The sequence below is a fragment of the Mycobacterium sp. E2733 genome, from assembly GCF_001667585.1.
Classification (GTDB): domain Bacteria; phylum Actinomycetota; class Actinomycetes; order Mycobacteriales; family Mycobacteriaceae; genus Mycobacterium.
Genome location: NZ_LZJZ01000107.1, coordinates 56,000 through 97,545 on the forward strand (window position 1 = coordinate 56,000; position 41,546 = coordinate 97,545).

42 protein-coding genes and 2 pseudogenes (1 of these 44 cut by a window edge) are annotated in these 41,546 nt (G+C 67.9%); 26 read left to right on the forward strand and 18 right to left on the reverse strand.

Annotated features, from left to right (window positions below; translation table 11 throughout):
• Both pssA and A5678_RS20295 read right to left on the reverse strand, forming a co-directional pair.
• On the reverse strand, positions 1-488 hold the 5' portion of the coding sequence (gene pssA, locus A5678_RS20290; RefSeq protein WP_068045827.1) for a CDP-diacylglycerol--serine O-phosphatidyltransferase. The gene continues 376 nt to the left of window position 1, outside the view; only the first 488 of its 864 coding nucleotides appear in the window; the start codon lies at positions 486-488; the stop codon falls past the left edge of the window.
• On the reverse strand, positions 485-1,207 hold the full coding sequence (locus A5678_RS20295; protein ID WP_068045829.1) for a phosphatidylserine decarboxylase: 723 nt from the start codon (positions 1,205-1,207) through the stop codon (positions 485-487). Before A5678_RS20295 ends, pssA begins: the two co-directional genes overlap by 4 nt.
• Before the next feature lie 65 nt (positions 1,208-1,272).
• Between A5678_RS20295 and A5678_RS20300 the strand changes: the two genes are divergently transcribed.
• Positions 1,273-2,472 (forward strand): MFS transporter, encoded by a 1,200-nt coding sequence (locus A5678_RS20300; protein WP_068045831.1) that lies wholly within the window; start codon positions 1,273-1,275, stop codon positions 2,470-2,472.
• A gap of 53 nt (positions 2,473-2,525) precedes the next feature.
• Here A5678_RS20300 and glp read toward each other — a convergent pair whose 3' ends face one another.
• Entirely contained in the window at positions 2,526-3,731 is a 1,206-nt protein-coding gene (glp, locus tag A5678_RS20305) for a gephyrin-like molybdotransferase Glp (RefSeq protein WP_068045835.1), read from the reverse strand.
• Between the two features lie 121 nt (positions 3,732-3,852).
• Between glp and A5678_RS20310 the strand changes: the two genes are divergently transcribed.
• Together A5678_RS20310 and A5678_RS20315 are read left to right on the forward strand one after the other, a co-directional pair.
• Positions 3,853-4,332: a VOC family protein gene (locus tag A5678_RS20310; protein WP_068045837.1), complete on the forward strand. Its 480-nt coding sequence runs from the start codon at positions 3,853-3,855 to the stop codon at positions 4,330-4,332.
• Positions 4,323-5,765 (forward strand): NAD(P)/FAD-dependent oxidoreductase, encoded by a 1,443-nt coding sequence (locus A5678_RS20315; protein ID WP_068045840.1) that lies wholly within the window; start codon positions 4,323-4,325, stop codon positions 5,763-5,765. The genes A5678_RS20310 and A5678_RS20315 overlap by 10 nt, the downstream gene beginning before the upstream one ends.
• 244 nt (positions 5,766-6,009) lie before the next feature.
• On the opposite strand, the gene A5678_RS20325 is transcribed toward A5678_RS20315, so the two are convergent.
• Positions 6,010-6,507 carry a cupin domain-containing protein gene (locus A5678_RS20325; RefSeq protein ID WP_068045846.1) on the reverse strand — a complete coding sequence of 166 codons (498 nt, stop codon included), beginning with the start codon at positions 6,505-6,507 and terminating at the stop codon, positions 6,010-6,012.
• On the opposite strand from A5678_RS20325, the gene A5678_RS20330 reads away from it, so the two are divergent.
• The 3 genes and pseudogenes from A5678_RS20330 to groL all read left to right on the forward strand — a co-directional run bounded on the left by A5678_RS20330 (position 6,506) and on the right by groL (position 9,466).
• A complete protein-coding gene (locus A5678_RS20330) occupies positions 6,506-7,228 on the forward strand; it encodes a M24 family metallopeptidase (RefSeq protein WP_068045848.1) in 723 nt (240 codons plus the stop codon). The two genes, A5678_RS20325 and A5678_RS20330, sit on opposite strands and share 2 nt — an antisense overlap.
• Positions 7,229-7,352: 124 nt before the next feature.
• A pseudogene (locus A5678_RS20335) lies at positions 7,353-7,637 on the forward strand (TetR/AcrR family transcriptional regulator); the annotation flags it as partial.
• A gap of 203 nt (positions 7,638-7,840) precedes the next feature.
• Positions 7,841-9,466: a chaperonin GroEL gene (gene groL / locus A5678_RS20340; protein WP_067949166.1), complete on the forward strand. Its 1,626-nt coding sequence runs from the start codon at positions 7,841-7,843 to the stop codon at positions 9,464-9,466.
• A 112-nt stretch (positions 9,467-9,578) separates the two neighbouring features.
• Here groL and A5678_RS20345 read toward each other — a convergent pair whose 3' ends face one another.
• The 3 genes and pseudogenes from A5678_RS20345 to A5678_RS20355 all read right to left on the reverse strand — a co-directional run bounded on the left by A5678_RS20345 (position 9,579) and on the right by A5678_RS20355 (position 12,387).
• Entirely contained in the window at positions 9,579-9,983 is a 405-nt protein-coding gene (locus A5678_RS20345; RefSeq protein ID WP_068045851.1) for a hypothetical protein, read from the reverse strand.
• 98 nt (positions 9,984-10,081) lie between these two features.
• Positions 10,082-10,618 (reverse strand): annotated as a pseudogene (locus A5678_RS20350) (PPE family protein); the annotation flags it as partial.
• A gap of 38 nt (positions 10,619-10,656) precedes the next feature.
• Complete coding sequence (locus A5678_RS20355; protein WP_068045855.1) at positions 10,657-12,387, reverse strand: amidohydrolase family protein; 1,731 nt, start codon at positions 12,385-12,387, stop codon at positions 10,657-10,659.
• Between the two features lie 53 nt (positions 12,388-12,440).
• Here A5678_RS20355 and A5678_RS20360 point away from each other — a divergent pair, with 53 nt between their 5' ends.
• On the forward strand, positions 12,441-12,965 hold the full coding sequence (locus A5678_RS20360) for a mycothiol transferase (RefSeq protein ID WP_068045859.1): 525 nt from the start codon (positions 12,441-12,443) through the stop codon (positions 12,963-12,965).
• Between the two features lie 17 nt (positions 12,966-12,982).
• On the forward strand, positions 12,983-13,840 hold the full coding sequence (locus tag A5678_RS20365; protein ID WP_068045863.1) for a hypothetical protein: 858 nt from the start codon (positions 12,983-12,985) through the stop codon (positions 13,838-13,840).
• Here A5678_RS20365 and A5678_RS20370 read toward each other — a convergent pair.
• Positions 13,837-15,504, reverse strand: a complete 1,668-nt coding sequence (locus tag A5678_RS20370) for a cytochrome c biogenesis protein CcdA (protein ID WP_068045867.1) — start codon at positions 15,502-15,504, stop codon at positions 13,837-13,839. The two genes, A5678_RS20365 and A5678_RS20370, sit on opposite strands and share 4 nt — an antisense overlap.
• An 83-nt stretch (positions 15,505-15,587) precedes the next feature.
• On the opposite strand from A5678_RS20370, the gene A5678_RS20375 reads away from it, so the two are divergent.
• The 3 genes from A5678_RS20375 to A5678_RS20385 all read left to right on the forward strand — a co-directional run bounded on the left by A5678_RS20375 (position 15,588) and on the right by A5678_RS20385 (position 19,824).
• Entirely contained in the window at positions 15,588-16,274 is a 687-nt protein-coding gene (locus A5678_RS20375) for a TetR family transcriptional regulator (protein WP_156747005.1), read from the forward strand.
• Between the two features lie 74 nt (positions 16,275-16,348).
• Positions 16,349-16,897 (forward strand): MmpS family transport accessory protein, encoded by a 549-nt coding sequence (locus tag A5678_RS20380; protein ID WP_068045873.1) that lies wholly within the window; start codon positions 16,349-16,351, stop codon positions 16,895-16,897.
• Positions 16,894-19,824, forward strand: a complete 2,931-nt coding sequence (locus A5678_RS20385; protein WP_068045878.1) for an RND family transporter — start codon at positions 16,894-16,896, stop codon at positions 19,822-19,824. Before A5678_RS20380 ends, A5678_RS20385 begins: the two co-directional genes overlap by 4 nt.
• 103 nt (positions 19,825-19,927) lie before the next feature.
• On the opposite strand, the gene A5678_RS20390 is transcribed toward A5678_RS20385, so the two are convergent.
• The 5 genes from A5678_RS20390 to A5678_RS20410 are packed head-to-tail and all read right to left on the reverse strand — an operon-like array spanning position 19,928 to position 24,567.
• On the reverse strand, positions 19,928-20,374 hold the full coding sequence (locus A5678_RS20390) for a DUF5078 domain-containing protein (protein ID WP_067202009.1): 447 nt from the start codon (positions 20,372-20,374) through the stop codon (positions 19,928-19,930).
• Positions 20,375-20,427: 53 nt separating this feature from the next.
• Complete coding sequence (locus A5678_RS20395) at positions 20,428-21,345, reverse strand: crotonase/enoyl-CoA hydratase family protein (RefSeq protein WP_068045881.1); 918 nt, start codon at positions 21,343-21,345, stop codon at positions 20,428-20,430.
• A 10-nt stretch (positions 21,346-21,355) separates the two neighbouring features.
• The gene (locus tag A5678_RS20400; protein ID WP_068045884.1) at positions 21,356-21,667 is read right to left on the reverse strand and encodes a hypothetical protein; all 312 of its coding nucleotides are present in this window, start codon (positions 21,665-21,667) and stop codon (positions 21,356-21,358) included.
• 21 nt (positions 21,668-21,688) lie between these two features.
• Entirely contained in the window at positions 21,689-23,692 is a 2,004-nt protein-coding gene (locus A5678_RS20405) for a prolyl oligopeptidase family protein (RefSeq protein WP_231983725.1), read from the reverse strand.
• A 32-nt stretch (positions 23,693-23,724) separates the two neighbouring features.
• Positions 23,725-24,567, reverse strand: coding sequence for a class I SAM-dependent methyltransferase (locus A5678_RS20410; protein ID WP_068045889.1), 843 nt, complete (start codon positions 24,565-24,567; stop codon positions 23,725-23,727).
• A gap of 85 nt (positions 24,568-24,652) precedes the next feature.
• On the opposite strand from A5678_RS20410, the gene A5678_RS20415 reads away from it, so the two are divergent.
• From A5678_RS20415 to A5678_RS20440, 6 genes are read left to right on the forward strand one after another with little or no spacing between them, the layout of a single operon-like run.
• A complete protein-coding gene (locus tag A5678_RS20415) occupies positions 24,653-26,176 on the forward strand; it encodes an aldehyde dehydrogenase family protein (protein WP_068045893.1) in 1,524 nt (507 codons plus the stop codon).
• Positions 26,176-26,658 (forward strand): DUF779 domain-containing protein, encoded by a 483-nt coding sequence (locus A5678_RS20420; protein ID WP_068045895.1) that lies wholly within the window; start codon positions 26,176-26,178, stop codon positions 26,656-26,658. The genes A5678_RS20415 and A5678_RS20420 overlap by 1 nt, the downstream gene beginning before the upstream one ends.
• A 19-nt stretch (positions 26,659-26,677) precedes the next feature.
• Positions 26,678-26,956, forward strand: coding sequence for a putative holin (locus A5678_RS20425; RefSeq protein ID WP_082945642.1), 279 nt, complete (start codon positions 26,678-26,680; stop codon positions 26,954-26,956).
• Positions 26,949-27,506: a hypothetical protein gene (locus A5678_RS20430; RefSeq protein ID WP_068045898.1), complete on the forward strand. Its 558-nt coding sequence runs from the start codon at positions 26,949-26,951 to the stop codon at positions 27,504-27,506. Before A5678_RS20425 ends, A5678_RS20430 begins: the two co-directional genes overlap by 8 nt.
• Positions 27,507-27,539: 33 nt before the next feature.
• Positions 27,540-28,934 (forward strand): dihydrolipoyl dehydrogenase, encoded by a 1,395-nt coding sequence (gene lpdA / locus A5678_RS20435; RefSeq protein ID WP_068045901.1) that lies wholly within the window; start codon positions 27,540-27,542, stop codon positions 28,932-28,934.
• 6 nt (positions 28,935-28,940) lie between these two features.
• A complete protein-coding gene (locus A5678_RS20440; protein ID WP_068045904.1) occupies positions 28,941-29,213 on the forward strand; it encodes a hypothetical protein in 273 nt (90 codons plus the stop codon).
• Between the two features lie 7 nt (positions 29,214-29,220).
• Here the strand turns inward: A5678_RS20440 and A5678_RS20445 are convergent, their stop codons facing one another.
• Together A5678_RS20445 and ramB are read right to left on the reverse strand one after the other, a co-directional pair.
• Complete coding sequence (locus A5678_RS20445) at positions 29,221-29,781, reverse strand: carboxymuconolactone decarboxylase family protein (RefSeq protein ID WP_068045906.1); 561 nt, start codon at positions 29,779-29,781, stop codon at positions 29,221-29,223.
• Positions 29,778-31,202, reverse strand: a complete 1,425-nt coding sequence (ramB, locus tag A5678_RS20450; RefSeq protein WP_068045945.1) for an acetate metabolism transcriptional regulator RamB — start codon at positions 31,200-31,202, stop codon at positions 29,778-29,780. Before ramB ends, A5678_RS20445 begins: the two co-directional genes overlap by 4 nt.
• A 160-nt stretch (positions 31,203-31,362) precedes the next feature.
• Between ramB and A5678_RS20455 the strand changes: the two genes are divergently transcribed.
• The 3 genes from A5678_RS20455 to A5678_RS20465 all read left to right on the forward strand — a co-directional run bounded on the left by A5678_RS20455 (position 31,363) and on the right by A5678_RS20465 (position 34,656).
• Positions 31,363-32,157 (forward strand): acyl-[acyl-carrier-protein] thioesterase, encoded by a 795-nt coding sequence (locus A5678_RS20455; protein ID WP_068045943.1) that lies wholly within the window; start codon positions 31,363-31,365, stop codon positions 32,155-32,157.
• A gap of 268 nt (positions 32,158-32,425) precedes the next feature.
• Entirely contained in the window at positions 32,426-33,712 is a 1,287-nt protein-coding gene (aceA, locus tag A5678_RS20460) for an isocitrate lyase (protein WP_068045909.1), read from the forward strand.
• 86 nt (positions 33,713-33,798) lie between these two features.
• On the forward strand, positions 33,799-34,656 hold the full coding sequence (locus A5678_RS20465) for a 3-hydroxybutyryl-CoA dehydrogenase (protein WP_068045911.1): 858 nt from the start codon (positions 33,799-33,801) through the stop codon (positions 34,654-34,656).
• Between the two features lie 26 nt (positions 34,657-34,682).
• Here the strand turns inward: A5678_RS20465 and pcaA are convergent, their stop codons facing one another.
• Both pcaA and A5678_RS20475 read right to left on the reverse strand, forming a co-directional pair.
• Complete coding sequence (gene pcaA / locus A5678_RS20470; RefSeq protein ID WP_068045914.1) at positions 34,683-35,552, reverse strand: cyclopropane mycolic acid synthase PcaA; 870 nt, start codon at positions 35,550-35,552, stop codon at positions 34,683-34,685.
• Between the two features lie 181 nt (positions 35,553-35,733).
• A complete protein-coding gene (locus A5678_RS20475; protein WP_068045917.1) occupies positions 35,734-36,453 on the reverse strand; it encodes a TetR/AcrR family transcriptional regulator in 720 nt (239 codons plus the stop codon).
• Between the two features lie 134 nt (positions 36,454-36,587).
• Between A5678_RS20475 and A5678_RS20480 the strand changes: the two genes are divergently transcribed.
• The 6 genes from A5678_RS20480 (at position 36,588) to deoC (ending at position 40,682) form a co-directional block, all read left to right on the forward strand.
• Positions 36,588-37,970 carry a DUF445 domain-containing protein gene (locus tag A5678_RS20480; protein ID WP_156747006.1) on the forward strand — a complete coding sequence of 461 codons (1,383 nt, stop codon included), beginning with the start codon at positions 36,588-36,590 and terminating at the stop codon, positions 37,968-37,970.
• A gap of 83 nt (positions 37,971-38,053) precedes the next feature.
• Positions 38,054-38,545, forward strand: coding sequence for a helix-turn-helix domain-containing protein (locus tag A5678_RS20485; protein WP_068045923.1), 492 nt, complete (start codon positions 38,054-38,056; stop codon positions 38,543-38,545).
• Between the two features lie 57 nt (positions 38,546-38,602).
• On the forward strand, positions 38,603-39,208 hold the full coding sequence (locus A5678_RS20490; protein WP_068045926.1) for a heparin-binding hemagglutinin: 606 nt from the start codon (positions 38,603-38,605) through the stop codon (positions 39,206-39,208).
• Positions 39,209-39,287: 79 nt separating this feature from the next.
• Entirely contained in the window at positions 39,288-39,575 is a 288-nt protein-coding gene (locus A5678_RS20495; RefSeq protein WP_067282206.1) for a DUF2516 family protein, read from the forward strand.
• A 4-nt stretch (positions 39,576-39,579) separates the two neighbouring features.
• Positions 39,580-39,993, forward strand: a complete 414-nt coding sequence (locus tag A5678_RS20500) for a DUF2599 domain-containing protein (RefSeq protein WP_068045929.1) — start codon at positions 39,580-39,582, stop codon at positions 39,991-39,993.
• The gene (deoC, locus tag A5678_RS20505) at positions 39,993-40,682 is read left to right on the forward strand and encodes a deoxyribose-phosphate aldolase (RefSeq protein WP_156747007.1); all 690 of its coding nucleotides are present in this window, start codon (positions 39,993-39,995) and stop codon (positions 40,680-40,682) included. The genes A5678_RS20500 and deoC overlap by 1 nt, the downstream gene beginning before the upstream one ends.
• Before the next feature lie 8 nt (positions 40,683-40,690).
• Here the strand turns inward: deoC and A5678_RS20510 are convergent.
• Positions 40,691-41,546, reverse strand: an 856-nt coding sequence (locus A5678_RS20510; protein ID WP_231983726.1) for a DUF2993 domain-containing protein, incomplete at its 5' end; no start/stop codon positions are given.

A 41,546-nucleotide genomic window follows, 5' to 3' on the forward strand; every position in this document is an offset into this window, starting at 1 on the left:
CAGCCCTCGCCGAACTGCAGCTTGAGCCCGATCAGCCCGATCATCGACACCGCGCCCGCCGGCGCCGGCATGCCGACGAAGAACTCGTGCGTGTAGGCGGGCTGACTGCCGTCCGCCTGCAGCGCGTTGTACCGGGCCAGCCGCAACACGACGCACACCGCGTAGAGCAGGATCACCACCCAACCGGCCGGCGACTTGCCCAGCAGCGTCACGTAGAGCACGATCGCAGGCGTCACGCCGAAGTTCACCGCGTCGGCCAGCGAGTCGATTTCCTCGCCCATGCGTGACTGGGCGTCCAGGATGCGGGCCACCCGGCCGTCCAGCCCGTCCAGAATGGCCGCGGCGGCGATCAACGCCATCGCGGCCTTGGGCTGGTGCTCGAGCGCGAACCGGATCGAGGTCAGCCCCGCGCAGATCGACAACACGGTCATCGCGCTCGGCAGGATCTGCAGGTTGACCGACGGCCTGCCGCGCGGCTTGCTGATCATGACAGCTCGGCCAGCACGGTTTCGCCGGCGATGGCGCGCTGGCCCACTTGGACCAGCGGCTCGGCGCCCGGCGGAAGGTAGGTGTCGAGCCGGGAGCCGAACCGGATCAGCCCGTAGGTGTCGCCGATCGTCAGCTTGTCCCCGACGCGCGCATCACAGATGATGCGCCGCGCCAACAGTCCGGCGACCTGCACCGCCACCACCTCCGCGCCGGTGGCCGTCCGGATCCGCAGGCTGGTGCGCTCGTTCTCGGTGCTGGCCGCGGCCAGGTCCGCCGACCCGAAACGGCCGGGCCGGTGCTGCACGGCGATCACCTCGCCGCTCACCGGGGCGCGCTGCACGTGGGCGTCCAGCAGCGACAGGAAGATGCTGACCCGCGGTAACGGCCCGTCGCCCATGCCGAGTTCGGCGGGCGGGGCGGCGGAGTCGATCACGCACACCTCGCCGTCGGCGGGCGCGACGATCGCGCCCGGCCGGGTCGGCGGCACCCGCGGTGGGTGGCGGAAGAACCCCGCGCAGGCGCCCGCCGCCAGCAGGCCGGCCCGGCGGATCCACCGGTGCTTGCGGCCGACCAGAGCCACCGCCAGCCCGCCGGCGATGAACGGGCGGCCGGCCGGGTGCACCGGCGGAATGGCCGAGCGCACCAACTCCAACGCGTGCTGCGGGCTGAACGTCGGATCCTCGGCGGTGGGGCCGATAGGGCGGGGGCGTCGTGCCACGCGGCCATCTTACGAAAGGCGCGGGCGGTTGGTTCCCGCCCGCAGGGGGAACGCACAGCTTCGACATGCATCCGAATGACGATGGGGCGCCGCGGCTGCGCCGGGCGAAGATCGCCGTCACCGCCGTGTTCGTCGCCCACGCCGTGGGGTTCTCCTCGTGGGCCGCCCACATCCCGGCCGTCAAGGCCGGGCTCGGCCTGTCCGACGCGGCGCTGGGGACGGCGCTGTTCGGGGCGCCGCTGGGTTCGGTCGTGGCCACGCTGGGCAGCCACTGGTTGCTGCCGCGCTGGGGCAGCCACCGGCTGATTCCGGTGACGGCAACGGGCTACGCCATCGCGGGGACGACGGTGGGGCTGGCCCGGTCCGGCGCGTGGCTGTTTGCGGCCCTGGCGTTGTGGGGGATGTTCCAGGGCGCGCTGGACGTCGCGATGAACACCCAAGCCGGCACGGTCGAGCGCCTGGCGCGGGCGCCGATCATGGCCCGCTTCCACGGCATGTGGAGCCTCGGCGCGTTGCTGGGCGCGCTTATCGGCGCGGCGTGCGTGAGCGCGCGCGTCGGGCTGACGCCGCAGCTGGCGGCGGTGGGGCTCGTCGTCCTGGCCGTCGTCGCGGCGCTGACACGTGGGCTGATTCGGGACCCGGCGGCCGCGGAGCCGCCGCACGAGCGGTCCAAGCGGGCCTGGCTGACGCCGACGGTGGCGATCCTTGCGGCGGTGGCCTTCGTGTCGTTCCTGTGCGAGGGCGCCGCCACCGACTGGTCGGCCAATTACCTGCGCAACGTCGTCGGCGCCGGTCCGGGGATCGCCGCGTTGAGCTATGCGGCCTACACGCTGACGATGGTCGTCACCCGGCTGGGCGCGATACGCCTGCACGCGCGGGTCTCGGCCCGCCGGTTGCTACCGGCGCTCGCGGTGTTCGCCGCGGCGGGCATGGGCGTGACGCTGGCGACCGCCAATCCCGTTGCCAGCGTTGCCGGTTTCGCCTGCTTGGGGGTCGGCGTGGCGCTGCTGGTGCCCACCGCGTTCAGCGCCGCCTACGGCGCGGGCGGCGCGGGCTCGGCGATCGCCCTCGTCGCCGCGACGGGCTGGCTGGGCTACCTGTTGGGGCCGCCCCTGATCGGCCACCTGTCCGACCGGGGCGGACTGTCCGCGGCGCTGGTGACGATCCCGGTTCTGATGACGGTGATCGCCGTCGCGATTCGCTGCGCCACGGCCTTCGACCGGGCCGACGAATTCCATCGGCAGGTGCCCACCCCCGCGGCTTAACCCAGATTGCCCGCCTCCTCAGCACCCCCTTGCGCGGGCTGCATCGTCGTCGGCTAGGCCAAGTCCCAGACCTGCAGCTCGGTCCCCTCGGACACCTCCACGACGTCCTCGGGGATGTCCAGCAGCGCGTTCGCCGACGCCAGCCACCGCAGATGGTGCGAGGCGGGCGGGCCGTAACTGGTGACGGTGCCGGCGTCGCGGTCCAGCACCGCGCGGCGGAACTGCCGCTTGCCCCGCGGCGAGGTCAACGACTCCGTCAGCACGGCGGCCCGGTGCGGGCGCTGCGGGTCGGGCAGGCCCATGGCGTTGCGCAGCGCGGGCCGGATGAACACCTCGAAGGACACCAGGGCGCTGACCGGGTTGCCGGGCAGGGTGACGATCGTCGCTCCGGCCACCCGGCCGATGCCCTGCGGCATGCCCGGCTGCATCGCCACCTTGACGAACTCGACGCCCTGGTCGCCTGCGCGGCCGAAGGCGTCCTTGACCACCTCGTAGGCGCCGGCGCTGACCCCGCCGCTGGTGATGATCAGGTCGGCGTCCGCGGCGTACCGGTCGAGGAGCGAACTGAACTGCGCGACATCGTCTTCCGCGGTCACCACGGCGACCACCTCGGCGCCCGCGTCGCGAACGGCGCCGGCCAGCATGATCGAGTTGGACTCGTAGATCTGCCCCGGCCGCAGCGGGCTGCCCGGCGCCACCAGCTCCGACCCGGTCGATATCACCAGCACCCGTTGGCGCGGGAGCACCGGCAGCTCGGCCATTCCCAGCGCCGCCGCCAGGCCGAGCACGGCCGGCGTCACCACCTGGCCGCGCCGCAGGACGGTGGTGCCGGGGGCGACGTCCTCACCCGCGCGCCGGATGTGCCTGCCGGGCTCGCGCGGCGCGCGGATCGACACGACATCCGCGCCGCCGTCGGTGTCTTCGACCGGCACGACGGCCGTCGCCCCGGCCGGCAGCGGCGCGCCGGTCATGATGCGGTGCGCGGTGTTCGGTTGCAGCGTCAGCTCGTCGGTGCGCCCGGCGGGAATGTCCTCGGCGACTTCGAGCACCACCGGGTTCTCGGGCGCCGCCCCGGAGATGTCCTCCGCGCGCACCGCGTATCCGTCCATCGCGGAGTTGTCGAAGACCGGCAGCGCCAGCCGCGCGACCACGTCGTCGGCCAGGACCAGCCCTTGCGCCTCGGCCAGCGTGGCGGTGACCGCCGGGCGGGGACGGATCAATTCGGCTACGACGCGCTGATGTTCTTCGACCGACCGCACCCGGCCATTATCGGCCCGTCAGATTCCGAAGCTGACCCCGGTGAGTTGTTCGGACACGGACCAGAGCCGACGCCAAAGATACTTATCCGGTTCCCGGGGCCGTCGACGTAAAGTCGAGAACGTGATTACCGGAATGGCCCACACTGGGGTGTGTGTTCCGGATTGCGAGGCCGCCGTGGCGTTCTACCGAGACGTGTTGGGCCTGCGTGTGCTCTCGCCGCCATACGTGATGACCGGTAACGCCATTCGCGACGACATGGGCGAGCTGGTCGAAGACCCCAACATGAAGGCCGCCATCGTGGGGTTCCCGGGCGACGGCGATCGCGTGCTCGAGGTCATCGAATACCTCGGCGCGCAACCGGAAGGGCGGGCCGACGCCCGGGCCCTCACCGATCACGGGCTGTCCCACGTCGGGCTGATCTGTGAGGACATCGACGCCACCCGGGCCGAGCTGGAGAGCAAGGGCGTGCGCTTCCTGGTCAGCGGAATCGCGGAGGTGGCGCGGGTCCGCACCACCTGGTTCGTCGACCCCTGGGGCGTGGTGTTCATCCTGGTGCAGAAGAGCCGCCCGCAGCGACCGTACTTCTCGCAATGGGCGTGAAGCCGCGGGTCGGGATCATCGGCGCCGGCGCCGGCGGCATCGCCATGGGCATCCAGCTGGCCGAGGGCGGCTACGAGTTCACCATCTTCGACCGGGCCGACGGGTTCGGCGGGACGTGGCGCCACAACACGTTCCCGGGCGCGGCGTGCGACGTCCCGTCGCACCTGTACTCGTATTCCTTTGCGCCCAACCCGCGGTGGAGCAAGACGTACGCGAACCAGCCCGAGATCCTGGCGTATCTGGAAAAGGTCGCCCTCGACCACGGGCTGGGCGCGCGCCTGCGGGCCAACACCGCGATCGTCGCCGTGCGCTGGTCGGACACCCGGCGCCGCTGGACGCTGACCGACGGCGACGGCCGCGAACACGAATTCGACGTGGTGGTCAGCGCCGTCGGGATGCTCGACGTGCCCCACATCCCGGACATCCCCGGGGCGCGGCGGTTCCGTGGCCGCCAATTCCATTCGGCCCGTTGGGATCACACCAAGTCGACGGCCGGCGAGCGGGTGGCGTCCATCGGCACCGGCGCCAGCGCGATTCAGTACGTGCCCGCGATAGCGCCAGAGACCGCGCACCTGACCGTGTTTCAGCGGACGCCGATCTGGATCGCGCCCCGATTCGACTTCCCGTTCACGCCCGAGCAGCACGAGCTGTTCGAACGCGACCCCGCCATGGCGCAGAAGCTGCGCGACGAGGCCTTCGACGCCTACGAGTCGGCCAGCTTCGACGTCGACCATGCCCAGACGCGCGAGGCGACCGAGCTGGCCCGCAGTTACCTCATGCGCAAGGTCGCCGACCCCGAGCTGCGGGCCAAGCTGATGCCGGACTATCCCGCCGGCTGCAAGCGGCCGCTGATGTCACGCGAGTGGTACCCCACGTTCGCGTTGCCCAACGTTTCCCTGGAGACCACCGCGATCGCCGAGCTGACCGAGCGGGGAGTGCGAACCGTGGACGGCGTCGAGCACCGCGTGGACACCATCATCTACGGCACCGGGTTCAAGGCCGCCGATTATCTGGCGAGCATCGACGTCTACGGCACCGGCGGCCGCCGCCTGGCCGAGGACTGGAGCGACGGCGCCGAGGCGTACCTGGGCACGCTGGTGGCCGGGTATCCGAACTTCTTCACGCTCTACGGCCCCAACACGAACGGCGTCAACTCGATCGTCTACATCCACGAGGCGCAGACGACCTTCGTCCGCCATATCGTCGACGCGATGAACGGCCGCGGCGCGCGCACCGTGGAGGTGACACCCGACGCGCAGCGCCGCTACAACGACGAGATACAGGCCGCCATGGCGGGCAAGGTCTGGCTCGCGTGCAGCAACTACTTCCGCCATCCCAGCGGGAAAGTGGTCACCCAATTGCCCTATAGCGGGCGGACCTTCTTCGAGCGCACCCGCGAGCTTGTCGACGCCGACTACCGCTTCGGTCGGTGACCGTTCGCGGGCCGGAGCCGCCGCCCGCGGACCTTGGCGGACGCGGTGGGCGCGCGCTTGAGGCCCGGGCGTCTCGGTCGTTTGACCCGCTCCGCGGTCCTGATCGGGGCGCTGAACGCCGTCTCGACCTTCATCCGCAACCACGCCGCCGCCCGCTTCGACCTCACCTGCACGGCCAAACCCTACGTTGCGCAGATGCCGCGTATCGCCGCCGATCGCCGAAGTTCGCTCCCCATTAACCCGTCTACTGCACCCAGTAGTTGTCGTGGCGAATGAACCACTCTCTGCACTCGTCGTCGGTCATGTCGGCGAGTGCCCCGAAGCCCTCGAAGTAGGCCTCCCGGGGCGCGCCCGGCGCGAACAGCATCAGGATCGACGCCGGCTCGTCGTCGGCCCCGTTGCGGAAGCCGTGGACGCCGCCGGGCGGGACGTAGAGGAAGTCGCCTTGCCGGCCGTCGGCCCACTGGGTGCCGTCGTAGAGCTTCATCGTCCCGGACAGCACGAAGAAGGCCTCGGACATCGCCCGGTGAAAGTGCGGACCGGGCCCGCCGCCGCCCGCGGGGATGTCGACCCGGTACAGCCCGTAGTCGCCATCGGTGGCCTGCTGGTTGGCCAGGTAGTGGTATTTGACGCCCCCGGTTTCGTAGTCGGGCGGTGAGTCGGCCCGCTTGAGCCAGGCGCTGATCTCCGGCTCGTCGTTGGTGTATCGGGGCGGGGGATAGGGCGGCACGACGAGGGACATGCTCCCAGTGTGCGGCTATAACATCGCGAGCGTGGCGGAGGAACTGATTCGGGCTGAACGGCTGCTCGACGCCCAGGAGAAGGCGGCGCGGCTGTTCGACGAGATCGAGCGGCGCGCCATGATCCGCCCCGGTGTCTCGGAAAAGCAGTTGTCCGACGAAATCAACCGGCTCGCCGCGGAAATGCTCGGGGTCACCCGGCACTGGCATCGGCGGATCGTGCGGGGGGGTGAGAACACGCTGCAGCCCTTCAGCGAGCGCCCGCCGGACCGGGTGGTCGCCGACGGCGACATCGTCTTCCTCGACCTGGGTCCGATCTTCGCGGAGTGGGAGGCCGACTTCGGCCGCACGTTCGTGCTCGGCGACGACCCGCACAAGACCGCCGTCCGCGATGCCTTGCCCCGGGTGTGGCGGGCCGGCCGCGAGTACTTCGAAAGGCGCCCGGACATCACCGGCGCCGAGCTGTACGACTTCGTCGTCGGGCTGGCGCACGCCGAGGGCTTCGAGTTCGCCAGTTCCATCGCCGGCCACCTGGTCGGGGAGTTCCCGCACAAGAAGATCGCCGGACCCGGCGTCCAGTGGTACATCATGCCCGGCTCGAACAAGCCGATGCGGCGCACGGACCCGACCGGCCGCGCCTGCCATTGGATCCTGGAGATCCATCTGGCCGATCGGGCCCGCGGCTTCGGCGGCTTCTACGAGCAGCTGCTCGACCTGCCCTAGTGCGATCGCAAGCGCGGCGCATACGCCGGGCGCGGCGGGTCGGCACCATTGACCTCAGCCGAGGGGATACGTGACGCCGGTGAGCTCCTCCGAGACCGCCCACAACCGCCGCTGCACGCCGACGTCGATGGTGCTGCAGTGGGGCGCCGCGGACCGCGGGCTGGTCGACGCCCTGGCCGGCTACGGGATCGACATCGCCTGCGCCGCGCCCGATGCCGAAGACGCCTTCAAGGCCATGCTCGGCGAGTTGCTCCGCGCCGCGCAGGACGCGGGCACCGCGCGGCGCGACATCGACATGCGCGACCTCAAGGCGATCCTGGTCGGCTGCCAGGCCGTGCAGGCCTACGACGCGGCGCTTGCGGAGCGGGCGACGGACGTCGTCATCGACGGTTTACGCGTGCAGCGATAAGGCCCGATCGTTCTTGCACTCGGCATGGGCGAGTGCTAAGAATGACGTTGGCACTCGCGACCGGTGAGTGCTAGGTCGGGACGGTGAGACCAGCAGACACCTGGGGTCGTCCGTCGCGGGCACTGCACCCGGCCAGCGTAAGTAATGGGGTGGCCACGCGTGGTCACCCGGTGTCATTCCCGATCCGGAGGAATCACTTCGCAATGGCCAAGACAATTGCGTACGACGAAGAGGCCCGTCGCGGCCTCGAGCGGGGGCTCAACGCCCTCGCCGACGCGGTAAAGGTGACGCTGGGACCCAAGGGTCGCAACGTCGTCCTGGAGAAGAAGTGGGGTGCCCCCACGATCACCAACGATGGTGTGTCCATCGCCAAGGAGATCGAGCTGGAGGACCCATACGAGAAGATCGGCGCCGAGCTGGTCAAGGAAGTCGCCAAGAAGACCGACGACGTGGCCGGTGACGGCACGACGACGGCCACGGTGCTGGCCCAGGCGCTGGTGAAAGAGGGCCTGCGGAACGTCGCGGCCGGCGCCAACCCGCTGGGTCTCAAGCGCGGCATCGAGAAGGCCGTGGAAAAAGTCACCGAGACACTGCTCAAGCAGGCCAAGGAGGTCGAGACCAAGGAGCAGATCGCCGCGACCGCCGCGATCTCCGCGGGCGACCAGTCGATCGGCGACCTGATCGCCGAGGCGATGGACAAGGTCGGCAACGAGGGCGTCATCACCGTCGAGGAGTCCAACACCTTCGGCCTGCAGCTCGAGCTCACCGAGGGTATGCGCTTCGACAAGGGCTACATCTCGGGCTACTTCGTCACCGACGCCGAGCGGCAGGAAGCGGTCCTCGAGGACCCCTACATCCTGCTGGTCAGCTCCAAGGTGTCGACGGTCAAGGACCTGCTCCCGCTGCTGGAGAAGGTCATCCAGGCCGGCAAGCCGCTGCTGATCATCGCCGAGGACGTCGAGGGTGAGGCTTTGAGCACCCTGGTCGTCAACAAGATCCGCGGCACCTTCAAGTCGGTGGCCGTCAAGGCCCCCGGCTTCGGTGACCGCCGCAAGGCGATGCTGCAGGACATGGCGATCCTCACCGGTGGTCAGGTGATCAGCGAGGAGGTCGGCCTGTCGTTGGAGAGCGCCGACGTGGCCCTGCTCGGTAAGGCCCGCAAGGTCGTCGTCACCAAGGACGAGACCACCATCGTCGAGGGCGCAGGTGACACCGACGCCATCGCCGGGCGCGTGGCCCAGATCCGCCAGGAGATCGAGAACAGCGATTCCGATTACGACCGCGAGAAGCTGCAGGAGCGCCTGGCCAAGCTGGCCGGCGGTGTTGCGGTGATCAAGGCCGGCGCCGCCACCGAGGTGGAGCTCAAGGAGCGCAAGCACCGCATCGAGGACGCGGTCCGCAACGCCAAGGCGGCCGTCGAGGAGGGCATCGTCGCCGGTGGTGGCGTGGCCCTGCTGCACGCGTCCCCGTCCCTGGACGAGCTGAAGCTCTCCGGTGACGAGGCGACCGGCGTCAACATCGTGCGCGTCGCGCTCGAGGCTCCGCTGAAGCAGATCGCCTTCAACTCCGGGCTGGAGCCCGGCGTTGTCGCCGAGAAGGTCCGCAACTCGCCCGCCGGGACCGGCCTGAACGCCGCCACCGGTGAGTACGAGGACCTGCTCAAGGCCGGCGTTGCCGACCCGGTCAAGGTCACCCGCTCGGCGCTGCAGAACGCGGCGTCCATTGCCGGGCTGTTCCTGACGACCGAGGCCGTCGTCGCCGACAAGCCGGAGAAGGCGGCCGCTCCCGCGGGCGACCCGACCGGCGGCATGGGCGGCATGGACTTCTAGAAAGTCCACGAAAAGCCCGGTCTGCGTTGCAGGCCGGGCCTTTTCGTGTCCGCCGAGCGTGAACTCACGGCTGGATTCCGGCGGTTTTTCCGCCCTGGTTTCACGCTCGGCGCTAGGCCGGCAGCGAGAACACCACGCAGTCGTGCAGGCAGCCCTTGGCCGTGCCGGGAGAGTCGGGGTCGGCCTCGCGGTGCAACAGCGCGCGGGTGGGCACGACGCCCAGGCGAACGGCGTCCCCCGCTCGGTCTTCGGTCACCTCGGCCGTGCCGTCGACGATCAGCGAATAGCCGCCGGGCTTGGTCGGGGGCCACAGCAGGGTGACGTCGCGGCGCCGGGCGAGATTCTGCCGGGTGCGGCCGCCGATCAGGCCGACGTCGACGATCGCCTCGCGCAGCCGCGGTTCGACGGTCACGGTGTGCACGCGATAGTCGTCGTCGACGGTGACCAGGTACGCGTACGGGTAGTCCTGGAGCGCGGCGGCGAGCCGCTCGATGTCCACCCTCTTCTTCGTGCGCATGATGCTCAGGATAGGCGCGGGCCGGGCGGTCAGAGCGTGCGCGGAACCCGCGCCGCGGGAAGGCCGAACGTGAGCTGTCCGCTGCTGCTGAAGTGGAAGCCGAGGTTCTGCAGCACCTGCTGCCAGGGCGCCAGTTTCTCCACGGCCGCCGACGCGTCGGCGTGGTAACCGTACATCGCCTCGACGTCCGACGCCCACATCTGGTCATAGGCGGCCTCTATGTCGGCGATCGCGGGGGTGTTCTGGCCCAGCCAGTTGGTGGCCGACAACGCTTGCGCCAGAGCGCGGTTGGCCGCGACCACCGCGGGCTGCACGGTGTTCGCCAGCGCACCCTCGAACGCGTGGGCGACGGCCGAGGCCTGGCTGGACACCGCCTCGGCCTGGGCCGCGGCCGCGCTGAGCCAGCTGACGTAGTGCGTGGCGAGGGCCATCATCGCCGCCGACGACGGGCCCTGCCAGGACCCGTTGGCCAAATTTGACGTGACCGAAGAAAATGACGATGCTGACGATGCCAGGTCCTCGGCGAGGCCGTCCCAGGCTTCCGCGGCAGCAAGCAGCGGCCCGGCTCCGGGACCCGCGAAGATTCGTGCCGAGTTGACTTCTGGCGGCAACCACGCAAAATGCGGGCTCGTCACCGGCTCAACTTACCCGGGATTTGGCGATTTTGGTGGCGTTATTGCGCGGGTACCGGGCGGGGTTGCCGGCCGCGGACCAACTTGCCTGGGCGAGCTTCGGTGGGCACACCGTTCTCCGCGATCACCTCGCCGGCCACGATCGTCGCGACGTACCCGTCGGCGGTCTGGTCCAGCCGCTTTCCCCCGGCCGGCAGGTCGTAACTGATCACCGGTTTGTGCAGTCGCAACGCGGCGTGATCGATGACGTTGAGGTCGGCCTTGTACCCGACCGCGACGCGCCCCCGGTCGCCCAGCCCGGCGATGCGGGCCGGCACCGAGGTGAGCTCACGGACGGCTTCCGGCACCGTGAACCGCCCCGACTTCCGGTCGCGGGCCCAGTGCGCCAGGAAGTACGTCGAGTAGCTTGCGTCGCAGATCATCCCGTAGTGCGCACCGCCGTCGCCGAGCCCGAGCACCACGTCTTCGCGGTGCAGCAGCTCCCCGACGGTGTCCAGCGAGTTGCCCTGCAGGTTGCTGGTGGCTACGAGCAGCATGGCCCGGCCGTCGTCGTCGAGCAGCCGGTCGTAGGCCTCCTCCATCGGGTCCACACCCTTGGCCCGCGCGCGGGCCCCGATGCTGGTCGACGGGTCGGGCTCGTAGTCCGGGTTGTCGCCCAGCGGAAAGATCCAGTCCCACATCTGCGCCACGTACAGGATCGGGTGACCGACGCCGGGCTTGTCGGCCAGGATGCGGGCCCGCACCTCCGGCTTGCGCATCTCGGCGACCCGCCCGGCCAGCGGCAGGTGCGCGATCTCCCGGTAGCTGGGGTAGAGCACGAACGGGTTGGCGGACAGCTGCAGCCCGATGATCAGCCCGATCGGGCGCGGCAGCAGCTGCGCGGTGATGTCCCCGCCGGCCGCGTTCGCCTTCTCGATCATCGTGATGGCGTCCGGCCACGTCGGGTCGCCGGCGTTGGCGACGACCAACGTGAACGTGAGCGGCAGGCCGACATCCTCGGCAACGTCGAACACCATCTGCAGCACGGGCTCGTAACCGCCGGCCGGGATGTCCGGCACGAACTGCAGCAGGCCGCCGCCGCCGTCGACGACACCGCGGGCGATCTCTTCGATCTCCTCCCGGGCTGCGTCGTAGCTCGGGATGGGCGAACCGCTTTCGGTCTTGTGGATGGTGAGCCGGGACGACGCGAAGCCGAGCGCTCCGACCTCGACCGCCTCCTTGGCGAGCGCCCGCATCTTGGCGAGGTCTTCGGCGGTGGCCGGCTCGCGGTTCGCGCCGCGCTGACCCATCACGTAGACGCGCAGCGGGGAGTGCGGCAGGTACGCGGCGACATCGATATCACGTTGTCGCGACTCCAGGGCGTCGAGGTATTCGGGGAACGTCTCCCACGTCCAGGGCAGGCCGTCGGTCATGACGACGCCGGGAATGTCCTCGACGCCGGCCATCACGTCGACGAGCACGTCGTGGTCTTCCTGACGGCACGGGGCGAAGCCGACCCCGCAGTTGCCCATGACCACCGTGGTCACCCCGTGTGCGGACGACGGCGTCAGGCGTTCCGACCAGATGGACTGGCCGTCGTAGTGGGTGTGCAGGTCGACGAAGCCGGGGGTGACCAGCAGCCCGGCGGCGTCGATCTCCCGCGCAGCCCGCTCGCCGTTCACGTGACCGACCGCTGCGATCACGCCGTTCGCCACCGCGACGTCGCCGACATACGGCTCCCCGCCCAGCCCGTCGACGATGGTGCCATTGCGGATGATCAGGTCGTACGTCATCCAAACAATCTACGACCGCGCCCGCGGGTCGTGCCAGGATCTAGGGTCGCTGTATGGCCAACACCTCCAGCCCCGACGCCGCCGTCCAAGAACTGCTCCGCGACGCCTTCACCCGGTTGATCGAACACGTCGACGACATCGCCGACGGATTGACCGACGAGGTCGCCAACTACCGGGCGACGCCGGACGCCAACAGCATCGCCTGGTTGCTCTGGCACAGCGCGCGGGTGCAGGACATCCAGCTGGCCGACGTCGCCGGCGTCGAGCAGGTGTGGCTGCGCGACGGCTGGGTGGACCGGTTCGGGCTGGACCTGCCCCGCAACGACACCGGCTACGGGCACAAGCCCGAGCAGGTGGCGAAGGTCAAGGCTCCCGCGGATCTGCTGTCCGGTTACTACCACGCCGTGCACGAGCTGACCCTCGAATACGTCGCCGGCGTGACCGCCGGCGACCTCGAGCGGGTCGTCGACACCAACTGGGACCCGCCGGTGACGGCCAGCGCGCGGTTGGTGAGCATCATCGACGACTGCGCCCAGCACCTCGGGCAGGCCGCCTACGTTCGCGGAATCGCGCCGTAGGCGTTGGGCTTTCCGGCGTGCGATTTCTGGCCGCGGTCTTTCGTGCGGTGCTGTGGCTGGCCACCACCGTCGCGCTGGCCGTGGCGGTCCCGGGAGCCTGGCTGCAGCTGAATGTCATCAGCGAGGGCGGCTACGCCGCGCTGGCCCAAAGGGCCGCGGCCGATCCCGAGCTGCAGTCGGCGGCGGCGGACGAACTGACCAACCGCGCGATGGCACTCGTCGCGGGCCATAACGGACGTCGGCCGGTCGACGGCGCGGAGTTGCACGAGGCCGCCGCCGCGTTCACGGCCGGGCCGGCGTTTCCGGCACTGTTCGCCCAGGCCAACCGGGGGGCGCACCGCTGGCTGTTCACCACCGGTGGCGCCCGGGAACCCTGGGAGATCGACGTGGCCCCGATGCTCAGGGACGCCTCGGTACAGCGGATACTGAGCGGCCACAGCGTGAAAGTGCCTGCGACGCTGACGGTTCCATTGACGGCATCGGTGCCGCGATCGCTGCGGCAGGGCCAGCTCGGCCCGCTTGCCACCTGGGGCCCCTGGGTGAGCGTCGGCGCGGTGGCCCTCAGCGCGGTGTGTGCCGTGCTGACGCTGGCCGCCGCCCGCCGCCGCGGCAAGGCGCTCACCAGTCTCGGTGTCTCCGCGCTGTTGGTCGGCGCCGGCGGCTGGGCGGGCATCGAGATCGCCGGCCGCTACGTCAACGACGCGCTCAACCGGACCACCGGCGACATCCGGCGCATCGCCGAGGCGATGGTCGGGCACGCCGAGGCAAGCCTGCACGAATGGCTCAACCTGACGTTGCTCGCCGGCGCCGCGCTGGCGGTCGCCGGTGTCGTCGTGGCCATGCTGGGCAGCCTGCGGAAGAAGCCGGCCGGCTAGCCGAAGGTGAACGAAAAGACTTGCAGGCCAGGGCTGACCCGCATGTCGAGCACATCGCTGCGCCCCGCTCCGTCGGCCACGATCGGATGCAGCGTCGGTGGCCCGCCGATCGCCGTCGTGGTCGTCTTGCCGTCGCGGGTCACGGCGAGGGTGCCCGTCCCGCCGACCACGACGTAGACGTCCTTGGCGGTGTAGCTCAGCCGGATGGCGGCGTCATCGCCGTCGGCGGTGGCGCCTTGATCGTCGAGCTTCCATCGGCCGCGCAGCGCGAACGTGTCGCCCGCCAGCTGCGGTGGATAGCTGAAAGCGCCCGACTTGTAATCGCCTCCGCCGCCGTAGTTTCGGGCCCGGTCCACCCCGAGGTAGGTCTCCGGCGTGAGCCTCGTGTGCGGCGTGGTGTCCGGGGAATGGGTCGGCCCGGGCAGCCGGGCGCCGGGCTGGGCGTCGACGAGCAGTTCGCGGATCAGCTTCTCGGTGCCGTCGTAGTCGCCCTCACCGAACTTGGTGTGGCGCACCGTTCCGGTCGCGTCGATCAGGTATTCCGCCGGCCAATAGAGGTTTTGGTAGTTGTTCCAGGTGGTGTAGCCGTTGTCCAGCGCGACGGGGTAGGTGATGTGCAGCGCGGCGGCGCCGGCGGCCACGTTGGCCGGGACCCGTTCGAAGGCGTACTCGGGGGTGTGCACCCCGACGACGATGAACCCGGCGTCGTGATACCGGTTGTACCAGTCGGTTACATGCGCGATGGCCCGTTGGCAGTTGATGCACGAGTAGGCCCAGAAGTCGATCAGCACCACCTTGCCCCGCAGCGACGCCAGGTCGACGGGCGCGCCGCCGGGGGTGTTGAGCCACCCCGTGATGCCGCTGACCGCGGGCGCCGGCCCACATTGCTCGAGCCGATCCGCGCCCTCGGTGCAGTCGCCCAGCGCGCCGCCGCCCGGGCCGCCGAGCTGCTGGCGAATCTCGTTGGCGCCAACCGCTTTCTGCATCGCGGTCGTGTAGTCGGGCACGGCGCGTTGCAACATCGCGGGCAGGTTGAAAACCAGCGCCACGGCCAGCACGATCATGGTGATGCCGCCGGCGATCCGGACGATGCGCTGCCGCCGTCGGAAAGCGCCGACGCGCTCGGCGACGCCTCGCCCGGCGAGCGCGAAGGCCAGGAGCGGCAAGGCGGTGCCGATCGCGAACGTGGCGGTGAGGATCAAGATGGGCAGGCCGATCGTGGCGGTGCCGCCCGCGACCACGATCGCGGCCAGCACCGGTCCGGCGCACGGCACGTACAGCGCACCCAGCGTCAAGCCCAACCCGAAACCCGTTCTGCCGCTTCCCATCCGACGCTGCGGTAAGCGGGCGAACGGCCGCTCGATCAAGTGCTGCAGCGGCGGGAAGATAAGGCCGACGCCGATGAGTGTCAGCACCACCAGGGCGGCCCAGCGGATCGCGTCCTGCGGCAGGTGCAGCGCGGACAGGATGGCCGAGCCGGCCAGTGTCACCACGCTGAAGCTGCAGACCAGGCCCGCGATCACCAGGTACGGCCGGGCGGCGGAGGTGCGCGCCCGGGTGCCGTCCACGCCCGAGAAGAAGACGACGGGCAGCACCGGCAGGATGCACGGCGAGATGCCGGTGATGAGGCCGCCGAGGAAGCCGATGAGCGCGATGGTGTGCATAGCTAGTAACACCTTTACCTGGCCGGGACGGTTCAAGTGGCCCAGCACAAATCACATGCCGTGCGTTATACAAATCACACAACGTGCGTTACGCTCTGCCGGTGGCGCAACTCACCTTCCAACGCGCCCGCACCGAGGAGAAAAAGCGCCAACGTGCGGAGGCACTCGTGGAAGCCGCGCGTTCACTGGCGCTCGAGACCGGCGTCGCGTCGGTCACGTTGACCGCGGTCGCCACCCGGGCCGGCATTCACTACTCCGCCGTCCGCCGCTACTTCAGCTCGCACAAGGAAGTCCTCCTGCACCTGTCCGCGGAAGGGTGGGTGCGCTGGTCGAACACCGTGTCGGAGAAGTTGGCCGAACCGGGCCCCAAGTCGCCGTCGCGGATCGCCGAGACGCTGGCCCAGGCCCTGGCCGACGACCCGCTGTTCTGCGACCTGCTGGCCAACCTGCACCTGCACCTCGAACACGAGGTGGACGCGGAGCGGGTGATCGAGGTCAAGCGGATCAGCACCGCCGCTACGGTGTCGCTCGCCGAGTCCATCGAGAGGGCGCTGCCGGAACTCGGCCGATCGGGGTCGCTGGACATCCTCTTGGCCGCGTACTCGCTGGCGGCGACGCTGTGGCAGGTGGCCAACCCGCCGGAGCGCCTCACCGACGTCTACGCCGAGGAGCCGGAAGTAGTGCCGCCCGAGTGGAATCTGGACTTCACTTCCGCCCTGACTCGGCTGCTGACTGCCACGTGCATCGGCCTCATCTCGGGATCGCAATGAACGCAGGAAGGGGGCTGGGGAGCTATGGCTTGGCGAACTCCAACCGGTGAAGATGGGAAGGATTTGGAGTGCCCATGACGATGACTGAGCCAAGGACCGAGCCGCTGAATAAGCTGGGTTCCGCCGGCAGGGAGGGCAAAATGGTCGCTCCGCAGCGCCCCAAGAAGAAGGGGCTTTTGGGGCGTTTCTGGCTGGTGCTCACGATCGCAGCCGTCGTCGCGGTGTCGGGTTTCGTCGTATACCGATTGCACGGCGTCTTCGGCGTCCACCGCGGTTCGTTCGGTGGCGGCACCTCGGGCGAGGTCCTCGACGAGTTCAACGCCAAGACGATCACGCTCCAGGTCTGGGGGCCACCGGGCAGCACGGCAACTATCAACTACCTCGACGAAAACTCCCATCCGCAGCAGGCGCTCAACGTGCCCTTGCCGTGGAGCAAAGTATTGAGTTCAACGAAACCCGGCATCCCGGCAAACCTGGTGGCCCAAGGAGACGGCAGTTGGATCGCCTGCCAGTTCATGGTGAACAAGCACGACGGGAGCGGTGACGTCATCAAGACTCCAAACCGCTCAGATCCCAACCAAACCGTGAACGCCTTCGTCTACTGCCTGGACAAGTCCGCATGAGCGAGCCGGGCGAGGCTCCGCCGCGCGTCGATCAGCCGCTGATCCCGCCGTTCCTGCCGCGGATGATCCATCGGCTTGCCCTGCCGATCGTCCTGGTGTGGTTGGGCATCGTGTTCGTCACCAACACGGTGGCCCCGCAGCTGGAGGTCGTCGCCAAAACCCACTCGGTGTCGATGAGTCCGACTGCCGCGGCATCCTTTCAGTCGATGATGAAGGTCGGATCGACGTTCAAAGAGTTCAACTCCGACAACTCGGCCATGATCTTGCTCGAGGGCGACAAGCCACTCGGGGCCGAAGCGCACCGCTACTACGACGAGATCGTCAGGCGCGTCGAGCAAGACAAGAAACACGTTCAGCACGTCCAGGATTTCTGGAGTGATCCGCTGACGGCAGCGGGTTCCCAGAGCCACGATCAGAAGGCCGCGTACGTCCAGGTTTACCTCGCCGGCAACATGGGCGGCGGGCTAGCGAACGAGTCTGCCCTGGCCGTTCGCAAGATCGTGGATTCGGTGCCCGCGCCGCCGGGAATCAAGGCATACGTCACCGGCGCCGGTCCGCTGTTCGCCGACCAGTCCCACTCGGGGGAGAAGGGTGTCGCCGTCGTCACCCTCATCACTTTTTTGGTGATCGTGGTGATGCTGCTGTTCGTGTACCGGAAGGTCAGCATCGTTCTGATCATGCTGGCCATGGTGTTCATCGAGCTGGCAGCGGCCCGCGGTGTCGTCGCGACACTCGGTAACTACGGCGTCATGGGGCTCTCGACCTTCGCCAACAACATGCTGGTGCTTATGGCGATCGCCGCCGGGACGGATTACGCGATCTTCGTGGTCGGCCGCTATCAGGAGGCCCGTGGTCTGGGCGAAACCCGCGAAGAAGCGTTCTACACCATGTTCCACAGCACCGCGCATGTCGTGCTGGGATCGGGCCTGACCATCGCGGGCGCGATGTACTGCCTGAGCTTCTGCCGGCTGCCGTACTTCCAGTCGCTGGGGGTGCCTTGTGCGGTCGGCATGCTGGTCGCGGTGTTGGCGGCTTTGACGCTTGCTCCGGCGATGCTGACGGTGGCTTCGTTCTTCAAGCTCATGGATCCGAAGCGCAAGCTGCAGACCCGGGGCTGGCGCCGGATCGGCACCGCGGTCGTCCGCTGGCCCGCACCGGTTCTCGCTATGACCATCGGGATCGCATTGGTTGGTCTGCTCGCCCTGCCCGGTTACAAGACGGACTACGACAACCGCCACTTCCTGCCGGCAGACACCCCGGCCAATGTCGGTTATGCCGCCGCGGACCGGCACTTCGACCAGGCCCGGCTCAATCCTGAGCTGTTGATGATCGAGACCGATCACGACCTGCGCAACCCGGCCGACTTCCTGGTCTTGGACAAGGTCGCCAAGGCGGTCTTCCACATTCCCGGTATCGGCCGGGTGCAGACCATCACCCGGCCGTTGGGCACGCCGCTCGACCACAGCACCCTCGGGTTTCAGATGAGTGCCCAAGCCGCAGGGCGGATCCAGACCCAGCACTATCAAGACGAACAGGCGAAGAACCTGCTCAAGCAGGCGGATGAGCTGCGCAAAACGATGGCGACGCTACATGAGCAGATGCAGGTGACCCAGGACCTCAGCAACACCACGCACGAAACCACCAGGCTCACCAAGGAGACCGTGCAGATCACCGAGGCATTGCGCGACGACATCGCCAACTTCGACGACTTCTTCCGGCCGATCCGCAGCTACTTCTACTGGGAGAGGCACTGCTACGACATCCCCGCCTGCTGGGCGCTCCGGTCGATCTTCAACGCGCTCGACGGCATCGACCAGGTGGCCCAGAACATCGTGAACCTCAGCGCGAACCTCGACAAGCTGGATCGGATCCAGCCGAAGCTGGTGGCGCTGATACCGCCGCAGATCGAGAGCCAGCAGCGCAACCTCGACACCATCATGTCGAACTACGCGACCACCATGGGTCTCAACGAACAGGCCAGAGCGCAGTCCGACAATGCCACCGCCCAGGGCGATGCCTTCGACAAAGCGAAGAACGACGACACGTTCTACCTTCCGCCGGAGGCGTTCAAGAGCCCGGATTTCGCCCGGGGCCTCAAACAGTTCATCTCGCCGGACGGGCACGCCGTCCGGCTGATCATCTCCCATGAAGGCGACCCGGCGACTCCTGAAGGCATCAGCCACATCGAACCGATCAAGCAGGCCGTGCACGAGGCGATCAAGGGCACGCCCTGGGAGGGCGCCAAGGTCTACCTCGGCGGTACCGCCGCGACGTACAAGGACATGCACGACGGCTCCAACATCGACCTGATGATCGCCGGAATTGCCGCAGCCACACTGATTTTCATCATCATGCTGGTGATCACCCGAAGCGTCGTGGCGGCCTTCGTGATCGTCGGTACGGTGTTGCTGTCACTGGGCGCCTCATTCGGACTCTCCGTGCTCGTATGGCAGTACATCCTGGGCATGAAGCTGCACTGGATGGTGCTGGCGATGGCGATCATCCTGCTGCTGGCGGTCGGCTCGGACTACAACCTGCTGTTGATATCGCGGTTCAAGGAGGAAATCCACGCCGGGCTCAAAACGGGGACGATCCGCGCGATGGCCGGTTCGGGCTCGGTGGTGACCTCCGCCGGTCTGGTGTTCGCCGCGACCATGGCCACGTTCATGTTCAGCCCGCTGGTGGTGATGGCCCAGGTGGGTACGACGATCGCGCTGGGTTTGTTGTTCGACACCTTGATCGTGCGGTCGTTCATGACGCCGTCGCTGGCCACCTTGCTCGGGCGCTGGTTCTGGTGGCCGCAGCACGTGCGCCCACGGCCGGCCAGCACCATGCTGCGGCCGTACGGACCGCGTCGCGCTGTGCGCGATTTGCTTCTCAAGAACGTCGAGGAGCGCCCGGCGGGCGGATTGGTACAGCCGCGCTGACCTTCGAGGCGCGCGAACGTCGAGATCCCTGCATTACTGACGGCGCGCGCAGACAAAAGATCCGCGCGTCCTTCCTCACGGACGCGCGGATCTTTTTAGGCGCTCAGGCCCAGTTCCACACCGACATGTCGCCGGGTGGGTACTGGGCGCACGCGTCAGTCGCCTTCGCGACGACGCCCTTGTTGTTGAAGAACAGCTTCATGTGGTTGGGCCACGCGTACCACAGCGGGTCGTTGTTGTAGAAGTTCTCGGAATACGTCCGGCGGTCCTCGGGCGACAACGAGTAGAACCAGTGCACCTTGTCGATCGTCGCCTGCTGAACGTTCGGGTGGTTGTTGAAGTCGATCATGTACCGCTGGTAGTACACCGGGCTGGTGTCGCGGGTGGCCGCCATGATCTGCTCGGCATCGCAGGTGGTGTTGATCATCCTGCGCGGGATCGGGAAGTCCTCCGTGGAATCGGCCACGGCGGTTTTAGGGAACGCCGTAGCGGCGATACCCAAAGCGAAGACAGCGACGCCTGCACGCAGGCCAGAACTCAGCCGGGACATAGTTGTTAACGGTAACACTTTTTGGGCGGCGGGGGACAGGTTCCTAGTCCGTCTCAGCATTGGCCCCGATCAGGCACGATGACGTGCGTGGGGTCGGGCCGCAGCTCCGGCGGAGCCTGGCTGTAGTCGCCGAAGGGACCGTCGCGCCGCTCGACTGCGGCCCTCATGCCTTGGGTTTGCGCAATCTGGATGAAGTCGAGCGCTTCGGGTGTGTTGCGCATCAGCCCGTCGAGGATGCCGCCCAGCAGCTGGGTCGAGGCCAGGCCCATGTTCTCGTAGGCCTGGTTGACGATAAGCTTCTGCGCCCGCAGCTGCGACAGCGGTATTCGGGCCAGCTCGGCGGCGATCTCGGCGACCCGGGCCTCGAGCCGCTCGAACGGCACGGCCTCGTTGATCAGCTCGACCTCGGCGGCCTGCACGCCGGTCAGCGGGCGCCCGGTCAGTGAATGCCACTTGGCCTTGGCGAAGCTGAGCCGGTAGAGCCACATGCCGGTCAGGTATGCGCCCCACATCCTGCTGTACGGGGTGCCGATCACCGCGTCCTCGCTGGCGATCACGAGGTCGGCGCATAGCGCGTAGTCGCTGCCGCCGCCGACGCACCAGCCGTGCACCTGCGCGACCACCGGTTTGGACGCCCGCCAGATGGCCATGAATTTCTGGTGCGGTCCGGTTTCGCGCGCGGTGACCATCGCGAAGTCCTTGCCGGGATCCCACTGCCCACCGGTCTTCATGAAGTCGTCCCACTGCCGGAAGCCGCCGCCGAAGTCGTAGCCGGCGCAGAAGGCGCGGCCGGCGCCGCGCAGCACGATGACCTTGACGGCCGGGTCGCGCTCGGCCAGGCCGACGGCCGCCTCGATCTCGTCGGGCATGGGCGGCACGATCGTGTTGAGCTGCTCCGGACGGTTGAGGGTGATGGTGGCCACCGGGCCGGCCGTCGTGTACAGGAGCGTCTCGAAGTCGCTGGTCGGCATGATGGCTTCCTTACGGGTCGGGCTGGCGGTTTTCCGGCGATGACGCGTAGATGCGGTCGCCGACCTTCAGATACGGCGTCGTCAGGTAAGCCGACAGGACGACGAGGCCGGAGAAGATCACCGCCACGCAGACGGCGTTGGGCCAGAGCCTGCCCGTGCCGGCCGCGAAGCAGACGGTGCCGATGATCGCGGTCGCCCAGTAGAACCGACGGCCGGCGCGGCGGTCGCCGATGAAGCGGTAGCGTGCCTGCGCCGCCGACACCAGGACGAAGATCAATCCGGTCGCCAGCAGGGTGAGTTCGATGCGTTGGGTCGCTGACACGCCGACGATCTTATGGCTCGGTCAGCGGCCTGCCAGCATCCGCCATAGGAACGAGTAGGTCAGCGCCGACTTGAACGCCACCTGTTGGTTGTCGGCCGCCCCGGCGTGGCCGCCCTCGATGTTCTCGTAGTAGTAGACCCGGTGACCCGCCGCCTCCAGCGCGGCGGTCATCTTGCGGGCGTGGCCCGGATGCACCCGATCGTCGCGGGTGGACGTGGTCATCAGCACCGGCGGGTAATGGCGCGTGGCCGAGATGTTCTGGTAGGGAGAGTATTCGGAGATGAACGCCCAGTCGTCCGGATTGTCGGGGTCGCCGTACTCGGCCATCCACGAGGCGCCCGCGAGCAGCAGGTGGTAGCGCTTCATGTCCAGCAGCGGCACGCTGCAGACCAGCGCGCCGAACCTCTCGGGGTACCGGGTCAGCATGATGCCCATGAGCAGGCCGCCGTTGCTGCCGCCCTGCGCACCGAGCTGATCGACCGTGGCAATGCCGCGGTTCACCAAATCCGTTGCCACCGCGGCGAAGTCCTCGGCCACCTTGTGCCGGTCCTCGCGCATGGCCTGGGTGTGCCAGGCGGGTCCGTATTCCCCGCCGCCGCGGATGTTGGCCAGCACGTAGGTGCCGCCGCGGGCCAGCCACAGCCGGCCGAGCACGCCGCTGTAGGCGGGGGTGTTGGCGGATTCGAAGCCGCCGTAGCCGTACAGCATGGTCGGCCCGGGGCCCCGCACATCGGCGGGCCGCACCACGAAGTACGGGATCGGCGTGCCGTCCTGCGACGCCACGAAATGCTGGGCAACCGCGATGTTGTCGGCGTCGAAGAAGGCCGGCGCGGACTTGATCTGGTCGAGCGGGCCGGCGCCCGTGCCGCGCATGAGGCGGGACGGGGTGACGAATCCGCTGGAGTCCAGGAAGAACTCGTCGCCGGTGTCGTCGGCGGTGACGACGACGGTGTTGGTCGCCTCGGGAATGCCGGGGACCGGCTCGCGCCGCCAGACGCCCGGCGTGACGATCTCCACCCGGCTGGCCACGTCGGCGAGGCTGACCATCAGCAGGCGGTCGCGCGTCCACGCGTAGTGGTTCAGCGCGGTGTGCTCGTCGGCCTCGAACACCACGTTCAATTCCGCTGTGCCCGATAGGAACTCGTCATAGTTGGCCGCCAACAGGGAACCGGCGGGATAGCTCTGCGCGCCGTAGAACCAATCGGTGCGCAGCTCGATCAGGAGCCACTCGCGGTGTATCGACAGGCTCGCGTCGGTGGGCGCGTCGATCCGGATAAGCTCCGGGCCGCGCAGTTCGTAGACCTCTTCGTTCCAGAAGTCGAGGGCCCGCCCCAGCAGGGTGCGCTCGAAGCCGGGGGTGCGGTCCACCGAGGCGGATACGCGGACGTCGGTGCGGGCGCCTTCGAACACGGTTTCCGCTTCGGTCAGCGGGGTGCCCCGGCGCCACCGCTTGATCACCCGCGGGTAGCCCGAGTCGGTGAGCGAGCCGGCGCCGAAGTCTGTGCCCACCAGGACGGTATCGGTATCCACCCAGGCCAGTTGCGACTTGGCCTCCGGCAGCGCGAACCCGTCGGTGATGAATTCGCGTGTCGCCATGTCGAATTCGCGCACGACGGAGGCGTCCGAGCCGCCCCTGGACAGCGCGACCAGGGCGCGCGTGTACTCGGGTTCGATGACGCCGGCGCCGGCCCACACCCAGTTCTCGTCGCCGGCTCTTGCCAATTCGTCGACGTCGATCAGCACGTCCCACTCGGGGGCGTCGGTGCGATAGCTCTCCAGCGTGGTGCGCCGCCACAGCCCGCGCGGGTTGGCGGCGTCGCGCCAGAAGTTGTAGAGGTACTCGCCGCGGCGGACCACGTACGGGATGCGGGCGTCGGTGTCGAGCACCTCGAGCGCCTCGGCGCGCATCCGCTCGAACTCCGCGTCGCGGAAGGTCGCCAGTGTCGGTTCGTTGCGCGCCCGCACCCAATCCAGCGCCTCGTCGCCGGTGACTTCCTCGAGCCACAGGTAGGGGTCGTCGGTCATGACCGCCATTCTGACGGCAGCCGATCGCGCCGCTACGCCGCCCTGGTGACGAGCGCCGTCCATGGCAGTTCGAGCGCGCCGTCGCGCGCGTAGGTCTCCAGCGCGGGGTCGAGCGTCGCGCGAACCGCGTCGAGTTGGCCGGGGTCCAGCGACGCGACCAGTTCAGCCACCGGGCCGGCGACCTCGGTGACGTGGGACCAGTAGTCCTCGGGGCCGTCGAAGCGCATGACGCCGGTGAGCTCTTCGACCGCGACATCGGAAAAGCCGCCACCGGTTGCGAGGTCCCGGTTGCGCTCGGGAGCGGAGAGCGAAAAGAGGCCGCCGGGGGAGAAGGCGTCGCCCGGCGGCGCGACACCGTTCTGCAGCAGCGCCGCCACGAGCTGAAAGATCCACGGGTTGCGATCCGGTGGCCCCCACGTCGCGTAGGCGCACCGGCCGCCCGGGCGCAGCACCCGACGGATCTCGCCCATCGCCCGGGTCTGTCCCGGCATGAGCATCAGACCGAACCGCGACAGCACCCCATCGACGCTGCCGTCGGGCAGGTCGATCCGCTCCGCGTCGATGACGCGGCACTCGACGTTGTCCAGGCCCCGCTCGCTCGCCCCGCGGCGCGCCGCCTGCACCATTTCGGGCACAAAATCGCTGGAGATCAGACGACCCGTCGGACCGAGCCGCGCGGCGACGAGGAAGCCGGTCTCGCCCGGGCCCGCCGCCAGCTCCAGAACTGTCTGGCCCGGCCGCGGATCGACCTCTGCGACGAGCCAGTCCGACACCGAGCGCACCTGGGAGAAGAGGCGGTCACGGTGCTTGACCCAGGCCGGCGCGACCGCGCTCCACTGCCGCAGGGCCTCCTCGGCAGCGTTGCTTCCGGACATGATTCCCCTCGTTCCGCAGCGTCCGACCGGGACGAGCAAAGCGTACTGTGAGCCTTGTCACGCAGGAAGATAAGGAGCCGAAGAGATGACTGTCTTCGCACGTCCAGGTTCCGCTGGGGCGTTGATGTCGTACGAAGCCCGCTACGACAACTTCATCGGGGGCGAATGGGTCCGGCCCGCGCAGGGCCGCTATTTCGAGAACCCGACACCGGTGACCGGCCAGCCGTTCTGCGAGGTGGCCCGGTCCGACGAGGCCGACATCGACAAGGCGCTCGACGCGGCACACGGGGCAGCGGGCGCGTGGGGCAAGACGCCGCCGGCCGAACGGGCGCTGATCCTGAACAAGATCGCCGACCGGATCGAGGAGAACAACGCCGCGCTGGCGGTGGCCGAAGTGTGGGACAACGGCAAGCCGATCCGCGAGGCGCTCGGCGCCGACATCACTTTGGCGGTCGACCATTTCCGCTACTTCGCCGGCGCGATCCGGGCGCAGGAGGGCTCGCTGTCGCAGATCGACGAGGACACCGTCGCCTACCACTTCCACGAGCCGCTCGGGGTGGTCGGGCAGATCATCCCGTGGAACTTCCCGATCCTGATGGCCACCTGGAAGATGGCGCCGGCACTGGCGGCCGGCAACGCGGTGGTGCTCAAACCCGCCGAGCAGACGCCGGTTTCGGTGCTCTACCTGATGTCGCTGATCGGTGACCTGCTGCCGGCGGGCGTGGTCAACGTCGTCAACGGGTTCGGTGCCGAAGCGGGCAAGCCGCTGGCGTCGAGCAACCGGATCGCCAAGGTGGCGTTCACCGGGGAGACCACCACCGGGCGGCTGATCATGCAGTACGCCTCGCAGAACCTGATCCCGGTCACCCTCGAACTCGGCGGCAAGAGCCCCAACGTCTTCTTCTCCGACGTGATGGCCAAGAACGACGACTTCCAGGACAAGGCCCTCGAGGGCTTCACCATGTTCGCCCTGAACCAGGGCGAGGTGTGCACCTGCCCGTCGCGCAGCCTGATCCAGTCCGACATCTATGACGAGTTCCTGGAGCTGGCCGCCATCCGGACCAAGGCGGTGCGGCAGGGCGACCCGCTGGACTCCGAGACGATGCTGGGTTCGCAGGCCTCCAACGACCAGCTGGAGAAGGTGTTGTCTTACATCGAGATTGGCAAGGACGAAGGCGCCAAGATCATCACTGGGGGTGAGCGCGCCGAGCTGGGCGGCGACCTGTCCGGCGGTTACTACATGCAGCCGACGATCTTCGCCGGCAACAACAAGATGCGCATCTTCCAGGAGGAGATCTTCGGCCCGGTGGTGGCGGTGACGTCGTTCTCCGACTACGACGACGCTATCTCGATCGCCAACGACACCCTCTACGGTCTGGGCGCGGGGGTGTGGAGCCGTGACGGGAACACCGCCTACCGGGCCGGCCGCGACATCCAGGCCGGCCGGGTGTGGGTCAACTGCTATCACGCCTATCCCGCGCACGCCGCGTTCGGCGGCTACAAGCAATCGGGCATCGGCCGGGAGAATCACAAGATGATGCTCGACCACTATCAGCAGACCAAGAACCTGATGGTGTCCTACTCCGATAAGGCGCAGGGCTTCTTCTGATGGTCCCGGGCCCTCCGGCGGGTGTGGTCATCACCGCGGACGCCGCCGAGATGTTGGAGCGGCTGCAGGATCGGCATGGCCCGGTGATGTTCCACCAGTCCGGCGGCTGCTGCGACGGGTCGTCGCCGATGTGCTACCCGCGGGGGGACTTCCTCGTCGGCGACCGCGACGTGTTGATCGGCGTGCTCAACGTGGGCACGGACGGGGTGCCGGTGTGGATCTCGGGCCCGCAGTATGAGACCTGGAAGCACACCCAACTCGTCATCGACGTGGTCCCGGGCCGTGGCGGCGGATTCAGCCTGGAGGCGCCCGAAGGGGTGCGGTTTCTGTCCCGCGGCCGCGTCTTCACCCACGACGAACAGGCCGCGCTGCGGGGCACCCCGGTCATCACCGGTGCCGATTACGAACGTGGCGAACGCCCTTGCGCGCGCGGTCAGGTGGTGACTGACGCGGCTCCGGGGACGTGCCCTCCGGCTCGGTGACCGCAGTAATGTCGAAATCGTGATCCCCCTCCCGCGTCCGCGGTTGTTGGCCGGCGCCATGCTGATCGGCGCTGCCGCCGGGTTGCTTACGGGCGTGGGATTCGCGGTGGCCGTCCACGGGGGCATCCGCCCGGTCTTCGCCATCGCCTCGGTGGTTGGGATTCCCAGCGCGGCCGGACTGCTGGCGATCCTGTTTTCCGGCCGTCGGTGGGTGACGATGCTCGGCGCGTTCATCCTGGCGGTGGCGCCCGGCTGGTTCGGTGTGCTCGTCGCGCTCCAGGTGACCTCCCATGGCTGACGACGACACCCCCTCGAGCCCGGGCACCCAGTCATGGGTGCCCGACTTCTCCGATTCCGAAGAGGACACGGGGACGCGGTCGTGGGTGCCGGACTTCTCCGACGACACCGGCGAACAGCCCGCCGCGAAGGACGAGCCGCAGACGCCCGAGCCGGCCGCCGACGAACAGGGGGCCGACTCCGAATCCACCGTCGCGCCGGTGCAACCCGTCACCGTTCCCGGGCGCTACCTCTACCTGAAGTGGTGGAAGCTGCTGCTGGTGATCCTCGGCGTGTGGTGCGTGGCGGCCGTCGTCGGGTTGGGCCTGTTCTATTGGTGGTACCACTCGGTCGACCCGACCGCGGCGCTCTTCGCGATCCTGGTGTACGTCGTGGCGTGCACCGTCGGTGGCGTGCTGCTCGCGATGGTCGAGGGCAGGCCGCTGGTCTCGGCGCTGTCGATGGCCGTGCTGTCGGGGCCGTTCGCCTCGCTGGCCGCCGCGGCACCCCTGGACGGCTACTACCACTGCGCGCGGGTGGGCCACTGCCTGCTCGGCCTCATTCCGTATTAACGCCGCGCCCGGGCGGCCACTAGGGTAGGGGCCGTGACCCATTTTGACGTCGTCGTCCTCGGGGCCGGTCCCGGTGGATATGTCGCAGCCATTCGCGCCGCACAGCTCGGCCTGAACACCGCAGTCGTCGAGCCGAAGTACTGGGGCGGAGTCTGCCTCAACGTCGGCTGCATTCCGTCCAAGGCGTTGCTGCGCAACGCCGAGCTGGTGCAGATCTTCACCAAAGAGGCCAAGACTTTCGGGATGAACGGCGAGGCGACGTTCGACTACGGCGCCGCCTTCGATCGCAGCCGCAAGGTGGCCGAGGGCCGGGTCGCGGGCGTGCACTTCCTGATGAAGAAGAACAAGATCACCGAGATCAACGGGTACGGCAGGTTCACCGACGCCAACACCTTGTCCGTCGACCTCAACGACGGCGGGACCGAGACCGTCACGTTCGACAACGCGATCATCGCCACCGGCAGCAGCACCCGGTTGGTGCCCGGCACGTCGCTCTCGGAGAACGTGGTGACCTACGAGGAACAGATCCTGTCCCGCGAGCTGCCCGAGTCGATCATCATCGCCGGTGCCGGCGCGATCGGCATGGAGTTCGGCTACGTCATGAAGAACTACGGCGTGGACGTGACCATCGTGGAGTTCCTGCCGCGCGCGCTGCCCAACGAGGACGCCGACGTCTCCAAGGAGATCGAGAAGCAGTTCAAGAAGCTGGGCATCAAGATCCTTACCGGGACCAAGGTCGAGTCCATCGACGACAATGGCGCCGAGGTAACGGTCGTGGTCAGCAAGGACGGTAATTCGGAGGAACTCAAGGCCGCAAAGGTGTTGCAGGCCATCGGCTTTGCGCCCAACGTCGAGGGCTTTGGCCTGGAGAAGACCGGCGTCGCGCTGACCGACCGCAAGGCCATCGGGATCAACGACTACATGATCACCAGCGTGCCGCACATCTACGCCATCGGTGACGTCACCGGGAAGCTGATGCTGGCCCACGTCGCCGAGGCCATGGGTGTGGTGGCGGCCGAAACCATTGCGGGCGCAGAGACTTTGGCCCTGGGCGACTACCGGATGTTGCCGCGGGCGACGTTCTGCCAGCCCCAGGTGGCCAGCTTCGGGCTGACCGAGCAGCAGGCCCGCGACGAAGGCCACGACGTCGTGGTGGCGAAGTTTCCGTTCAGCGCCAACGGCAAGGCGCACGGCCTGGGCGACCCCAGCGGCTTCGTCAAGCTGGTCGCCGACGCGAAGCATCTCGAGTTGCTGGGCGGGCACCTGATCGGCCATGACGTGTCCGAGCTGTTGCCCGAGCTGACGCTGGCGCAGAAATGGGACCTGACCGCCAACGAGCTGGCCCGCAACGTGCACACGCATCCGACCATGTCCGAGGCGCTGCAGGAGTGCTTCCACGGCCTGGTCGGCCACATGATCAACTTCTGAAGTCACATGCGCAGCGACATCGTTCTCGGCGCCGTCGGCGGCCTCGCCGCGGGCTACGTCCTGTGGTTGGCGGCCTTTTCGATCGCCGACGACAACGCGGCGGTGGGGCAGTGGGCCCCGACGGTGTTGCTGCTGTCGCTCGCGCTGGCGGTCTGCGCCACGATGTGGGCGTCGTTGCTGCGCCGGAAGCGGCAATACGCGTGGTCGGGGTTCGGCTTCGGGCTGTCCGTGCCGCCGCTGCTGCTGACGCTGGCCGTGCTCGCCAACGTCTACCTCTGAGGCGGGTCTAGCGCGGGTTGTCCAGCGGGATGTCCAGGGCCGCCATCGTCGCGGCCAGGCCGTCGTATTGGCTTGCCAGCAAGCAGAATTCGATCAGCTGACGCCGGTCCAGGTGCTCCGCGAGCTGCTGCCAGGTGGCGTCGGTGATGGTGCGGTCCTTGATGAACTCGTCGGTGGCCGTCAGCAGCGCCTGCTGCCGCACGGTCAGGCGCGCCTCGACCCGGTCCAGCCGCTCGGGCCACGCGAAGATGGCGGCCTGCAAGTCGGCGTCGAGCCCCTGCTTGGCGGCCATCCGGCGATGGTGCTGCAGCTCGTATTCGCAACCGCGCACATGCGCGACCCGCAGGATCACCAGCTCGGTGTCGATCGCCGGCAGCCGGCCCCGCAGCACGCGGCCGCTGTAAACGCTCCACGCCAAGAACAGCAACCGGTGCTGACCCAGCGTGGTGAACAGGTGCATCTCGGGCGCCCGGACCGTGCGCGCGGCCATCTTCGCGAGAACCCAGTTGACCGGGCCCAATTCGCGGAACCGCCCCGACGGGATGCGGCCATCCTGAGTCGCGGTCACGGTTGCTTCACCAGGTACGGGGAGACGGTGCTGCGGTGCTCGTCGAGATCCAGCGCGCGCCCCAGGGCCGGGAACGCCCGCTGTGGGCAGTTGTCGCGTTCGCAGACCCGGCAACCCGCGCCGATCGGTGTGGCCACTGTTCCTGAATCCCCTGAGACGTCGAGTCCTTCCGAGTACACCAGCCGGTGCGCGTGGCGAAGCTCGCAGCCCAGCCCGATCGCGAAGGTTTTACCCGGCTGACCATACCGGGCGGCCCGGCGCTCCACGGTCCGGGCCACCCACATGTAGTTGCGGCCGTCGGGCATCTGGGCGATCTGGACCAGGATCTTGCCCGGGTTGGCGAACGTTTCGTACACGTTCCACAGCGGGCAGGTCCCGCCGCTGGACGAGAAGTGAAACCCGGTGGCGGACTGGCGTTTTGACATGTTGCCTGCGCGGTCGACGCGGACGAAAGAGAACGGCACGCCACGCATCGACGGCCGTTGCAGCGTCGAAAGCCGGTGCGCGATGGTCTCGTAGCTCACCGAGTAGAAGGAGGACAATCGCTCGACGTCGTAGCGGAAATTCTCCGCGACGTCGTGAAATTGGCGGTAGGGCAGCACCGCCGCCGCGGCGAAGTAGTTGGCCAAACCCAGCCGGGCCAGCGTGTGCGACTCGTCGCTGGTGAACTTGCCCTCCTCCACCAGGCTGTCGATCAGGTCACCGTACTCGAGGTAGGCCAGTTCGGCGGCCATCTTGAACACCTGCTGACCGAGCGAGAGGTGGTTGCTGATCTCCAGCGTCTTGGTCAAGGGGTCGTACCGGTGCAACACGGTGTCGCCGAGATCGATTCGCCTGTTGATGTGCACGCCGTGCACCTCGGTCAACCGGCGGTTGAGCTCGCGGGCCAGGTCGCCGTGGTGCATCCGCATCTGGATCGTGAGGTCTTCGGCGGCGGTGTCCAGCTCGTGCAGATAGTTCTGGCGTTGGTAGAAGTAGTCGCGCACCTCCTCGTGCGGCATGGTGATCGAGCCGCTGCCGCTGCCGTCGGAGAACCGCTCTTCGGTCGCGGCGGCCAGCTGCGCCGTGGTGATCCGGTAGCGCCGGTGCAGGTTGACCACCGCGCGGGCCAGAGCCGGGTGGGCGCTGACCATGTCGGCCACCTCGGTGGGGTCGACGTCGATGTCCAGATCGCGGTCCATGGTCACCTCGCGCAGCTCGGCGACCAGCCGGGTGTCGTCCTGGGAGGCGAAGAACGTCGCGTCGACGCCGAACACCTCGGTGATCCGCAGCAGCACCGCCACCGTCAGGGGGCGAACGTCGTGCTCGATCTGGTTCAGGTAGCTCGGGGAGATCTCCAGCATCTGCGCCAGGGCGGCTTGGGAGAAGCCGCGCTCGTGGCGCAGCTGGCGGACCCGGGAGCCGACGAAGGTCTTGGACACTTCGCCCAGCGTACCGGCGTTGCTAAGCGGAAGTTGGCAGAGTTCGCAGCGGCCCGGGTCGCGTCGCAATTGGTTTTTGGCCACCGGCGTTGGCATGATTCGCAGCGGACCCCCAGGGCTGGCCTGGGGTGCCCACGAGGAGGAAACGGGGAACGCAGCCGTGAGCCTGGACAAAGAACTGATGCCGGTTCCCGACGGCCACCCCGATGTGTTCGATCGCGAATGGCCGCTGCGGGTGGCCGACATCGACCGCACGGGCCGGCTGCGGCTGGACGCCGCGTGCCGGCACATCCAGGACATCGGCCAGGACCAGCTCCGCGAGATGGGCTTCGAGGAGACGCACCCGCTGTGGATCGTTCGCCGCACGATGCTCGACCTGATCCGCCCGATCGAATTCCAGGACATGCTGCGGTGTCGCAGGTGGTGTTCGGGCACTTCGAACCGGTGGTGTGAGATGCGGGTTCGTGTCGACGGGCGCAAGGGCGGCCTGATCGAGTCCGAGGCCTTCTGGATCAACATCAACCGGGAGACCCAGATGCCGTCGCGCATCTCCGACGACTTCCTGGCGGGTTTGCACAAGACCACGTCCGTCGACCGCCTCAGGTGGAAGAGCTATTTGAAGCCGGGCAGCCGCGACGACGCGCAGGAGATCCACGAGTTTCCCGTCCGCGTCACCGACATCGACCTGTTCGACCACATGAACAACTCCGTGTACTGGAGCGTGATCGAGGACTACCTGGCTTCGCACCTGGAGCTCATGGCGGCGCCGCTGCGCATCACGATCGAGCACGAGGCGCCGGTGGCGCTGGGCGACAAGCTGGAGATCATCTCGCACGTCCATCCGGCCGGATCGACCGACCAGTTCGGCCCCGGACTGGTCGATCGCCCTGTTACAACGCTCACATATGCGGTCGGCGACGAGACCAAAGCGGTCGCCGCGCTCTTCTCCCGCTAAACCGGACAAGCGTCCCGCTAAATTACCGTTGACCTGCGGATATTGGGTTACTGATCGGTAGTTTCTGAAACGGTTAAGTTCGCGTTCATCTTCGCAAGATTTGCAAATCCCCGGCCTGTCGTTGCCGAAATTGGCAAATGAAACGGCTGGACCTGCGTCGATGGCTGTGCCATCTTCGAATTAGCACACCAGCGAAGTTGAGCCTCTAGCTACCGCCGGTGAAGCGTCTATCCACTCAGCAGTGAAGATTCGTTAAGGAGCATGCCCAATGTCTGTCGTTGGCACCCCCAAGAGCCCGGAACAGGTCCAGAAGGACTGGGACACGAACCCGCGTTGGAAGGGCGTCACCCGCACCTACAGCGCCGAGGACGTCGTCGCCCTGCAGGGCACCGTGGTCGAGGAGCACACGCTGGCCCGCCGCGGCGCCGAGGTGCTCTGGGAGCAGCTGCACGACCTGGAGTGGATCAACGCGCTCGGCGCCCTGACCGGCAACATGGCCGTCCAGCAGGTCCGCGCCGGCCTGAAGGCGATCTACCTGTCGGGTTGGCAGGTCGCCGGTGACGCCAACCTGTCCGGCCACACCTACCCCGACCAGAGCCTGTACCCGGCCAACTCGGTGCCGCAGGTGGTGCGTCGCATCAACAACGCGCTGCTGCGCGCCGACGAGATCGCCCGCGTCGAGGGCGACACCTCGGTGGAGAACTGGCTGGCCCCGATCGTGGCCGACGGCGAGGCGGGCTTCGGCGGTGCGCTGAACGTCTACGAGCTGCAGAAGGCGATGATCGCCGCGGGCGTCGCGGGCTCGCACTGGGAGGACCAGCTCGCGTCGGAGAAGAAGTGCGGTCACCTCGGTGGCAAGGTGCTCATCCCGACCCAGCAGCACATCCGGACGCTGACCTCGGCCCGCCTGGCGGCCGACGTCTGCGACGTTCCGACCGTGGTCATCGCCCGGACCGACGCCGAGGCGGCGACCCTGATCACCTCGGACGTCGACGAGCGCGACCAGCCGTTCATCACCGGTGAGCGGACCAAGGAAGGCTTCTACCGGGTGCGCAACGGCCTGGAGCCCTGCATTGCCCGGGCCAAGGCCTACGCGCCGTACGCCGACCTGATCTGGATGGAGACCGGCACGCCGGACCTCGACTTGGCCGCCAAGTTCGCCGAGGGCGTCAAGTCCGAGTTCCCCGACCAGATGCTGGCCTACAACTGCTCGCCGTCGTTCAACTGGAAGAAGCACCTGGATGATGCCACCATCGCGAAGTTCCAAAAGGAGCTTGCCGCAATGGGATTCAAGTTCCAGTTCATCACCCTGGCCGGCTTCCACGCGCTGAACTACTCGATGTTCGATCTGGCCTACGGCTACGCCCGCAACCAGATGACCGCGTACGTGGAACTGCAGGAGCGCGAGTTCGCCGCCGAGGAGCGCGGTTACACCGCGACCAAGCACCAGCGCGAGGTCGGCGCCGGTTACTTCGACCGCATCGCCACCACGGTTGACCCCACCTCGTCGACCACCGCGCTGACCGGCTCCACCGAAGAGGGTCAGTTTCACTGAGTTAGTCTGCCGAGCAGACGCAGAGTCGCACTCCTGCAGCCCAGTCGATGCGATTCTGCGTCTGCTCGCGCGTATAAGGAGGAGCAATGGCAGCGATTCAACGGGTAGGGGTTGTCGGGGCCGGCCAGATGGGATCCGGCATCGCCGAAGTCTCGGTCCGCGCGGGTGTCGACGTGACGGTGTTCGAGACCACCGAGGCCCTGATCACGGCGGGACGCAACCGCATCGTGAAGTCGCTCGAGCGCGGCGTGAGCGCGGGCAAGGTCACCGAGCGGGAGCGCGACCGCGCGCTGAGCAGGCTCACCTTCACCACCGATCTGAAGGACCTCGCGGACCGCCAGCTGGTCATCGAGGCGATCATCGAAGACGAGGCCGTCAAGGCCGACATCTTCGCCGAACTCGACCGCGCCATCAGCGATCCCGACGCGGTGCTGGCGTCCAACACGTCCAGCATCCCGATCATGAAGATCGCCGCGGCCACCAAGAACCCGCAGCGGGTGCTGGGCCTGCACTTCTTCAACCCCGTGCCGGTGCTCCCGCTGGTCGAGTTGGTCAGCACGCTGGTCACCGACGAAGCCGCCGCGGCGCGCACCGAGGAGTTCGCGAGCGCGGTCCTGGGCAAGCAGGTGGTGCGCTGCTCGGACCGGTCCGGCTTCGTCGTGAACGCGCTGTTGGTTCCCTACCTGTTGTCGGCAATTCGCATGGTGGAGGCGGGTTTTGCCACCGTCGAAGACGTCGACAAAGCCGTCGTCGCCGGGCTATCGCACCCGATGGGTCCGCTGCGGCTGTCCGACCTGGTGGGCCTGGACACCCTGAAACTGATCGCGGACAAGATGTTCGAGGAATTCAAGGAACCGCAGTACGCCCCGCCGCCGCTGTTGCTGCGCATGGTGGAGGCGGGCCGGCTCGGCAAGAAGACCGGCCGGGGCTTCTACACCTACTGACGGCTGAGCCCGCCGACCGCCGTGGGCTACTTCTTCTTCTTCAGGGTGAACTGGTCGACGTCGGTGTAGCCCTGGCGGAACAGCTTGGCGCAGCCGGTCAGGTACTTCATGTAGCGGTCGTAGACCTCTTCCGACTGGACGGCGATCGCCTCGCCGCGATTGGCCTCGAGGGCGGCCGCCCACGTCTCCAGGGTCCTCGCGTAGTGCAGTTGCAGCGAGTGCACCCGGGTCAGCTCGAAGCCGGCCGTGACCGCGTACTCTCCGACGGTCTGGGGCGTCGGCAGCCAGCCGCCGGGAAAGATCTCGGTCAGGATGAATTGCGAGAAGTGAACGATCTCGTGGGTCAGCTTCATGCCGCGCGCCCGGGCTTCTTTGAAGGACGGGCGAACGATGGTGTGCAGCAACATCACGCCGTCGGACGGCAGCGCCTCGTAGGCCATCTTGAAGAAGCGGCCGTAGCGCTGGCGGCCGAAGTGCTCGAACGCGCCGATGGAGACGATGCGGTCGACCGGCTCGTGGAACTTCTCCCACCCCTCCAGTAGCACCCGCCGGCTGCGGGGGGTGTCGAGCTGATCGAACATGGCCTGCACGTGCTCGGCCTGGTTCTCCGACAACGTCAGGCCGACGACGTTGACGTCGTACTTCTCGATTGCGCGCCGCATGGTGGCGCCCCAGCCGCAACCGATGTCCAGCAACGTCATTCCCGGCTCGAGCTTCAGCTTGCCCAGCGCCAGGTCGATCTTGGCGATCTGCGCCTCTTCCAGAGTCATGTCGTCACGCTCGAAGTAGGCGCAGCTGTACGTCTGGGTGGGGTCCAGGAACAACCGAAAGAAGTCATCGGACAGGTCGTAGTGGGCTTGCACGTTCGTGAAATGCGGCGTGAGCTGCACGGACATGTCGAGTAGAGCCTTTCGTTACGCGGAGCCAGGGGCGGCCAATCAGCACGACGCACCCCGGCGTCACCCCCCATGCACCCCTGCATGCTAGTCGCTGCGGCTATGTAAGTCGTCCGGCCGAGCGCGTCATAAGCGTCACACGAGACGGGCGAAATTCCCAAAAGACGGTCGGCCGCGGGGGTTAGAGCGGGGCTCGATCCCCTGCCCCGCGGGGCGGCACGATGGGCGACGGGTGGGGCTCTTCGCGGAACTTCTCCAGCGATCCGCCCACCTCGACGATGCCCTTCAGCGCGTTCCAGCTCAGCATCGTCAGGTAGTCGATCAACTCGTCGCGACTCATCCGCGGGTCCGACATCCAGGAGTGCGTGGCCAGCTGCACACCGCCGACGATCAGGTAGGCCCATGGCTCCGCACCACCGGTGTCCATCCCCGCTTGTTGCATGCGGCGGCGCATCAGCACCGCCAGCATGCGGGCGATGATCCGCTCGGAATCGGCGATCACCTTGCTCTTGCTGGCGGAGCTGTTGGACATCACGAAGCGATACGGTTCGGGTTCGTTCGCGACGGTTTCGACGTACACGCGGATGACCTCTCGGGTCAGGTCGAAGCCGTCGAGATTGGACGTCAGCGCCGCGGCCATATTTGGAATCAGGGTGGTTTGGGTGAACCGCATCATGACCGCGGTCGTCAGATCGTTCTTGTCGACGAAGTAGCGATACAACACCGTCTTGGAAACGCCGATCTCCGCGGCGATGTCGTCCATGCTCAACGTGCCGCCGCGCCGCCGGATCGCGTCGATCGTCCCGTCTACCAACTCGTTGCGGCGCTCCACCTTGTGTTGGTGCCAGCGCCGTTTGCGACCATCCGTCTTGGCCGTCACAGCCAATGTTTGCTCTGCCACTGTCGCCGATTTCCCATTCACTAGACGCCCTCGATACTACGGTGTGCGGGCCTGTTCCGGGCTTCGGCCGCGCCCCGCTACGGGCCCCCCGAACAGTGCCGTCACACCAATCGGCCGGGACGATGAATGATGGAGTGGTGGTACACAGAGCCTCGCCTCGAGGCGTAGCGCCGGCCCCGCGAGCGGCGGGGCCGGACCCGATGACACCGTTGACCGGAACCGGTCGTTCGCACCCATCGTTGGCCGAATCCTTCGCGGGTGCCGATCCGCAGGCCGATGCGGAGCGCCGGGTGGCCCTGCGCCGGATGAAGGCGGTGGCGCTGGGCTTCCTGATCGGCGCCACCGCCCTGTTTCTCGCCTGCCGGTGGGCCCAGGCCCACACCCACCTCGGTGCCTGGGTCGGCTACGTCGGTGCCGCCGCCGAGGCCGGGATGGTGGGTGCGCTGGCCGACTGGTTCGCGGTGACCGCGCTGTTCAGGCATCCGTTGGGCATCCCCATCCCGCACACCGCGATCATCAAGCGCAAGAAGGATCAGCTCGGCGAGGGCCTGGGAACCTTCGTGCGGGAGAACTTCCTGTCGCCGCCGGTGGTGGAGACCAAGCTGCGGGACGCCGAGGTGCCCGGACGGCTCGGCAAGTGGCTGTCGGAGGCCGCCCACGCCGAGCGGGTGGCCAGCGAGACGGCCACGGTGCTGCGGGTATTGGTGGAGCTACTGCGCGACGACGACGTCCAGCAGGTGATCGACCGGATGATCGTGCGCCGCATCGCCGAGCCGCAGTGGGGTCCGCCGGTCGGGAGGGTGTTGACGACGCTGCTGGCCGAGAATCGGCAGGAGGCGCTGATTCAGTTACTTGCCGACCGGGCCTTCCAGTGGTCGCTGAACGCCGGCGAGGTGATCCAGCGGGTGGTCGAGCGTGACTCGCCGACGTGGTCGCCACGCTTCATCGACCACCTGGTCGGCGACCGCATCCACCGCGAGCTGATGGACTTCACCGACAAGGTGCGCCGCAATCCCGACCACGAGCTGCGCCGGTCGGCGACGCGTTTTCTGTTCGAATTCGCCGACGACCTGCAAAACGACGCGGACACCATCGCGCGCGCCGATGCCGTCAAGGAGCAGCTGATGGCGCGCGACGAGATCGCAAACGCCGCCGCGACGGCCTGGAAGACGCTGAAACGCCTGGTGCTCGAGGGCGTGGACGACCCGTCCAGCACGTTGCGCACCCGCATCGCCGACACCGTCGTACGCATCGGGGAATCACTGCGTGACGACGCCAACCTGCGCGACAAGGTGGACAACTGGATCGTGCGGGCCGCCCAGCACCTGGTTTCGCAGTACGGCGTGGAGATCACCGCGATCATCACCGACACCATCGAGCGCTGGGACGCCGAGGAGGCCAGCCGGCGCATCGAGCTGCACGTGGGCCGCGATCTGCAGTTCATCCGGATCAACGGAACCGTGGTCGGCTCCCTGGCCGGTCTGGTGATCTACGCCGTCGCCCAGCTCTTTTTCTAGTAGTGCTAACAAGTGCTTGCAATAGCAAGCACTTGTAGTAATCTGGTGGCCGTCACCATCGACCAGCCGACCAGGAGCACGCCATGGCACCCGAGGAGAAGCTCTCCGCCAAGGTGTCCAACGCCGCCTCCGACATGGCCTCGGACATCGGAAGCTTCATTCGCAGCCAGCGTGAACTCGCGCAGGTCTCGGTGCGTCAACTCGCCGAAAAATCCGGGGTCAGCAATCCGTATCTGAGCCAGGTGGAGCGGGGATTGCGTAAGCCGTCCGCCGACGTGCTCAATCAAATCGCCAAGGCGCTGCGGGTTTCCGCCGAGGTTCTCTATGTGCGGGCTGGGATTCTCGAGCCCAGCGACAAAAGTCAGGTGCGCGACGCCATCATCACCGATACCGCGATTACCGAGCGCCAGAAGCAGGTGCTGCTCGACGTCTACGCCTCCTTCATCCAGCAGAACGAATCCGCCCACGAGGAGGGCCCGACCGCCGACGCCGCTCCCACGCCCGCCGGCCAGTCGTCGACCGACCGACCGCAGGCGGCTCCGGTTACCCGAAAGGAAGAGACCAAACGCCCCTAGCTTGCGAACCGCACACGTAGTAACGCTGATAGCGAACAAAAGAAGGAAAGGAACACCATGGCTGACAACACCAACATCGAGGACCTGCGGGCGCCCCTGCTCGCAGCCCTGGGCGCGGCCGACCTGGCCCTGGCCACCGTCAATGACTTGATCGCCACCCTGCGTGAGCGCGCGGGAGAGACCCGCGCCGACACCCGCACCCGGGTCGAGGAGAGCCGCGCCCGGCTGACCCGGTTGCAGGAGGACCTGCCCGAGCAGCTGGACGAGCTGCGCGAGCGGTTCACCAGCGACGAACTGCGCAAGGCCGCCGAGGGCTACCTGGACGCGGCGACCAACCGCTACAACGAGCTGGTCCAGCGCGGCGAAGCCGCCCTGCAGCGGCTGCGCAGCCAGACGGGCCTGGACGACGCGTCCGCGCGCGCCGAGGGCTACGTGGACCAGGCCGTCGAGCTGACGCAGGAGGCGCTGGGCACCGTCGCGTCGCAGACCCGCGCGGTCGGCGAGCGTGCGGCCAAACTGGTCGGCATCGAGCTGCCCAAGAAGTCCGACGAGACGGCCAAGAAGGCTCAGAAGGCTGTCGGCAAGAAGGCGCCCGCCAAGAAGGCGCCCGCCAAGAAGGCGCCCGCCAAGAAGGCGGCCGCCAAGAAGGTCACCCAGAAGTAAGTACCGACGCTCGACTCGGAGTTGTCCTTCGGGCAACTCTGAGTCGACGTTTGGGACGGCGCCCGCATACGCTTAAGGCGTGAGCCACCTCGTGGGTACCGTCATGTTGGTCTTGCAGATCGCCGTCTTGGTCACGGCGGTATATGCGTTCGTGCATGCCGCGCTGCAGCGGCCCGACGCTTACACCGCCGCCGAAAAGCTGACCAAGCCGGTGTGGTTGGTGATCCTCGGCCTGGCTGTCGCCCTGACATCCATCCTGAGTTTTGTTTTCGGGGTACTCGGGATGGCGATCGCCGCGTGCGCGGCGGGCGTGTATCTGGTCGACGTGCGGCCGAAACTTCTTGAAATTCAAGGTAAGTCGCGCTAGCGGGATGAAGGCCGTGCTGACGGCGCCCGCTGCGGTGCTTGTCGCGCTGTGGGGACCCGCGGCCGCCGCGGCGGCGGACCCGGCGACGATGTCCCCGCCGTTCATCGACCACACCGAGTGGGCGCAGTGGCACGGGCTGAGCAGCCTGCGGGTGTTCCCGACGCCATCGGGGCGGCTGGCCGCCGGCCATTCGGCGAATCCGGCCCTCGCCGACGAGGCGTGGGCCGAGGTGCTGACGCTGTCGCCGGACGCCGACACCGCCGGGATGCGCGCGCAGTTTATCTGTCATTGGCAATTCGCCGAACTGGCGGCGCCCGGCAAGACCAGCTGGAACCTCGAGCCGTGGCGCCCGGTCGTCGACGACGCCGAGATGGGCGCTTCCGGATGCAATCCGGGCGGGCCCGAAGAAAGGTTCTAGTGGCGAGCAAACCCACCCGGGCTCAACTGGCGGCCGTGGTCGACCACACCCTGCTGAAACCGGAGGCCACCGAGGCGGACGTGGCCGCGCTGGTCGCGGAGGCCTCCGAATTGGGCGTCTACGCCGTGTGCGTCTCACCGTCGATGGTTCCGGCCGCCGTCCGGGCCGGCGGAGGTGTCGCGGTGGCGAGCGTGGCGGGTTTCCCGTCGGGCAAGCACATTTCGGCGGTCAAGGCGCACGAGGCCGAGCAGGCCTTGGCATCGGGCGCGACCGAGGTCGACATGGTCATCGACATCGGCGCCGCGCTGGCCGGCGACATCGCGGCGGTGCGGGCCGATATCGCGGCCGTGCGCGCCGCCATGAACGACGTCGACGCCGGTTCCGTGCTGAAGGTGATCGTGGAGTCGGCGGTGCTGCTATCGGGGCCGGACGAGCGCACGCTGGTGCAGGTGTGTCGCGCGGCCGAGGACGCCGGCGCCAACTTCGTCAAGACCTCGACCGGGTTCCATCCCGCGGGCGGCGCCTCGGTGCGTGCGGTCACCGTGATGAGCCAGACCGTCGGCGCCAGGCTGGGCGTGAAGGCCAGCGGCGGCATCCGCAGCGCCGCCGACGCGCTCGCGATGCTGGAGGCCGGTGCCACGCGGCTCGGCCTGTCCGGCACCCGGGCGGTGCTCGACGGGCTCGACTGACCCCGGCGTCAGAGGTTGGCGAAGCAGGGGTCGTTGTTGTTGCCGGTGGGGATGCTCGCGTTCCGCGTCGAGAAGTGGCTGGTCACACCGTCATTGGTGACCTGCACGCTGTCCGCGTGGATGCCCAGCGGGTAGTTCTTGGTGAACTGCGAGGTGAAGTCGTCCAGGGTCGACTGCACCGACTCCTTGGGCATCGTGAAGCCGAGCGCGTTGAAGCTGACGATCTGCAGCTGCAGGCCGGTGCCCGACACCACCGGCTTGGTGGTCAGGTTGTCCAGCATGCCCTTCAACTCGATGGTGCCGTCGTTGGGATGCGTGGTCACCTTGTTGGTGACGAAGGGGCCCAGCACCGGGATCGCGTTCTGGACCGATTGCTTGATTCCGTCGGAGGTCCAAGTGACGGTCGCGTCGAGCGACCCGATGGTGCCCTTGGAGTCTTGCGTGTCCCTGAGCTGGACGTCGCGGATGTTGATGTCGATCTTCATGCCCTTGGCGTCACGCACCTGGTTGCCCGCGGTGGACACCGAGATGTTGGTGTAGTGCTTGGTGAGCTGCTGCCACAGCATCAGCGGCGCCACCCCGAACGACGCGGTGGCCTCGTCCTTGACCTCGCACGCCACCGCCTCGGCGACCTTGTTGTTGGCGACGTGACGGACGTAGAGCTCCGCGCCCACGAGCGCGGCGATCACCAGGCAAACCACGATGATGCAGACCAGCGCCACGGAGAGCGGGTCGCGCAGGAAGCGACGTTTCCGCTTCCCCCCGTTCGGTTCCTCGCCGGGGGTGGGCAGCTTCTCGGTCGGCCCCGCGGGCGGGGTCGGCGGCGTCTCCCCCCTTTTCTTGGTTGTTGGGTCAGCCGCCGAG

Bases quoted from the DNA above. Each gene is read 5' to 3' on its own strand.
- A5678_RS20300 (WP_068045831.1), top strand. From the start codon at position 1,273: ATGCATCCGAATGACGATGGGGCGCCGCGGCTGCGCCGGGCGAAGATC.
- A5678_RS20315 (WP_068045840.1), top strand. From the start codon at position 4,323: ATGGGCGTGAAGCCGCGGGTCGGGATCATCGGCGCCGGCGCCGGCGGC.
- A5678_RS20330 (WP_068045848.1), top strand. From the start codon at position 6,506: ATGCTCCCAGTGTGCGGCTATAACATCGCGAGCGTGGCGGAGGAACTG.
- A5678_RS20325 (WP_068045846.1), bottom strand. From the start codon at position 6,507: ATGTCCCTCGTCGTGCCGCCCTATCCCCCGCCCCGATACACCAACGAC.
- groL (WP_067949166.1), top strand. From the start codon at position 7,841: ATGGCCAAGACAATTGCGTACGACGAAGAGGCCCGTCGCGGCCTCGAG.
- A5678_RS20345 (WP_068045851.1), bottom strand. From the start codon at position 9,983: ATGCGCACGAAGAAGAGGGTGGACATCGAGCGGCTCGCCGCCGCGCTC.
- A5678_RS20355 (WP_068045855.1), bottom strand. From the start codon at position 12,387: ATGACGTACGACCTGATCATCCGCAATGGCACCATCGTCGACGGGCTG.
- A5678_RS20360 (WP_068045859.1), top strand. From the start codon at position 12,441: ATGGCCAACACCTCCAGCCCCGACGCCGCCGTCCAAGAACTGCTCCGC.
- A5678_RS20370 (WP_068045867.1), bottom strand. From the start codon at position 15,504: ATGCACACCATCGCGCTCATCGGCTTCCTCGGCGGCCTCATCACCGGC.
- A5678_RS20380 (WP_068045873.1), top strand. From the start codon at position 16,349: ATGACGATGACTGAGCCAAGGACCGAGCCGCTGAATAAGCTGGGTTCC.
- A5678_RS20385 (WP_068045878.1), top strand. From the start codon at position 16,894: ATGAGCGAGCCGGGCGAGGCTCCGCCGCGCGTCGATCAGCCGCTGATC.
- A5678_RS20390 (WP_067202009.1), bottom strand. From the start codon at position 20,374: ATGTCCCGGCTGAGTTCTGGCCTGCGTGCAGGCGTCGCTGTCTTCGCT.
- A5678_RS20395 (WP_068045881.1), bottom strand. From the start codon at position 21,345: ATGCCGACCAGCGACTTCGAGACGCTCCTGTACACGACGGCCGGCCCG.
- A5678_RS20405 (WP_231983725.1), bottom strand. From the start codon at position 23,692: ATGACCGACGACCCCTACCTGTGGCTCGAGGAAGTCACCGGCGACGAG.
- A5678_RS20410 (WP_068045889.1), bottom strand. From the start codon at position 24,567: ATGTCCGGAAGCAACGCTGCCGAGGAGGCCCTGCGGCAGTGGAGCGCG.
- A5678_RS20415 (WP_068045893.1), top strand. From the start codon at position 24,653: ATGACTGTCTTCGCACGTCCAGGTTCCGCTGGGGCGTTGATGTCGTAC.
- A5678_RS20420 (WP_068045895.1), top strand. From the start codon at position 26,176: ATGGTCCCGGGCCCTCCGGCGGGTGTGGTCATCACCGCGGACGCCGCC.
- A5678_RS20430 (WP_068045898.1), top strand. From the start codon at position 26,949: ATGGCTGACGACGACACCCCCTCGAGCCCGGGCACCCAGTCATGGGTG.
- A5678_RS20440 (WP_068045904.1), top strand. From the start codon at position 28,941: ATGCGCAGCGACATCGTTCTCGGCGCCGTCGGCGGCCTCGCCGCGGGC.
- aceA (WP_068045909.1), top strand. From the start codon at position 32,426: ATGTCTGTCGTTGGCACCCCCAAGAGCCCGGAACAGGTCCAGAAGGAC.
- A5678_RS20465 (WP_068045911.1), top strand. From the start codon at position 33,799: ATGGCAGCGATTCAACGGGTAGGGGTTGTCGGGGCCGGCCAGATGGGA.
- pcaA (WP_068045914.1), bottom strand. From the start codon at position 35,552: ATGTCCGTGCAGCTCACGCCGCATTTCACGAACGTGCAAGCCCACTAC.
- A5678_RS20485 (WP_068045923.1), top strand. From the start codon at position 38,054: ATGGCACCCGAGGAGAAGCTCTCCGCCAAGGTGTCCAACGCCGCCTCC.
- A5678_RS20490 (WP_068045926.1), top strand. From the start codon at position 38,603: ATGGCTGACAACACCAACATCGAGGACCTGCGGGCGCCCCTGCTCGCA.
- A5678_RS20500 (WP_068045929.1), top strand. From the start codon at position 39,580: ATGAAGGCCGTGCTGACGGCGCCCGCTGCGGTGCTTGTCGCGCTGTGG.